This window comes from Variovorax sp. GW823-FHT04F07, assembly GCF_058795995.1.
The window spans coordinates 836,132-892,026 of sequence record NZ_JBXAIG010000002.1; the positions used below are offsets into that span (position 1 = coordinate 836,132).

Genomic DNA, 55,895 nt, shown 5'->3' on the forward strand with positions numbered 1-55,895 from the left:
CCAGCGCCACCTGCGTGAGGCCGCGTTCGGCGCGCAGCGTGCGCAGGCGCACGCCCATGAAGGTCTTGCTCATCGGGTCACCTCGTGGGTCTTTGCGATATTCGCAATATTTGCAAAATCAGCCATCTTCATTCGCAATGATTCGCCAATTCAGGCCTTCATTATGGAGGTTCGATTGCGTAAATTGCGAAGCATGACAAACCGATCCGCCGCCATCGAGCTGACCGACATCGTGTTCCCCGAGCACGCCAACCACTACGGCACGCTGTTCGGCGGCAACGCCCTGCTGCTGATGTCCAAGGCCGCCTTTCTCGCCGCGCGCGCCTTCGCGAAGTCCGACGTGGTGATGGCCAGCCTGGGCGACGCGCAGTTCCTCGCACCCGTGCCCGTCGGCCACGTGCTGCGCCTGCGGGCCTGGGTGACGCGCGCCGGGCGCAGCTCGCTCACGGTCTGCGTCACCGGCGCGGCCGAGCCGCCCGACGGCGAAGCCCGCCCTTCGCTGAAAGGCCTGTTCGAGATGGTGGCCGTCGACGGCCGCGGCCGTCCGGCGCGCCTGCGCAACACCTACCTGCACACCGACAAGGAACCCGCATGAACGACACCGCCACCCCCACCGGCTTCAAGCCCAAGAAATCCGTCGCCCTGTCGGGCGTGACCGCCGGCAACACCGCCCTGTGCACCGTGGGCCGCACCGGCAACGACCTGCACTACCGCGGCTACGACATCCTGGACATCGCCGAGGTCTGCGAGTTCGAGGAAATCGCGCACCTGCTGGTGCACGGCAAGCTGCCCACGTCCGCCGAGCTGCGCGCCTACAAGGCCAAGCTCAAGGCCATGCGCGGCCTGCCCGCGAGCCTGAAGGAGGCGCTGGAGCAACTGCCTGCCAGCGCGCACCCGATGGACGTGATGCGCACCGGTGTCTCGTCGCTGGGCTGCCTGCTGCCCGAGAAGGAAGACCACAACCTGCCCGGCGCGCGCGACATCGCCGACCGCCTGATGGCTTCGCTCGGCTCGATGCTGCTGTACTGGTACCACTGGTCCACGCAGGGCCGGCGCATCGAGGTCGAGACCGACGACGACTCGATCGGCGCGCACTTCCTGCACCTGTTGCACGGGCGCAAGCCCAGCGCGCAGTGGGAGCGCGCCATGCACACCTCGCTCAACCTCTATGCCGAGCACGAGTTCAACGCCTCCACCTTCACGGCGCGCGTGGTCGCGGGCACGGGCTCCGATGTGTACTCGGCCATCACCGGCGCCATCGGCGCGCTGCGCGGCCCCAAGCACGGCGGCGCCAACGAGGTGGCCTTCGAAATCCAGAAGCGCTACGACGCGCCCGACGAAGCCGAGGCCGACATCCGCCGCCGCGTCGCCGCCAAGGAAGTCGTGATCGGCTTCGGCCATCCGGTCTACACCGTGAGCGACCCGCGCAACGTGGTCATCAAGGGCGTGGCGCGCACGCTGTCGCAGGAGGCCGGTTCGACCAAGATGTTCGACATTGCCGAGCGGCTCGAGGCCGTGATGTGGGAGGTGAAGCAGATGTTCCCCAACCTCGACTGGTTCAGCGCCGTGAGCTACCACATGATGGGCGTGCCCACGGCCATGTTCACGCCGCTGTTCGTCATTGCGCGCACCTCGGGCTGGGCGGCGCACATCATCGAGCAGCGCATCGACAACAAGATCATCCGGCCGAGCGCCAACTACACGGGCCCCGAAGACCTGAAGTTCGCGCCGATCCAGGATCGGAAGTAAAAACACGAGAAGAAGAATAAGCACCCGTGCCTGCGCGCGGGTGCCGAGCGACAAGCGCCCCATGAACACCGACTACCGCAAGAACCTCCCCGGCACCGCGCTGGACTACTTCGATGCGCGCGCAGCCGTCGAAGCCATTCGCGCCGGCGCCTGGGCCACGATGCCCTACACCGCGCGCGTGCATGCTGAGAACCTCGTGCGCCGCTGCGACCCGGCGATCCTCGTGCAAAGCCTCACGCAACTCATCGAGCGCCGGCGCGACCATGACTTTCCGTGGTTCCCCGCGCGCGTGGTCTGCCACGACATCCTGGGCCAGACCGCGCTGGTCGACCTGGCCGGCCTGCGCGACGCCATCGCCGAACAGGGCGGCGACCCCTCGCAGGTGAACCCCGTGGTGCCGGTGCAGCTCATCGTCGACCACTCGCTGGCGGTGGAGTGCGGCGGCTTCGACCCCGATGCTTTCGCGAAGAACCGCGCCATCGAGGACCGGCGCAACGAAGACCGCTTTCACTTCATCGAATGGACGAAGCGGGCCTTCCGCAACATGGAGGTGATCCCGCCGGGGAACGGGATCATGCACCAGATCAACCTGGAGCGGATGTCGCCCGTCGTGCATGCGCAGGACGGCGTGGCCTACCCCGACACGCTGGTGGGCACCGACAGCCACACGCCACACGTCGATGCGCTGGGCGTGGTCGCCGTGGGCGTGGGCGGGCTCGAGGCCGAGAACGTGATGCTCGGCCGCGCCTCGTGGATGCGGCTGCCCGACATCGTCGGCGTGCGCCTCGCGGGCCGGCCGCAGCCGGGCATCACGGCCACCGACGTCGTGCTGGCGCTCACCGAGTTCCTGCGCGCGGCGAAGGTCGTGGGCGCCTACCTCGAGTTCCACGGCGAAGGCGCGGCCAGCCTCACGCTGGGCGACCGCGCGACCATCTCCAACATGGCGCCCGAGTACGGCGCCACCGCCGCGATGTTCGCCATCGACACGCAGACGCTCGACTACCTGCGCCTCACGGGCCGCGCCGACGAGCAGGTGCGCCTCGTCGAGGTCTATGCCAAGCAGGCGGGCCTGTGGGCCGACACGCTGAGCGACGTCGTGTACGAGCGCGTGCTGCAGTTCGACCTGTCGACGGTCGTGCGCAACATGGCCGGCCCGTCGAACCCGCATGCGCGCGTGGCCACCGCCGACCTCGCCGCGCGCGGCATCGCCGCCCCGTGGGACGACGTGCCCGGCCAGATGCCCGACGGCGCGGTGATCATCGCGGCCATCACCAGCTGCACCAACACCAGCAACCCGCGCAACGTGATCGCCGCGGGCCTGCTCGCGCGCAATGCCAACCGCGTGGGCCTGGCGCGCAAGCCGTGGGTCAAGACCTCGCTCGCGCCCGGCTCGAAAGCGGTGACGCTGTACCTGGAAGACGCGGGCCTGATGCGCGAGCTTGAACAGCTCGGCTTCGGCGTGGTCGCCTATGCCTGCACCTCGTGCAACGGCATGTCGGGCGCGCTCGACCCGGCCATCCAGCAGGAGATCGTCGATCGCGACCTGTACGCCACGGCCGTGCTTTCTGGCAACCGCAACTTCGACGGCCGCATCCACCCGTATGCGAAGCAGGCCTTCCTGGCCTCGCCGCCGCTGGTGGTGGCCTACGCCATCGCGGGCACGGTGCGCTTCGACATCGAGAAGGACGTGCTCACCGTCGTCGACGGTAAGGAGATTCGCCTGAAGGACCTCTGGCCGAGCGACGAAGAGATCGACGCCATCGTCAAGGCCAGCGTGAAGCCCGCGCACTTCCGCCAGGTGTACGAGCCGATGTTCGCAATCCAGCCCGACACGGGCGAGCAGGTCGCGCCGCTGTACGACTGGCGCCCCGCCTCCACCTACATCCGCCGCCCGCCCTACTGGGAAGGCGCACTGGCCGGCGAACGCACGCTGAAGGGCATGCGCCCGCTGGCGATCCTGCCGGACAACATCACGACCGACCACCTGTCACCATCGAACGCGATCCTGCTGGACAGCGCGGCCGGCCAGTACCTGCACCGCATGGGCCTGCCCGAGGACGACTTCAACTCCTACGCCACCCACCGCGGCGACCACCTCACGGCGCAGCGTGCCACCTTCGCCAACCCGACGCTGAAGAACGAGATGGTGCGCAAGGCCGACGGCACGGTGCACGCCGGATCTCTGGCGCGCGTGGAGCCCGAGGGCGAGGTGATGCGCATGTGGGAAGCCATCGAGACCTACATGTTGCGCAAGCAGCCGCTGATCATCGTGGCCGGCGCCGACTACGGCCAGGGCTCGTCGCGCGACTGGGCCGCCAAGGGCGTGCGGCTGGCCGGCGTGGAAGCGATCGCAGCCGAAGGCTTCGAGCGCATCCACCGCACCAACCTGATCGGCATGGGCGTGCTGCCGCTCGAATTCAAGCCGGGCACCAACCGCCTCACGCTCGGCTTGGACGGCACCGAGACCTACGATGTGACCGGCGCGCGCACCCCGCGCGCCGACCTCATGCTGGTCGTGCACCGCCGCAATGGCGAACGGCTCGACGTGCCCATGACCTGCCGCCTCGACACCGCCGAGGAGGTCTCCATCTACGAAGCCGGCGGGGTGCTGCAGCGTTTTGCCCAAGACTTCCTCGCCGCCACGAAAGCCGACTGACGATGCCGCACCTTCCGCAGATCAAGATCCCCGCCACCTACATGCGCGGCGGCACCAGCAAGGGCGTGTTCTTCCGCCTGCAGGACCTGCCCGAGGCCGCGCAGGTGCCGGGCAAGGCGCGCGATGCGCTGCTGCTGCGCGTGATCGGCAGCCCCGACCCCTATGGCAAGCAGATCGACGGCATGGGCGCCGCGACGTCGAGCACGAGCAAGACCGTCATCCTCTCGAAGAGCGAACGGCCCGGCCATGACGTGGACTACCTCTTCGGCCAGGTGTCGATCGACCGGCCCTTCGTCGACTGGAGCGGCAACTGCGGCAACCTCTCGTCGGCCGTGGGCCCGTTCGCGATCAGCAACGGCCTCATCGACGCGGACCGCGTGCCGCGCGATGGCGTGGCCGTCGTGCGCATCTGGCAGGCCAACATCGGAAAGACCATCGTCGCGCACGTGCCGATGACCGGCGGTGCGGTGCAGGAGACCGGCGACTTCGAACTCGACGGCGTGACCTTCCCCGCGGCCGAGGTGCAGCTCGAATTCATGGACCCCGCCGCCGAGGAAGACGGCGCGGGCGGCGCGATGTTCCCGACCGGGAACCTCGTCGACGACCTAGCCGTGCCCGGCGTCGGCACGCTGCAGGCCACGATGATCAACGCCGGCATCCCCACCGTCTTCGTGAACGCCGAGGCGCTCGGCTACACGGGCACCGAGCTGCAGGACGCGATCAACGGCGATGCCGCCGCGCTCGCCCGCTTCGAAGCCATCCGCGCGCATGGCGCGCTGCGCATGGGCCTCATCCGCACGCTCGACGAAGCGGCCAGCCGCCAACACACGCCCAAGGTCGCCTTCGTGGCCAAGCCCGCCGGCTACACCGCATCGAGCGGCAAGGCCGTGGCGGCCGGCGACATCGACCTGCTCGTGCGCGCGCTGTCGATGGGCAAGCTGCACCACGCCATGATGGGCACGGCGGCCGTGGCCATCGGCACGGCCGCCGCCATTCCCGGCACGCTGGTGAACCTCGCGGCCGGCGGCGGCGCACGCGAGGCCGTGCGCTTCGGCCACCCCTCGGGCACCTTGCGCGTGGGCGCGCAGGCCAGCCAGGTCGAGGGCGAGTGGCAAGTGACCAAGGCGGTGATGAGCCGCAGCGCCCGCGTACTGATGGAAGGCTGGGTCCGCGTGCCCGGCGACACCCTTTGAGCTTTCAGATCCATTCACAGGAAATCCCGATGTCGACTCGCAAGACCCTCCGTTCCCTGGCCGAGGCCCGCCGCGGCGTGCTGGTGCCGGGCGCTTTCAACGCGCTGTCGGCGCGCGTCATCGAAGACCTGGGCTTCGAGGCCATCTACGTCACCGGCGCGGGCGTCACCAACATGTGGTTCGGCCTGCCCGACCAGGGCTTCATGGGCCTGCACGAGATCGCCGACCACACGGCACGCATCCGCGACGCCGTGAACCTGCCGCTGATCGTCGATGCCGACACCGGCTTCGGCAACGCGCTGAACGTGCGCCACACGGTGCGCGTGCTGGAGCGCGCGGGCGCCGACTGCATCCAGTTCGAGGACCAGGTCGCGCCCAAGCGCTGCGGCCATTTCTCGGGCAAGGAGGTGATCTCCACCGAGGAAGCCGTCAACAAGATCAAGGCCGCCGTCGATGCCCGCACCGACCCCGACCTGCTCATCATGGCCCGCACCGACGCAGCCGCCACGCTGGGCTTCGAGGCCGCGATCGAGCGCGCGCAGAAGTTCAGCGAGGCCGGCGCCGACATCCTGTTCGTCGAGGCCGTGACCACGGCCGACGAGATCCGTGCGCTGCCGCAGCGCCTGCACAAGCCGCAACTCATGAACATGGTGATCGGTGGCAAGACGCCGATCTTCGGCGCCGAGGAACTCGGCGGCCTGGGCTACGGCATCGTTCTGTATGCCAACGCCGCGCTGCAGGGCGCGCTGGCCGGCATGCAGAAGGCGCTCACGGTGCTGCGCGACACGCGGCGTATGGACGAAGACCCGTCGCTGGTCGCGCCCTTCGCCGAGCGGCAGCGGCTGGTGCGCAAGCCCGAGCTCGATGCGCTCGACGCGCGTTACGCCAGCTAAGGTTCTCTACAGAGAGTCCTTCAGCTTCGCGCGCAAGCGGCTCACCGCCTGCCCGTGCAGCTGGCACACGCGCGACTGGCTCACTTCGAGCACCGCGCCGATCTCGCGCAGGTTCAGCTCTTCCTCGTAGTAGAGCTTGAGCAGCAACTGGTCGCGCTCGGGCAGCGCGCCAATGGCGTCCACCAGCTGGTGGCGAAAACCGCTTTCGAGCAGGCGCGCCAGCGGGTCGTCGAAGTCGCCGCGCCCCTTGCGCGCCTCCTGCGCATGCAGGTCGAGAAAGGGGTTGTCGGGGTCGCCCTTCGCGAAGTCTTCCACGTACAGCAGCTGGCAGCCCTGGATGTCCTGCAGCATCGACTGGTAGGTGTCCAGATCGACCTTCAGCTCCTTCGCGATCTCGCCTTCGGTGGGTGCGCGGCCCAGCCGGTGGCCCAGCGCCTGGATCGCCTTCTCGATGCCGCGCGCCGACTGGCGCAGCCCGCGCGAACCCCAGTCACTGGCGCGCAGCTCGTCGAGCATGGCGCCGCGGATGCGCTGGCTGACGAAGGTCTCGAACTGCGCGCCGCGGTGGTCCTGGTAGCGGCTCGATGCGTCGAGCAGGCCGAGCATGCCGGCCTGGATCAGGTCGTCGAGCTCCACGCTGGCCGGCAGCCGCGCCATCATCTGCAGCGCGATGCGGCGCACCAGCGGCTGGTGCTGTTCCAGCAGATGCGATTTCTCGATGGTGCCCTGTGCGGTGTACACGGCCGTCCGTCCTCGTGGTCGTGCCTCAGGCCGCGAGCGCCTGCGGGAACACGGCCGGCCGCGCGGGCGTGCGCCAGGTCCAGCGGCCCATGTCGTCGGCGATGGCGCGGAAATCGACCGCTGCCGCGCTGGCCGGAAAGGCCTCGACCACGGTCTGGCGCAGCCGCGCCGCATCAGCCAGCCAAGGGTCGGTGCGCACCCAGCCCACGGGCAGCAGCGACAGCGCGAGGTAGCGGCTGGCGGCCTGTGCGAGGTTGTGCATGACCTGCTGCGCGGTGCCCGCATCGGCCACGCCGTTGAGCAGGAAGCGCAGCTGCTTCAGCGCATGCGCACGGTGCAGGCGCTTGATGCCCGCGTAGGCCGAGGTGATGGCCGCCGGGTGCGGCTGCAGCACGAGCAGCAGTTCGTCGGCGCCCTGCGCCAGCGGCGACAGGCAGCCGTCGTCGTCGAAGGCCGCATCGACGAGCACGATGCCGCGCGGCCACAGCGTGCGCGGGTCGACGGTCGCGCCGGGCGATGCGGGCAGCACCTGCACGCCGCACACCGCGCTCGCAGCGGCCTGGCCGATGCGCAAGCGCCGACTCGCCACATCGGCCAGCGTGGCGCGCGGACCGAGCGCCCACACATCGCACACCGAGCGTCCCTTCGGGTGATGCTCATCAAGCAGCAGCACGTCCTTGCCCTGCTGCGCCAGCGCCGCGCCCAGGCTCATCGCGGCCGTGGTCGCGCCCGCGCCGGGGCCCATGCCCGCCACCGCGACGACGCGCACCGGCGCCTGCCCGAGCAGCCGGCGCAGCCCGTCGGCCTGGTCCGTGACGCGTGCGCTCATCGTCTTCAGCCCAGGCGTTCCAGCGCGCGCGGCGCTTGCGAAGGCGCTGCCGATTCGGTGCCCAGCGCATCGAGCAGCAGGAACAACTTGCCCACGCCCGCGTACAGCGCGCCGCCCGTCAGCGCGCGGCCGGCGCGCGTGGCGCGGCCCGTGAGCTGGCCCAGCAGCAGGCGCGTGCGATCGGCCCATTCGCCCTCGGCCTGCAGCAGGCGCCACACGGTGGTCGTGACCTGGCCGGCGACGAGCAGGCGCTTCATCATGTGCGGATCGCCGGGCTCGCCCATGCCGCCCACGAGCTGCACGCCGTCGCGCAGCAGGCGGAAGCACGGCTCGGCGTCGGCGGCCCAGCCCTGCCATTGCGCGAGCTGCGGTGCGTCGACCTCGCCGCCCAGGTTGGTGAGCACGCAGGTCTGCGACAGCAGCTTGCGGCTGCGCGCATCGACCACGCGCACGGCCACGCAGCGCAGCGTGGGCAGGGTGTCGCGATCGATGGCGTTACGTGGCAGCACCTCGACCTGCGCTTCGCATTGCAGCGCGGCCTTGCCGCGATAGCGCACGGGCCGTTCGGTCGCATCGTCGAACGCGAAGGCCAGGCGCGCGAGCGTGGTCGCGGCCCCGGTGTGCACATCCGTCACGGCCGTGCTGCCCGGCGCGCGCGCCAGCCACTGCATGCCTTCGGCCTGCCACGACAGCATCTGTTCGACCGCCGGCGGCTTGCCCAGCACATGCACGAGGCGCTTGCCGAGATCCTGTTGCTGCAGCCACTGCGCCTGACGCTGGCCCGGTGCGGCCGACTGGCGCGCCGCAGCGGTCGAAAGCCACTGGTTCGGCGCGGCCAGCGGCAGGCCGCTGCGGTCCGACAGCAGCAGGCTGCCGTGGCACACGTAGGCGTCGCCGCTGTCGGTCGCACGCAGGCCGACCTGCCCGGCCAGCGCGAGCACATGGGTGTCGCAACCCGCAGCCACCTCGCCGCGCGCGAACGCGGACAGATCGTGCAGCACGGCCTTGGCATCGACGGCCTCGTCACCGGCCTGACGCCACAGCGTGCGTGCGCCATCGAAGCCGATGTGCGCACCGGCCAGTGCGCCGGCGGTCGTCGCCAGCTCCTGCGCGTCGTGCGCCATCGCACGGATCAGGCTCTGGTAGCGCAAGCGCAGACGATCGGTCTCGCCCTGCGCCTGCGGCGAAGGCGTGGCCTCGTCGGGCAGGTCGGCTTCGGCCGGCACGAAGAGCGGGCTGTGCTGGCGCGGCTGGAACACGCTGTCCACCAGCTGCACGCGGTCGGCGCGCAGCAGGTTCTCGGGCACCTTCTGGCCGCCCGAGATGTAGTGCACCGGCAGGCGGTGGCGGATCACGGTGTCGATCAGCGCGCCCGGGTGGGTGGCCTCGTCGACCTTGGTGAAGATGCAGCCCGCCAGCGCATGGCCCTGGCGGTAGGCGTGCACCACCTCGTTGAGTGTGTCGCCGTGGCTGGTGGCGTTGAGCAGCAGCAGCCGCTTCACCGGCCGCTGGCTGCTGCCGAGCATGGCGATCTGCTCGGGCACGGCGCGGTCCCGCTGGCTCATGCCGACGGTGTCGATGAGCACCATGTGGCGGTCGCGTAGGTCGTGCAGCACCAGCTGCAGGTCGGCCGCGTCCTTCACGGCATGCACCGGCACGTTGAGGATCTGGCCGTAGATGCGCAGCTGCTCGTAGGCGCCGATGCGGTAGCTGTCGGTGGTGACGAGCGCGAGCTTGTCGGCGCCGAAGCGCATCACGCAGCGCGCCGCCAGCTTGGCGGTGGTGGTGGTCTTGCCGACGCCGGTCGGGCCCATCAAGGCGTAGACACCGCCCTGCGCGAACAGCGCGTCTTCGTCTTCATGCACCGGCACCGCGCGCACGAGCTCGGAGCGCACGAAGGCCATGCCGTCGGCGTAGCTCTGGCCCGTGGGCAACTTCTCGAGCATGGCCTTCGACAGGCGCGCGCTGAAGCCCGCGCCGAGCAGCGTGCGCAGCAGGCGACCGCGCACCGGGTCGCGGCGCTGGCTGTCGCTCCAGACCACGCTGGCGAGCTGTTCTTCGATCATGCCGCGCATCGAATGGAGTTCGCTGAGCACGGTGGGGTCGGCGGAAGCGGCCGTGGCAGGTGCGGCTGCGGGCACGGCGGCCTGCACCGTCTGCTGCACATCGCCCTCGGCCATGGCGACGATCTCGACGCCCTGCGCGGTGGCGCGGTGCGTGAGCACGATGGCCTCGGCGCCGAGCGATTCGCGCACCAGGCGCAGGGCCTCGCGGCCAGTGGCGGCGACGAATTTGCGTGCGGTGGTGCGCACGTCGGTCTGTGGATTCAAACGGCTCGTCCTCCAATGGCGGCGGTGATCTTGATGGTCCGGGCGTCAGGGATCTCGGCGTGCGAGAGCACCTTGAGCTGCGGCAGGCTGCGCCGCAAAAAGCGCGACAGCAGCACGCGCAGCGCGTGCTGCACGACCAGCACCGGTGCCAGCCCCATCTGCTCCTGGCGCACCATGGCGGCCTGCGCCTGCTTGAGCAGGTTGTCGGCAATGCCCGGCTCGATGCCGCTGCTGTTGTTCAGGGCCTGCTGCAGCACGCTGTCGAGCGAGCTGTCCAGGCCGATCACCTGCATCTCCTCGTCGCCCGGGAACAGCTGCTGCGTGATGGCGCGACCCAGCGCCAGGCGCGTGAGCGTGGTGAGCTCGGTCGGGTCTTTCACCGTGGGCGCGTGCTCGGCCATCACGTCCAGGATGGTGCGCATGTCGCGGATCGGCACTTCTTCGTCGAGCAGGTTCTGCAGCACCTTGTGCAGCGTGCTCAGCGACAGCACCTTGGGCACCAGGTCTTCGGTGAGCTTGGGCGCGGTCTTGGCGATCTGGTCGAGCAGTTGCTGCACTTCCTGGCGGCCCAGCAGCTCGGCCGCGTGGGTGTGGATCAGGTGGTTCAGGTGCGTGGCCATCACGGTGCAGGCATCGACCACGGTGTAGCCGTACACCTGCGCCTGCTGGCGCAGGCTGGCGTCGATCCAGGTGGCCTCCAGGCCGAAGGCCGGGTCGCGCGTGGGCGTGCCGGTCAGCGCGCCCGTCACCTGGCCGGGGTTGATCGCCATCCACTGGTTGGGAAAAGCTTCGCCGCGGCCGATCTCCACGTCCTTCAGGCTGATGACGTAGGCGTTGGGCTTGATCTCCAGGTTGTCGCGGATGTGGACCACCGGCACCAGGAAGCCCAGCTCCTGCGCGATCTTCTTGCGGATGCTCTTGATGCGGCCCAGCAGCTCGCCCTGCTGCGACTGGTCCACCAGCGGAATCAGCCGGTAGCCGACCTGCATGCCCAGCGGATCGACCATGGCCACGTCGTCCCAGGTGGCTTCGGCCTGCTCGGCCGAGGCCGGCACGCCCGCTCCTTGCGTGGCGGCGGCCGCGGCGGCCTGTTGCGCGGCCGCCTGCGGCTTGCGCTGCACCAGCCGCTTGCCGAGCCACACCAGGCCGCCCGCGATCAGCAGGAAAGCCAGGTTCGGCATGCCCGGGATCATGCCCAGCAGGCCGACGATGCCGGCCGTGAGGAACAGCACCTGCGGGTTGGAAAAGAGCTGGCCCGTGAGCTGGCTGCCCACGTCCTCGTCGGTGGTCACGCGCGACACGATCACGCCGGCCGCGGTGGAGATCACCAGCGCCGGAATCTGCGCCACCAGGCCGTCGCCGATGGCCAGCAGCGTGTAGGTCTTGCCGGCCGTGGAGAAGTCGAGCCCGTGCTGCAGCATGCCGACCACGAGGCCGCCGATGATGTTGATCACCATGATGAGCAGGCCCGCGATGGCGTCGCCGCGCACGAACTTGCTGGCGCCGTCCATCGAGCCGTAGAAGTCGGCCTCCTGCGCCACCTCGGCGCGGCGCTTGCGGGCGATCTCTTCGCCGATCAGGCCGGCGTTGAGGTCGGCGTCGATCGCCATCTGCTTGCCCGGCATCGCATCGAGCATGAAGCGCGCGCCCACCTCGGCGATGCGGCCCGCGCCCTTGGTGATCACCATGAAGTTGATGAGCACGAGGATGATGAACACCATCACGCCCACCGCGAAGTTGCCGCCCACCAGGAAGTGGCCGAAGGCCTCGATCACCTTGCCGGCCGCGTCGGGCCCGGTGTGGCCGTGCATGAGCACCACGCGCGTGGAGGCCACGTTGAGCGACAGGCGCAGCAGCGTCGAGAACAGCAGCACCGCCGGGAAGGCCGCGAAGTCCAGCGCCTTCATGGTGTACATGCTCACCAGCAGCACCATCACCGACAGTGCGATGTTGAAGGTGAACAGCAGGTCGAGCAGGAAGGGCGGCAGCGGCAGCACCATCATGCTCAGGATGAGGATGATGAGGATCGGGCCCGCCAGCCCCTTGAACTGCGAGCCGGAGAAGATCCGCGCCGGCAGGCGCATCAGGTCGTTCAATCCGTTCATGCCACCGCCGGCGCGTACTGCAGGTCGGCCGGCACCGGCAGGTCGGTCGGCGTGCGCGGCGCCTCGCCGCCCTCGCTGTTCCAGCGCTTGAGCTGGTACACCCAGGCGAGCACCTCGGCCACGGCGGTGTACAGCCCCGCCGGAATCTCCTCGCCCAGCTTCGTGTGCCGGTACAGCGCGCGCGTGAGCGGCGGCGCCTCCAGGATCGCGACCTTGTGTTCCTTGGCCATCTCGCGGATGCGCGCGGCCACCAGCTCGGTGCCCTTGGCGACCACGCGGGGCGCGCGCATGTCGCTGTCCAGGTACTGCAGCGCGACGGCGAAGTGCGTCGGGTTGGTGAGCACGATGTCGGCCTTGGGCACCTCGGCCATCATGCGGCGGCGCGCCATCTGCTGCTGTTGCCGGCGGATCTGCGCCTTGATGTGCGGATCGCCTTCGCTTTCCTTGTGCTCCTGGCGCACGTCCTCGCGCGACATGCGCAGCTTGCGGTAGTAGTTCCAGAGTTGAAACGGCACGTCGACGAGCGCGACGAGGAAGAGCGTGGCGGCGATCAGCGCGCAGTGCTTGGCCACCAGCACCAGTGCATGCGGCAGCGCCTCGTGCGCGGGCTGCGACATGAGCGCCATCACGGCCTCGATGTCGTCCACGATGACCCACCACGCCACGCCGCCGATCAGCGCCGACTTGGCCAGCGCCTTCACGAGTTCGGCCAGCGCCTGCGCCGAGACCATGCGGCCGATGCCGGCCAGGGGATTGAGCTTGCCGAAGTTGGGCGCGACGGCCTTGCCGGAGAACATCCAGCCGCCGAGCATCAGCGGCGCCGCCACGGCGGCCACGACCATCATGGCGAACAGCGGCCCGATGGCCATGAGTGCATGCAGCACCATGAGCCCGCTCTGCGAGAGCATGTGCGCGGGGTCGAAGGCGCTGGCGCGTTCGAACTGCAGGCCGCGGCGCAGCGCGCCGCTCAGGCTCGCGCCGAGCGACTCGGCCGCCAGCCACAGGCCGGCGCTCGCGGTGGCGAGCATGACGAAGGTGGTGAGCTCGCGCGAACGGGCCACGTTGCCTTCCTCGCGCGCCTTCTCCAGGCGCCGCTCGGAGGCGGGTTCCGTTTTCTCGAGATCGCTTTCCTCAGCCATTCATGCTCCGAACCAGCACTGGCGAAGTACGCCTTGCCCAGAACCAAATTATTGGATCCGGTGGTGCGGAACAATCTGCCGATCAGGGCCGGTATCGCCCTGCAATTCGGCCAATCAAGCAGGCTGCAAGCGGCTCAGAACCCGAGGCTCTCCAGCAGGTCGTCGACCTGTGCCTGGTCGGTCACGGCGTCGGGGTTACCCGGCTTCACCTGCGGCCCGTTCTGCAGGCTCTGCACGGCCTCGTGGCGCTTCTCGGGCGGCGAGTTGTCGATCAGTACCTGCAGCAGCTGCGTCTCGACGTCGTTGACGACCTCCATCATCTTCTTGATGACCTGGCCGGTGAGGTCCTGGAAGTCCTGCGCCATCAGGATCTCCATGAGCTGCGTGTTGATGGCGCTGGCGCGCTGGGGCACGTCGTTCAGGTAGCCGCGTGTGTCCAGCACAAGCTCGCGCGCCTGGTCGAGTTCGATCGGGTTCTCGAACCACTGGTCCCAGCGCTGCGTCAGGGCCTTCGCGTCGGTGGCCAGGGCTTCCTGCAGCGGCTGCGCCACGTCGATGGCGTTGAGCGCGCGGTGCGCCGCGCGCTCGGTGGTGGCCGCCACGTAGTTGAGGCGGTCGCGCGCATCGGGAATGGCCTGCGCGGCCTTGGCCACCTGCTTGTCCAGGCCCAGCTCGCGCAGGCCTTCGCGCAGCTGGCGCGTGAGGTGGCCGATGCGGCCCAGCAGTTCCTCGGTGGTGTTGTTGGTGGCGTCTGCCGCGCCGGCGGTGTCCTGGCTCATGCCTTGGCCAGCTTCTCGAAGATCTTGGTGATCTTCTCTTCCAGCGTCGCCGCGGTGAAGGGCTTCACCACGTAGCCGTTGGCGCCGGCCTGTGCGGCCGCGACGATGTTCTCCTTCTTGGCCTCGGCCGTGACCATCAGCACCGGCAGCGTCTTCAGCTCGGGGTCGGCGCGGATGGTCTGCAGCATGGTCAGGCCGTCCATGTTGGGCATGTTCCAGTCGGAGACCACGAAGCCGAAGCTGCCGCCGCGCAGCTTCTCCAGGCCGGCCACGCCGTCCTCGGCCTCGTCGACGTTGAGGAACTCCAGCTCCTTCAACAGGTTGCGCACGATGCGCCGCATGGTCGGGAAGTCATCCACCACCAGGATCTTGATGCTCTTGTCGATCACGATTTTTTCCAGCTCCACAGGTCGTTGTTCAAACTCGTCATACCCGGTTCGCACGTTCACCGAACGTGCGAAGGTGCGCCATCACGCGGCGACTGATCTCGTTCAGCGGCGACACCTCGTCCACCGCGCCCAGCGCCACCGCCTCGCGCGGCATGCCGAAGACCACGCAGCTGGCCTCGTCCTGCGCCAGCGTGTGCGCGCCCGCGCGCCGCATGCGCAAGAGGCCCTCGGCGCCGTCCTTGCCCATGCCGGTGAGGATGATCCCGATGGCGTTCTTGCCCGCGTGCTTGGCGGCCGAATCGAACAGCACGTCGATCGACGGCCGGTGGCGGTTCACGGGCGGCTCCTGGTCCAGGTGCGCCACGTAGTTGGCGCCGCTGCGCGCCAGCGACAGGTGAAAGCCGCCCGGCGCGATGTAGGCATGGCCCGGCAGCACGCGCTCGCCCTGCTCCGCCTCCTTCACGCGGATGCGGCACAGGCCGTCCAGGCGCTGCGCGAAGGAGCGCGTGAAGCCGGCCGGCATGTGCTGCGCGATGAGCACCGCGGGCGCGTCGGGCGGCAGCGGCTGCAGCACCTCGCGGATGGCCTCGGTGCCGCCGGTGGAGGCGCCGATGATGAGCAGCTTCTCGGTGCTCAGCAGCGGGCTGCGCAGCAGCGCCTCAGGCGCGGCCTCGTGGGCGGGGCGCGCTGCAGTGGCGGCAGGCCGGGCAGGCAGCAGCCGCGCACTGGCCGCCGTGCGGATCTTGCCGGCGATGAGTTCGGTGTAGTTGAGCAGGCCGTCGCGCACGCCCAGGCGCGGCTTGGTCACGAAGTCGATGGCGCCCAGCTCCAGCGCGCGCAGCGCGATCTCCGAGCCGCGCTCGGTGAGCGAGGACACCATGACCACCGGCATCGGCCGCAGGCGCATGAGCTTCTCGAGAAACTCCAGGCCGTCCATGCGCGGCATTTCCACGTCGAGCGTGAGCACGTCGGGGTTCGTGACCTTGATGAGGTCGCGCGCCACCAGCGGGTCGGCCGCGGTGCCGACCACGGTCATGTCGCTCTGGCTGTTGATGATCTCGCTCATCACGCTGCGGATCAGCGCCGAATCGTCGACGCAGAGCACCTTGATCTTTTTCTTGCTTGGCAGGCTCACCGGCTTCCTTTGGTTCTGTCGATCTCGTGCGGCGCGGCGGGCACCGACAGCCGGCGCAGCAGCTCGCCTTCGTCGCGGCGCACCCGCAGCACCTCGGTCTGTGCGCGCAGGCGGCGCACCACGGCCTTGCCGCTCTCGGGCAGGAAGCACACGCGGCGCGCGTGCGGTCCGCGCAGGTCCTGTGCCGCCACTTCGATGCGTTCCGCCTCCAGGTAGCGCAGCACGAAGTCGGCGTTGCGGTCGCCGATGTTGAGCGTGGTCATGCCGGCCAGCACCGCGCCGCCGCCGAACACCTTGGCCTGCAGCCGCTCGCGCCGCGCACCCGCGCGCACCAGTTCGCGCACCAGCACGTCCATGGCGAAGGCGCCGTAGCGCATCGAGCCGCCGCCGGGCTCGCCGTCGTCGGGCAGCATGAAGTGGTTCATGCCGGCCACGCCCGCCTGCGCGTCGCGCAGGCAGGCGGCCACGCAGGAGCCGAGCACGGTGCTCAGCACGGTGTGGTCGGTGGTCACGTAGTACTCGGAGGGCAGCAGCTTGACGGCCATGCGCCCGACATCGCGGTCGAAGTAGTGATGGCTTGCCAGGCTCATGCGAGGCCCGGCGTGCGCGACAGCTCGTACACGGTCTGCCCCAGCGGCCGGAAGGCCGGGTTGACGAGCGAGGCGTTCTCGGAGTGCCCGGCGAACAGCAGGCCGCCCGGCTTGAGCAGCGGCGCGAAGCGGTCGAGCACCTTCTTCTGCGTCGGCTTGTCGAAGTAGATCATCACGTTGCGGCAGAAGATCGCGTCCACCGGCTCCTTCACCGACCAGGCGCTGTCCAGCAGGTTGACGCGCGAGAACTTCACCAGCGTGGCCACCTCGGGCCGCACGCGCACCTTGCCGGCGTTGGTGCCGGTGCCCTTGTTGAAGAAGCGCCGCAGCCGCTCGGGCGACAGGCGCCGCACCTGCTCGGTGGTGAAGACGCCGGTGGCGGCCTTGGCCAGCACCGCCGTGTCGATGTCGCTGGCGATGACGCGGGCCGAGCCGGCGCGCTCGCCCAGGGCTTCCATCAGCGTGATGGCGATCGAGTACGGCTCCTCGCCCGTCGAGGCGGCGGCGCACCACACGGTGACCGGGCCCGGGCGCTTGCGCACATGGTCGGCCAGCGTGGGAAAGTGGTGCGCCTCGCGAAAGAACGAGGTCAGGTTGGTGGTGAGCGCGTTGATGAACAGCTGCCACTCGTCGCCGTCGTGGCGCGCCTCGAGCTGGTCCAGGTACGACGCGAACGCCGGCAGCTGCAGCTCGCGCAGGCGCCGCGACAGCCGGCTGTACACCATCTGCCGCTTCTGCTCGCCCAGGGCGATGCCGGCGCGGCGATGGATGAGGGTCCGGATTCTGGAGAAGTCGTGGTCGGTAAAGTGGAACTCGGTCGTCACAGCCAGCCTGGAAGCGTGACTTTCAATGGTCACGGAAACCGCCGTTTCCAATCGGCCGATCAGACGCGCAAAAGCCTTGCATTTCCGGGGGTCAGGCGGGTGGCGCGGTCACGGCCGGGCCGGCGTCGAGCGCCCACACCAGCGCCGACAGCTGCGCGGCGTTGACCTGCGCGGCGCTCAAAAAGAGCGCCTCCGACAGGCGCGCCGCACGGCCGTCGTCGGTCTCGCAGCTTTCGGCCAGCGCCACGAAGGGGCCGTAGACGCCGCTGCGCGAAAGAATCGCCTGCTGCACCGCCTCGGTGAGCTGCACCTTGCGCAGCACGCCTTCCATCGGCACGCCCAGCAGCTGGTCGAGCAGCGAGAACATGCCCGCGACGAACAGGTTGTCGGCCTCGCCGGGCGGCAGCATGCCCTGCCCCATCAGCTCGACAAAACGCCCGCGCAGGATGGCCTTCTTCATCATGAAGGGCGAGCTGACCTTGTTGCTGGTGGCCAGCAGCAACGACAGCCAGCGGTACAGCGGCGAATAGCCGAGCATCGCGACGGCATGGCGCAGCGAGTGGATCTCCACCGCCAGGCCGACCGAGGGCGAGTTGATGTAGCGCAGCAGCCGGTAGGTAAGCGCCGCGTCGTGCTTGAGCGCGCCCTCGATGGCGCGCACGTCTTCGTTGCGCAGGATCATCTGCATCAGGTGCACGATGAGCTGCGACTCGGGCTGCAATGCGTCGGCGCTGTCGCGCGCCGGCGGCAGGCGCACGGCGCCGTCGACGAACACTTGCACGCCGCGCGCGGCGCAAGCCTCGAACTCGGCCCAGTTCGCCACACGCGCGGCGATGGGCGCCGGGCCGGCGGGCGACACGTCCGCCAGCTGGGAGGGCAGCACCTCGCGGTGCGTGACGATGGCGCGCAGCTCGTCGTCGTCCGGCAGTGCGACGCCGCCGCACAACATGAAGCCGAAGCCCTGCTCGCGCAGGAACAACAGGATGGAGCGCATGTCGGCGTCCATCAGCTCGTCGGCCTTCATGCACAGCACGACGTTGCGCGGCGGCAGCGACTGCAGCTCGCTCTGGAACAGCGCATCGACCGTGACGTCGACGAACACCATCTGCCCGCCCAGCAGCCAGCCGTGGCCGCCGGGGTTCAGGTGCAGGCCCAGCGTGTCCATGAGCGCCTTGACGCCGGCCGCCGCACCCGCGTCGGTGCCCTGCCCCGCCGCGCGCCAGGCCATGCGGTAGCCGACCACGCGGCGCTTGCCGTCTAGCAGCATGGCATAGGCCACATGGCCGTCGGCGCCCACGGCGGGCGTGATGGCGGGCGTTGTGTCGGCTTGCGCGCCGTTGCCGTCGACGCCGGGGCGCCGGAAGAAATCGAACCTCATGCGGCCGTCCCTCGCGTCGGGCTCAGGAAGCCAACGCGTCGGTGCGGCGCGCGGCACCCGCAAGGGCCGCCGCGCTGGCGGCCTGCGCGCGCTGGATGCGCGGCATCGCGCCCACGTCGACGATGAAGGCCACGCTGCCGTCGCCCACGATGGTGGCGGCCGAGATGCCCGGCACCTTGCGGTAGTTGGTCTCCAGGTTCTTCACCACCACTTGGTGCTGGCCGAGCAGTTCGTCGACCAGCAGCGCGAAGCGGCTGTCGTCGGCCTGCACGATCACCAGGATGCCCTGCGTGGGCTGCGTCTGCGCGCCGGCCACGTCGAACACGCGGTGCAGCTCGATGAGCGGCAGGTACTCGCCGCGCACGCGGATCACGTGGCCGTCGGCGGTGATGGAGTGCAGGTGCTCGGGCAGCGGCTGCAGCGACTCGATGACGTAGCTCAGCGGCAGGATGTACGCCTCGCTGCCCACGCGCACCGACATGCCGTTGAGGATGGCCAGCGTGAGCGGCAGCACGATGCGCGTGGACGTGCCCTGGCCGCCGCGCGAATGAATCTCCACGTGGCCGCCCATCTCCTGGATGTTGCGCTTGACCACGTCCATGCCCACGCCGCGCCCCGAGATGTCGGTGACCTGCTCGGCCGTGGAAAAGCCGGGCGCGAAGATCAGCTGCCACACCTCCTCGTCGGGCATGGCGTCGTTCACCGGCAGGCCCTGCTGGCGCGCCTTGTCGAGGATGCGCTCGCGGTTCAGGCCCGCGCCGTCGTCGCTCACCTCGATCACGATGTTGCCGCCGTGGTGCTGCGCCGACAGCAGCAGCTGGCCGGTGGCGTCCTTGCCCTTGGCCAGGCGCACCTCGGGGGCCTCGATGCCGTGGTCCAGGCTGTTGCGCACCAGATGCGTGAGCGGATCGACGATGCGCTCGATGAGGCCCTTGTCGAGCTCGGTTTCCTTGCCGTAGGTGTCCAGGCGCACCTGCTTGCCGAGCTTGGCGCTCACGTCGCGGATCACGCGCGGGAAGCGGCTGAACACATAGTCCATCGGCATCATGCGGATCGACATCACCGATTCCTGCAGGTCGCGCGCGTTGCGCTCCAGGTGGCCCAGGCCGCTCAGGAAGCGCTCGTAGGCCACGGGGTCGAGCACGGTCGCGGCCTGCGTGAGCATCGACTGCGTGATGACGAGCTCGCCCACGAGGTTGATGAGCTGGTCGACCTTCTCGACGTCGACGCGGATGGAGCTGGACTCCTTGGCGCCGGCGGGCACGGGCGCGGCGGCGACCGGTGCTGGTGCGGCGGGTGGCTGCACAACCGGTGCTTCAACTGCGACCACAGGTTCGGCAACGTCGACCACTTCGCGCGTGATGTCTATCTGCGATTCGTCGATGACGAAGCAGCACACGGCCACGATATCGTCGGGGTCGCAGGTGGTCGCCAGCCGCACGGTCAACTGGTCGTTGCTGCGCGTGCGCGTCAGCACGGTGCCGAGGTTGGCCAGCTCGCCGGCGAGCAGCTCGCATTCGCTGTCGGACAGGCGCGCGAAGCGCACGACCAGCACGCCGTCGCTGCTGCCGCCGTCATCGGCCGGCGCAGCGGCTTGCACGACAGGCGCCGGTGCGGGCGCGGGTGCCGGCACGGGCGCGGCGGCGTTGTTCTCCATCGCCAGCTGCTGCAGCACGCCGCAGATGTGGGCGACCCTCTCGGCGTCCGGCTCCTTGCCGGCCTGGTAGGCGGTGAGTTGTTCTTGCAAGGCGTCCTTCGTTTCCAGAAAGGCATCGATCATCGGAGCGCTCAGGTGCAGCTGCCCGTGGCGGGCCCTGTCCAGCAGCGTTTCGAGCACGTGCGTGGTGTGGGTCAAGGCGGTGAAGCCGAACGTGGCCGCGCCGCCCTTGATGGAGTGCGCCGCGCGGAAGATGGCGTTGAGCTGCTCGCCGTCGGGCGCCTCGACGTCGAGGTCGAGCAAGAGCTGCTCCATCTCCGCCAGCAGCTCGATGGCTTCGACGAAGAAGGCCTGGGTGAATTGACTGAGGTCCATCTGTGGTGCTCCGGGGCCCGCGCGCTTGCGCGAAGCCGCTTCCTTGTTCTTGTTATCCCGCCGTGTGTCCTGCCGCGGTGCGCGCCTGCGCGGCCGGTGGCGGCAGGCCGATGCGCGTGGCGCCGGCGTCGTTGCTGTTCTCGCGCTCGATGCGCTCCTGCGTGCGGTGGTTCAGCAGGATGATGCTGATGCGGCGGTTGATGGGGTTGCGCGGGTCGGCGCGGTCCAGGTGCATGCTGTCGGCCAGGCCGATCACGCGCAGCACCTTGTCCTCGGTCATGCCGCCCGTGACCAGCTCGCGGCGCGAGGCGTTGGCGCGGTCGGCCGAGAGTTCCCAGTTGCCGTACGAACGGTCGTTGGTGTAGACGATGGCGTCGGTGTGGCCCGACAGCGTGAGCTTGTTGGGCAGGCCATTGAGCACGGGCGCCAGCTCGCGAAGAATGGCGCGCATGTGCGGCACCACGCGGGCGCTGGCCAGCTCGAACATCGGGCGGTTCTCGCTGTCCACGATCTGCAGGCGCAGGCCTTCGGTGGTGATGTCGATGAGGATCTGCGAGCGGAACTGCTGGAACACCGGGCTCTTCTCGATCAGCTCGTCGAGCTTCTTCTTCATCTCGGCCAGGCGGCTGGCGTCGGCCGCGTCCTCGCTGTCGGCCTCGGTGTGGCGCACCTCGCCCTCGGCGTGCATCACGTCGGCGCCGCCGCCGGGAATCATGCTGGTGCTCATGCTGCTCTTGTCGCCGCCGGCCAGCGCCACGCGCAGCGGCATCCGGAAGTGCTCGGCGATGCCTTCGCGCTGCTTGGGGCTGGAGATCGACAGCAGCCACATCACGAGGAAGAAGGCCATCATGGCCGTCATGAAGTCGGCGTAGGCGATCTTCCAGCCGCCGCCCGCATGGCCGCCGCCGTGCCCGCCGCCGTGGGCGCGCTTGATGATGATGCGGGGCTTCGCGTCGCTCATGGCCGTCGCAGGGTCAGCGTGCCTTGACTTCGCGCACGTGGTCGTCCAGCTCGGTGAACGAGGGGCGCTCGGTCGAGAACAGCACCTTGCGGCCGAACTCCACGGCCAGCTGCGGCGCGTAGCCATTCAGGCTGGCCAGCAGCGTGACCTTGGCGCACTGGTAGATCTTCATGCCCTCCTCGACCTTCTGCTCGATCAGCGAGGCCAGCGGCGACACGAAGCCGTAGGCCAGCAGCACGCCCAGGAAGGTGCCGACCATGGCGTGCGCAATGAGCGCACCCATTTCCGACGGCGGCAGGTGGGCCGAGCCCAGCGCATGCACCACGCCCATCACGGCCGCGACGATGCCCAGCGCGGGCAGTGCGTCGCCCACGCGCGAGAGGCTGTGGCCGGGCACCGCCGCCTCGTGGCGGATGGTGTCGATCTCGTGGTCCATGAGGGCCTCGATCTCGTGGGCGTCGGTGTTGCCGCTGATGACCAGGCGCAGGTAGTCGCACAGGAACACGGTGATGCCCTCGTGCGCCAGGATGGTCGGGTAGCGGCCGAAGATCTCGCTCTGCTCCGGCGCTTCGACGTCGGACTCGAGCTTCATCATGCCCTCCTTGCGGGCCTTGGCGAGCAGCTCGTACAGCAAGGCCAGCAGGTCCATGTAGAGCTGGCGGTTGTGCTTGGAAGAACGCAGCAGCAGCGGCAACTCCCGGATGGTCGCCTTGATGGTCTTGCCGTTGTTGCCCGCGATGAACGCGCCGAGCGCGGAGCCGCCGATCATGAGCAGCTCCACGGGCTGGAACAGCACGCCGAAATGCCCGCCCATGAGGCCGTAGCCGCCGAAGACGGCGCCGATCACCACCAGATATCCCACCAGTACCAGCACGCGCTTCCCCTATGCCCTGAGGCGTCCAAAACAAAAAACCCGCGCCGGGCGCCGGGGCACTTTCACGAGACGGCGCCGCCGATGTCGAGCACCGGGCCGCCGGCAATGAGGCCGCCGCGGCGCACCGGTTCGAGCTTGGGCTTGCGCGCCTTGCCCGCGCGCGAGGGCGGGCGGCACAGCACGCACACATAGCCGTGCTTGTGGTCGTGGGCATGCGCCACGAAGTGGCCGCCGCAGCGGCTGCACGGGCTCAGCTGCAGCATGTCGCTGTCGAAGAAACGCACCATGGTTTCGGCGCGCGTGAAGTCGAGCACGACCTCGCTGCCCTGCGACTCGACCTGCTCGGCGTACAGGCGGTAGGCCTTGATGAGCGCGGGCAGTTCGCCCTCGCCGGCCTCGTCGCGCATGAAGCGGTAGATGTTGTAGAACATCGACGAGTGGATGTTGGCCAGCCAGGTCATGTACCAGTCGGTGGAGAACGGCAGCAGGCCCTTGGGCGGCGAGACGCCCTTGAGTTCCTTGTACAGGCGGATCAGGCGTTCACGGCTGAGCGCGACCACGGCCTCCAGGAACTGCAGGCGCGCGCCCAGGCCGATGAGCTCGACCGCGAGCTGCACCTGCCGCACCTCGCCCAGGATGCTCTTGGCAGTCATGCGCTGGCCGAACCTGCTTTGCGCATCTGCGGCTGGGCCTGGGCCTGGCGCGCGCTCATCAGGATCGACATGTGGGCCTGCTGCAGCGCGGGCTCCTTGCCCTCGCCGACCACGGCGAACATCGGCCGGTCGTCCAGGCGGAAGCTGCACAGCAGGAAGTTGGACGCGGCCAGCTTCACGATCTGGCTGAGCGACATGTTCATGAGCAGATCGGCCAGTTCGCGCCCCACGCCGAGGCGGAACATGGCTTCCGCCCGGTCCCGCTTCACGAGCTTCTGCGCGAGCAGCATGTAGGCCAGATTGATCTCGCCGATTTCCTTCGAAATCACGCCGCCTGCGTTGACATTGCAATTTTCCACGTCTACTTCCATTTCCGATTCCATGTCGACTCCGCACGTCCATCCAACATGTATACATTATATACACACTTATTTACACTTCGAAGACAAAGTAGACCAAAAAGTAAAAGGGTTTTGACGCGGTTTCCGACGGAAGGCTTGATACCTCCCTCTGGGGAAGCGGTTTCAGTCCTGGCACCGGCGCGCGGTCATGGAGCGCAAGCAATTGTTACGAGCGTGCGTATTCCGGCAATTGGCAATCCCCTCTCCAATTGAATTTATAAAGACTATCGAACACCGACGAGCGTTAATCGGCGGCTTTATTCAGGGTCTTTCAATAGGTCAATGACTTTCCATAGAACAACCGCCGATCAAGGCGCCGCAGCCTCGGCGCCGCCTTCCAGCCGGTGAATCCAGGCCATCACTTCCGCGACCGCTTGGTACAGCTGCGGCGGGATCTGGCGGTCGAGGTCGATCTGCATCAACAGCTTCACGAGGTCGGCCGACGCATGCACATACAGCCCGTGCGCGCGCGCCTCGCGCAGGATCGATTCGGCGACCACGCCATAGCCCTTGGCGACGACGACGGGGGCCTTGCGCGTGTCCGCATGCGAGAGCACGACGGCGCTGTGGCGGTTGCGAAGGTCATCGGTCATGCCGGCGCCTTCTCCGTGACCTGCAGCTGCTGCAGCTGAAGACCGACCGCCTCGAAGCGTTGCGCGAGCCGGCCGGCGTCGCCGCGCAGGCGAGCCACGGTGGCGTGCTCGCGCGCCTGCAGCTGCGCCTGCACGGTCGGGCCGCTCAGGCTCAGGCGCAGGTCGACCTCGCCCAGGCGCGGCAGCACGAGCGACACGGTGGTCGACCAGCGGCGCGCGGCTTCTTCCTCGGCGGGTTCGCCTTCGCGTGCGCTTGGGTTGGCGGGCTCTTCCTCGATGGTCCACGCCATCGGCACCTCGGGCCAGGCGTGGCCGCTCCAGCGGAACGCGGCGCTGGCCAGCAGGTCGAGCTGCTGGTGCACGACGGTGACGGCTTGCGGATGGATCACTTCGGCGCTGCGCGGGGCCGGTGGGCTGGCGACGTCGGCCGCAGCGCGTGCGTGTTCTGCGATGCGGGGCGCAGGCATTTCCGGCGCGGGATCTGAAAGGCCGTAGGCCGCCTGCACGCGCGCCGCATCCGGTGCGGGCGCAGCGGTGGTTTCGCTGCGCGCAACCGAACGCGCTGCTTGCGCGAAGTCGGCTTCCGGCGCATCGACCTGCGGAGCCTGCGCCAGCGCATTCGGCGCGGGCGGCGTTGCAGCATCGACCGCAGCCAGCGCCGTCACCGCAGCCACCACGCCCTGCCCTGCCGCCGTCGTTGGTGTCATCGCCACCATCACCGGACTCGCCCAGCGCGCCTGCGGCTCCCGCGCCATCTGCGCGAGCGTGCGCGTGCCGGCCGCGAATTCGGCGAGGTGCGATTCGTAGAAGAGCCCACTGTCCGCCACCGTCTGCGCCAGCGTGCCCGCGAGTGCCGCGGTGTTCGTGCCCTGGCGCGCGACGGGCAGCAGCAACGGCGCCTCGCCCCGCACCGGCCCCGGCGCGGCCTGCAGGTCGGCCAGCACCGCGCCGATCACGCGCGCGGCCAGCGACAGGCGGGTATCGATCGAAGGCGGCGCGCCGCCAGCGGGCGGCGCAGCCACCTCGCCACCGGACGCGCCCGAAGGCACCAGCCGGTCCAACGCCGCGCGCGACGGCAGGCGCACGTCGTTCGCGGTCTTCGGCACGGCCACCGCCGCACCGGGCGCGCCCACCGTGGTCTCGGGCCGCAGGCCGAGCAGGTCGAGCGGCGGCGTCAGGCGCGCGGCCCTCAGTGCGTCGATCAGTCCGGTGAGTCCCAGCATGGCCACGGTGGTTTCGTCCTGTCGGTTCGCGTCAGTGCGCGAGGCCGTAGGCCTTGCCCAGGTTCTTCTGGTGGTTGAGCGAATCCATGCGGCGGATCAGGTCGTCGAGTTGCGGCTTGATGAGCCCCGACAGCTCGGCCTGCTCGGTGCAGATGCGCTCGAGCAGGCGCAGCACGAGGTCGCGCTGCGCGGGCTCCAGCGACGCCAGTGGCTGGATCGCCTTCAGGCGCTCGACCGACGCCGAGCACCGGGCCTCCAGCTCGGGCAACTGCCCCCATTCCTTGGCACGGGCCAGCGCCAGCATCGTCGAGATGCACGCAGCCAGCTGCTCGTAGCAATGGACGATCTCGCTGCGCACGGCCATCTGTTCCTGCCCCCAGGTCACGCTCTGCATCATCAGTTGGAAGGCCTGTCGTCGATCTCGCGCCAGGCGGAAGCCAGGTGGTCCAGCAGGCGGTCGGCCTCGTCCAGCGCCTGCACGTCGTTGCGCAGGTTGGCCAGCAGCAGGCGTTGCACCACGTAGTCGTACAGCGACGAGAGATTGCCGACGATGTCGCCGCCGGCCTCGCCGGCCGCCTCGGCATCGAGGCTGGCCTTCAGGCCGTTGTCGACGATGTTGATGGCCTTCGAAATCGCCTGCCCCTTGGCGCCGATGTCGCCGGCCGTCATGTGCAGGCGCGCCGCGCCGATGGCGGTCTTCGCGCCGTCGAACAGCATGTGGATCAGTTGCAGCGGCGACGCGCTCATGGCGCGCGTCTCCACGCCGACGCGCGCGTAGACGCCGGCACCGGTGCGGGAGTGGTGAGAGCTGTACATGTCGCTTCCTGTCCTCAGCCCTTGTTGGCGTTCATCGCGTCGAACTGCTGCGCGAGGTATTTCAGCGTGCCGTTCATCTTGTTCATCGCCACGTCCAACTGCACGAACTGCTTGCGATAGCGCTCCACCGTCGCGTCGGCGCGCTCCTTCATCGCGGTGTACTGGGTGTCCAGCTGCTTGAGCGAGCTCGTCACGCCGTCCGTGGCGACCTTGAGCGCGCCCTTGGTGCCGGTGAGGTCGTCGACCAGCGCCGTCAGCTGCTTGCCGTAGCCGGCGGTGCTGCCGGTGCCGCTGGAGAACAGCTTCGCGACGCCCTCCAGGTTGGTGTCGATGGCCTTGTCGAGCTTGTCGTTGTCGATCGCCAGCGTGCCGTCCTTCTGGAACGAGATGCCGATGGCCGTGAGCACCTTCAGGTCGTTCGGGCCGCCCACCTGCGGTGCGACCAGCGCCTGGCGGATGCGCGTCTGCAGGTTGCGCAAGGTCGAGTCGCCCACCAGCGGCGCGGCGGCCTTGGCGTCGGTGTCGAAGGCCGTGAGCGACTTCGCGGTGCTCTGCAGCGCGTTGTAGGCCTTCACGAAATCGGTGATGGCCGTCTTCACCGACGTCGTGTTGGCCTTCATCACCAGGTTGAGCTTGCCGGTCTGCACCAGCGTGAGCGTGGTGCCCTGGATGGCGTCGGTCACCGAGTTGCTCGTGCTGGTGACGGCGATGTTGTTAACGGTGAGCTTGGCGTTCTGCGCCGCGGCCGTCTGCTTCAGGTTCTGCGTGCCGGCGGGGTCGTTGCCCAGCAGGTTCTGCAGCGCGGCGTCGCCGTCCACCGAGATGCGCATGGCCGAGGCCTCGCCGGTCTGCGTGGAGGTGAGCACCAGCCGGTTGGGCGTGCCGCTGCCGTCGTTCACGATGGTGGCCGACACGCCGGCGTTGGCCGCGTTGATCGCATCGCGGATGCCGCCCAGCGTGTTGTTGGTCGCATCGATGGTGATCGGCTTGGCCGTGCGCGTCGCGTCCTTGTCGAAGGTGGCGCCGGTGTACTGGCCGGTCGCCGGGTCCAGCGTGCCGCCGGAGACCTTGCCGAAGTCGATGGTGATCTTGCCGCTGCCGATCGCGGTGGTGGTGCTGGCCTGGCCCTTCGCGATGACCGACTGCGCCTGCGCGAGCTGCGAGATGTCGATGGCATAGGTGCCGACCGAGCGCGGGTCGGTGCCGCTCGCCGCCAGGATGCCGCTCACGCTGGGCGTGCCGGTGATGGCCTGGAACAGCGCCGGGTCGCCCAGCTTCTTGGCAGCGGCCTGGATGCCGGTGAGCGCGCTTTGCAGCGTGCCGTAGGCCGAGAGCTTGCTGTTGTAGCTGGTCTGCTTGGCCTTCAGGGCCACCAGCGGCTGGTTCTCCGCGGTCTGCAGCTGGGTGAGCAATGCGCCCAGGTCAAGGTTGGCGCCAACGCCGATGCTGCTGATCGATGCCATGTCGGGGGTGTCCTGAAATGCGAATGAAATGAAGAGGTCCGGAGCGGGTCGTGATCAGGCTTGCTGGCTCACCAGAAGCCCGGCCTGCCGGTCCATGACCTTGGCGATGCGAACGACCTCTTCGGTCGGAATCTGGCGAATGACTTCGCCGTTGCTGCGGTCGACTACCTTGACGATGAGCTTGTCGGTGTCGCGGTCGACCTCGAACTGCAGGCTGATCGAGCGACTCTCGAGCGAGGCGTTGACGGACTTCACCGCCATCTCGATCTGCACCGGCGTCGCCTCCTCGACCTCGACCTCGGCCTTGCGCAGTGCGGTGGCCTCGGCGGCGGCCGCAGCGGCACCGCCGGTGCGGCCGGCAAGCAGTTGCTGCAGCCAGGGGCTTTCCACGGCGGAGGCGGCGGGTACGGGCTGGGACATGGTCTGCGTTCTTCTTCTGGAGTTCGTTGTCCTGTGCGGCCTCGCCACGAACGTGGCCGCACAGGACAACGCAGGCGGCTTCGGGTCGCCCCGAAGGCCTGCGAGCAAAAAAGCAAGACACCGGGCGCCGCCCTCGCGAGGGGCGCCCGGCGGTCTCAGCGAATCAACGCAGCAGCGACAGCACGCCTTGCGTGGTCTGGTTCGCCTGGGCCAGCACCGAGGTACCGGCCTGCTGCAGGATCTGCGCGCGCGTCATGTTCGACACTTCCACGGCGTAGTCCGAGTCTTCGATGCGCGAACGCGACGACGACAGGTTGGTGATGGTGGTGCCGAGGTTGGCGATCACCGAGTCGAAACGGTTCTGCACCGCACCCAGCGAGGAGCGCAGCTTGTCGACCTTCGACAGGGCGGCGTCCAGGGCCTTGAGCGGGTCGACCGTTGCGGTGGTGTTGCTGACCGTCTTGGTGGTCAGGGCGCCGGTCTTCGTTGCGTCTGCGTAGACGGTGTTGGCCTTGCTGTCGGTCACAACGCCGTTTTCGTGCATCGTGATCGTTTCCGACGTGGCAGCGGTCAATGCGCCGCTGATGTCGACGAATTGCGCGGCAGGCGCGGTCTTGCTCTTCACGTCGCCCGTGGTGACATCCACGGTGTAGGCGTCGGTGGTGCCGGCGCCGTCGATGTCGATCTCGTTGGCGGTTGCAAACGTGTTCACCAGCGCCTTGACCGTCGCAGCGGCCACGGGCTCGTTCTTGACGTCCATCGTGCCGGCGACAGCCGTGGCGGTGAACACCGTGCCGGTGCCGTTGATCTTGATCGTGTCGCCGACAGTGGTCATCTTGCCGGTCAGCGACGAGACGGTCGCAGCAACTGCCGTACCGCCGTTGTCGGTGGCCGTCAGGTTGCCGGTCGTGTCGACGAAGAGCGCGGAGCCGTCGGCCGCGGTGATGCCGCCGGAGCTGTCGATCTTGACGTCGGTGGCCTTGCCGCTGAGGGTGACGGTGGCAGACAGGCTCTGGCCTGCCGGCGCCTTCAGCGAGTCCGTCAGCGCGGCTCCGGCGCGGCCCGTTTCAGCCAGCGTGTAGCTCTTGGACGAAGCGCTGTACGTGTAGGTGGTGTTCGCGCCGATCTTGACCGTGCCGCCGTCTTGCATCTTGCCGAGCACGTCGTTGGCCGTGGCAGCCACGGTGTTCTTCGTGTAGGCGGTGTTGCCGTTGGTGGTGGCACCCTTGGCCCAGCCGGCGACCAGCAGGTCGGCTTCGGTGGCGGCCTTGTTGGTGGCGCCCTTGCCGTTCACGTTGAAGTTGTCCAGACCCAGGGTCTTGGCGCTGATTTCCTGCAGGTCGATGTCGATGGTTTCGCCATCGTTCGCACCCACTTGCACCGTCAGCTTGCCGGCGTTGGCCGACAGCACCTTCACGCCGTTGAACTGGGTCTGCTCCGAGACGCGGTTGATTTCGTCCAGGCGCTGGCCGATTTCCGACTGGATCGAGTCCAGGTCGGTGGCCGAGTTGGTGCCGGTGGCGGCTTGCACCGACAGGTCGCGGATGCGCTGCAGGTTGTTGTTGACTTCGGTCAGCGCACCTTCGGTGGTCTGCGCGATCGAGATGCCGTCGTTGGCGTTGCGCGAAGCTTGCGTCAGGCCCTTGATGTTGGCAGTGAAGCGGTTGGCGATGGCCTGGCCGGCGGCGTCGTCCTTGGCGCTGTTGATGCGCATGCCGGAAGACAGGCGCTCGATGGCCGTGTTCAGGGCCGATTGCGACTTGTTGAGGTTGTTCTGCGTGAGAAGAGAAAGGCTGTTCGTATTGATGACTTGCGCCATGTTCGACTCCTGATTGACAAAAGGTTGTGGACTCCGGCCATCGGCCGTAACGCTGGACCCGCTTCCACGGTGAGACTCAAGCCATCGTTGAAGGGGATATCGGCGGGTGTCCGCAAACCTTTAGGGTCGCAACGAAAAAAGTTCTACGTTGCCGACCCCTGCCTCGTCATGCCTGCATGCTCATGATTTCCTGGTAGGCCGTCACCAGCCGGTTGCGCACCTGCAGCCCGGTCTGGAACGCCACGTTGGCCTTCTGCAGGTCGACCATCACGTCGTTGAGCGCCACGCCGGGCTTGCCCAGCTCGAAGGATTCGGCCTGCGCATAGGCCTGCTGCTGCGCGCCGCTGATGTTGGCGAGCGAGCGCTGCAGCTCGGCCGCGAAGCCGCCCGCGCCGGCCGGCGCAGTCGTCGCGGGCCCCATGCCGCTGGCGAGCGCGGTGGCGCGCATCTGCTGCAGGACGGATTCGATGGCATTGATGGACATGGGGAAAAGTTCACTTCCAGCTGACTTGACACGGAGCGCGCGAGCGCTCCAACCGGCAGGCAGCGTATCAAGGGAAGACCCCCATTCAAACGCGCAACTGAGGGCAAAACCCCCGGCTGTTCGACCGATCGAATTCCCCATCGCCTGCTGACAATCGTTCGCGAAACCACAGGCCGCGCACGACGTCGCCGGCCACCGGCATGACATCCCAACACCGAATCCCCTCTCTCACTCCGGCGCCGGCCCTGCGCGGCGCAACGGCCCCGGCGAAGGCGCGCCGATGAGCACGGCCGCGCCCACGGGCGGCCTGGCGGCGGGCGCCAACGGCCTGCCCCCGATGCTGGAGCGCATGCGCGCGCAGCCCCGGTTGCCGCTGATCCTTGGCGCCGCGGCGCTGGCGACGGTGGCGGCCGCCTTCTTCCTGTGGAGCCGCGGCCCCGACTACAAGGTGCTCTACACCAACGTGTCGGACCGCGACGGCGGCGCGATCATCGCGTCGCTGCAGCAGATGAACGTGCCCTACAAGTTCGCCGAGGGCGGCGGCGCGATCCTGATCGCGGGCGACAAGGTCGCGGAAACGCGCCTGAAGCTCGCGGCGCAGGGCCTGCCCAAGGCCGGCGGCGTGGGCTTCGAACTGATGGACAACCAGAAGTTCGGCACCAGCCAGTTCGCCGAGCAGGTCAACTACCAGCGCGGGCTCGAAGGCGAGCTGGCGCGCTCCATCGAATCGATCGGCAGCATCGAGGCCGCGCGCGTGCACCTGGCGCTGCCCAAACCGTCGCTGTTCGTGCGCGACCAGAAGAAGCCTTCGGCCTCGGTGGTGCTCACGCTGATGCGCGGGCGCAGCATCGACGAAGGCCAGGTGAGCGCCATCGTGCACATGGTGTCCGCCAGCGTGCCCGACCTGGACGCCAAGAGCGTCACGGTGGTCGACCAGCGCGGCAACCTGCTGTCGTCGGCGCGCGGCACCAGCCAGGGGCTGGACGTGAGCCAGCTCAAGTACGCACAGGAGATCGAGCAGGGCTACGTGCGCCGCATCGAAGCCATTCTTCAGCCGCTGGTGGGCGCGAGCAACGTGCGCGCGCAGGTCGCGGCCGAGATCGACTTCTCGGTGGTGGAGCACACCGACGAGAAGTACCGACCCAACCAGGACCCGGCGCAGGCCGCGATCCGCAGCCAGCAGTCCAGCGAATCGGCGCAGCACAACGGCGCACCGCCCGGTGGCGTGCCGGGTGCGCTGTCGAACCAGCCGCCGGTGAACCCGACGGCGCCGATCACCGCGCCCAAGCCGCCGAACGCACCGGGCACACCGAACACGCCGAACGCATCACCCGCCGCGGCACCGGCCGGTCCGAGCAACACGCGCAAGGACGTCACGACCAACTACGAGCTCGACCGCACCATCCGCCACGTGCAGCAGGCCGCCGGCGGCGTGAAGCGCCTGTCGGTCGCCGTGGTGGTGAACCACCGCGACACGGTCGATGCCGCCGGCAAGACCAGCGCCCGCGCGCTCGCACCGGCCGAGCTGGAGCAGATCCGCAACCTCGCCAAGGAAGCGATGGGCTTCAGCCAGGAGCGCGGCGACTCGCTCAACGTGGTCAACAGCGCCTTCGCCCGCGACGGTGACAGCGAGGCCGGCCCCGCGCCCGACGTGCCGTTCTGGCGCGACCGCGACACCCTCGCGTTCGGCAAGACGCTGGTCCCCTACCTGCTCATCGGCCTGCTCGCGCTGTTCGCCTGGTTCGCCGTGGGGCGTCCGCTGATGCGCCGGCACCTGGCCGCGCCGCCGCCCGCACCGCCCGTGGCCGATGCGAGCGCCGTGGCCCCCACCGGCACGGCCCCGGCCGAGCCCGAAGAAACCCTGCAGCAGCGCGAGTCCGCACGCCAGAAGGCCGACATGGACTACGCCCAGCAGACCGCCGACAAGGACCCCAAGCTCGTGGCCGCCCTGATCCAGCACTGGATGCACTCCGATGACTAGCAGCGAAGCAGGCACCCGCAAGAGCGCCATCCTGCTCATGGCGCTGGGCGAAGACCGCGCCGCCGCCGCGCTGCACCTGCTGCCCACCTCCGAGGTGCAGGCGCTGGGCCTGGCCATGTCCAAGCTGAGCGCGGTCTCGCGCGACGAGCTGGCCTCGGTGCTGGCCGAGTTCCGCCAGGAGACCGAGCAGCTGTCGGCGCTGCACTTGGGCTCCACCAGCTACATCCGTGCGGTGCTCAAGAAGGCGCTGGGCGACGACCGCGCGAGCAACCTGCTGGAAGACATCCTGCAGCCCGACGAGCCGCACGGCGGCATCGAGCGCCTGAACGAACTCGAGGCCGGCGAGGTGGCCGAGCTCATCCGCGACGAGCACCCGCAGATCCTTGCGACGCTCCTGGTGCACCTGGACCGCATGAAGGCCTCGGAGGTGCTCGAGAAGCTGCCCGCGCGCCTGCGCCACGACGTGATCATGCGCGTGGCCACCTTCGGCGGCGTGCAGCCGTCGGCGCTGAACGAGCTCACCGAGGTGCTGACCGAAATGCTCGCGGGCCAAGGCCTGCGCCGCAGCCGCCTGGGCGGCGTGCGCACCGCGGCCGAGATCGTCAACCTGATGAGCACCACGGTGGAAGAAGAAGCCATCGCCCATGTGCGCGAGCAGGACGAGGCGCTGGCCCAGCGCATCGTCGACGAGATGTTCGTGTTCGAGAACCTGCTGGGCCTGGAAGACCGCAGCATCCAGCGCCTGCTCAAGGACATCGAGAGCGACTCGCTCATCATCGCGCTCAAGGGCGCACCGCTGGAGCTGCGCGACAAGTTCCTCAGCAACATGTCGCAGCGCGCCGCGGAAACACTGCGCGAGGACATGGAGCTGCGCGGCCCCGTGCGCGTGTCGCAGGTCGAGACCGAACAGAAGGCCATCCTGCAAGTCGCCCGCCGCCTGGCGGACGCCGGCGAGATCGTGATCGCGGCGCCTGGCACCGATGACTTCGTCTAACCCCGGCGCCTTCGGCGGCTCGCGCGAGCGCCTCGCCGCCATCCACGCGGCCGCGCGCCAGGCCGGCGCCGGCACGCCCGCGCTGTCGGCCTGGGAGCGCTGGGAGATGGGCACGCTCGATGGCAAGGCGCCGTCGGGCGCGGCCCTCTCGCGTCAAACCGTGCAGCGCCCTTCCCCGCCTCCTGCACCTCCCGCGCCCAAGGTCGACCTCGCCGAGCTGGCCCGCATCCGCAAGGAAGCGCGCGCCGCGGGCGAAACCGAGGGCCGCGCCGCCGGGCTGGCCGAAGGCCGCCAGGTCGGCCACACCGAAGGCCTGGCCACCGGCCTCGCCGCCGCCAGCGTGCATGCCGAACGCCTGCGTGCGCTGGCCCGCTCGCTGCCCGAGGCGCTGCGCGGCGCCGAGGCCGAACTGGCCGAGACCGTGCTCGCGCTCGCGCTCGACGTGGCGCGCCAGGTGGTGCACCGCACCTACCAGGCCGAGCCCGAATGGGTGCTGCCGCTGGTGCGCGACCTGCTGCACGCTGAACCCGCGCTGCGCGGCGAACCGCGCCTGCTGCTGCACCCCGACGACATCGCGCTGGTGAAGAACAGCCTGGGCAACGAGATCGAGGCGGCCGGCTGGCAGCTGCGCGCCGACGACAGCCTGGCGCGCGGCGGCTGCCGCGTGCAGTCGGCCACGGGCGAGCTGGACGCCAGCCTGGCCACGCGCTGGGAGCGCGTGGGTGCGGCGCTGCGTGGCGACGCTTCCTGAGCCGATGCAGACGACGGCCACCAACCCTCATCTGAACAGCGTGCGCGCCGTGCTGGAACAGGCGCGCGCCGACGTCGCCCGCAGCACGACCACCACCGCCTCGGGCCGCCTCACGCGCGCCGTCGGCCTCGTGCTCGAAGCCGTGGGCCTGCAGCTGCCCGTGGGCAGCGACTGCCTCATCGAACTGCCGCCCGGCCATCCGCAGCGCCATGCAGAGGCCGAAGTGGTGGGCTTCGCGGGCGACCGCCTCTTCCTCATGTCACAGACCGAAGTGGCGGGCCTGTTGCCCGGCGCGCGCGTGTTCGCACGGCCCGGCCTGCGCGAGCCCGGTGCGACCGGCGACGCACACACCAAGCGCCTGCCCGTGGGCGAAGGCATGCTCGGCCGCGTGGTCGATGCGGCCGGCCGGCCGCTCGACGGCCTGGGCCCGCTCGACGTGGCGCGCCAGGTGCCGCTGGCGGCGCCGCCGATCAACCCGCTGTCGCGCGCGGCCATCGACTCGGTGCTCGACGTGGGCGTGCGCGCCATCAACGCGATGCTCACCGTCGGCCGCGGCCAGCGCATGGGTCTGTTTGCCGGCTCGGGCGTGGGCAAGAGCGTGCTGCTGGGCATGATGGCGCGCTACACCAGCGCCGAGGTGATCGTGGTCGGCCTCATCGGCGAACGCGGTCGCGAGGTGAAGGACTTCATCGAGAACACGCTGGGCGAGGAAGGCCTGGCCCGCGCCGTGGTGGTGGCCGCGCCGGCCGACAACTCGCCGCTGCTGCGCCTGCAGGGCGCGGCCTACGCCACCTGCCTGGCCGAGTACTTTCGCGACCAGGGCAAGGACGTGCTGCTCATCATGGATTCGCTCACGCGCTATGCGATGGCGCAGCGAGAGATTGCGCTCGCCGTGGGCGAGCCGCCCGCCACCAAGGGCTACCCGCCTTCGGTGTTCGCGCGGCTGCCTGCGCTGGTCGAACGTGCCGGCAACGGCGCGCGCGACGCGCAGGGGCGCGGCGGCTCGATCACGGCCTTCTACACCGTGCTCTCGGAAGGCGACGACCAGCAGGACCCGATCGCTGATTCGGCGCGCGCGATCCTGGACGGCCACGTCGTGCTCTCGCGCACGCTGGCCGAGGCCGGGCACTACCCGGCCATCGACATCGAGGCCTCGATCAGCCGCGCGATGACGTCGCTGATCGCGCCCGCGCAGTTCGACACCGTGCGCCGCTTCAAGCAGATGCTGTCGCGCTACCAGCGCAACCGCGACCTGATCAGCGTCGGCGCCTACGCGCCGGGGCACGACCTGCAGCTGGACCAGGCGATCGCGATGTACCCGCGCATCGAGGCCTTCCTGCAGCAGTCGATGCACGAGCGCACCGGCTACGAGGAGGCCATCGCCCACATGGACAGCCTGTTCACGAACACACCCTCCCCGGGACGCCCATGAGCAGCAGCAAGCTCCCCCTCGGCATGCTCATCGACCTGGCGCAGAGCCAGACCGACGACGCCGCGCGCCGCCTGGGCGCCTTGCAGAGCGCGCACCTGAGCGCGCAGCAGAAGCTCGAGCTGCTGCTGCAGTACCGCCAGGACTACCACGCGCAGCTCGACACGCTGATGCGCGGCGGCCTGCCGTCGTCGCAGTGGCGCAACTACCGCAACTTCCTCGGCACGCTCGACCACGCGATTGCGCAGCAGCGCGCCATCGCCGAGCGAGCCGGACACCAGCTCGACCGGGGCCGCACCGACTGGCAGCGCGAGAAGCGCCGCCTCAGCTCCTTCGACACGCTGGCCGATCGCGTGCGTGCGCAGGAGCTGATGGCGCAGGCCAAGCGCGAACAGCGCGACAGCGACGAACGCGCCGCCCGGCAGTTCTTCGACCGCGCCTCGCACCCCACCCACTGAATCTCCTCCAGGAACCGACATGCCTCCCATGATCCCGCCGTCCGTCACGCCTGCCGCCACCTCGCCGGTCGCGCAGGGCGGCGCACGTGGCCGCAGCAACGCCGACGAGGCGCAGGGCCGTGCGTTCGGTGCCGCGCTCGAACGTTCGCGTGCGAGTCAGGCCGAGAAGGCGTCGGATGCCGACACCGTGGTCGCTGACGCCAAGCCGCTGCGCAAGACGGAACTCGCTGAAGAGATGCGGGATGCGCAGCCTGCGGAACCGGACCTCGCTTTTCTTGCGGCAGCCGTCACGCCGCAACAGGCATTGGTGCTTGCGGGAGGTGCGACCACACAGGGCAGCGGGGCGCCAGAAACTTCGCTGGCGCCGGTCACGCCTGACGCACAAGCCGGCCTGCCTGCTAGCACGGTCCGCCTGAGCAGCGAAGCCGCCGCCACGCCCGCGCCCGCCATCGCCACCGAAGACGCTTCCGCTCCCACTGCAACCGCCGCCGCACAAAGCGCAGCGCCTGAAGCCGACAACGCCACACCGCCTTCGCTGTACGAGATCGTGCGCGCCGCCGTGGCCGCGCAGCCGATGGCTGTCGATGGCAAGAAGCCGGTGGCCGCACCTGCCGGCCCACCCGTCGGCACCGCCGCACCGGGCCGCGCGGGCGCACCGCGCACCGTGAGCGCCACCACCACCGAACAACTCGCAGCCGCTGCGCAAGCCCAGCCCGCTGGCGATGCGAAGCCTGCGACGACAGAAGCAGTGCCCGTCGCAGCAGTGTCGACCGGCACCTCTGGCGACGACGCAGCGGCGCCGTCCACCGCGCCGTTCGCGCTGCAACAACCCGCGACCGTCTCCACTGAGCGCACAACCGAAAGCCCCGTCGCACGCCCCGCCGTGCACACGCTCGCCCCCGAAGTCGGCAGCGAGAAATGGGCGCCCGCACTCGGCCAGCAGCTCGCGCGCATGAGCCTCGGCGGCACGCACACGGCCGAGCTGAACCTCAACCCCGCCGGCCTCGGCCCGCTGAAGGTCACGCTGTCGGTCGGCGAGCACCAGGCGCAGGCCGCGTTCGTGTCGGCGCACGAGAGCGTGCGCAAGGCCGTCGAGGCCGCGCTGCCGCAACTTCGCACCAGCCTGTCGGAGCAGGGCATCACGCTGGGCCAGACCTCCGTCGGCGCGGACACGCGCGCGCCCTTCGGGCAGGACGCGGCGTTTGCGCAGCAACAGCAGCAACAACACCAGCGACAGGGCGCGTGGCGACCGCAGGGCACTTCCGCTGCCACCGACATCGCCCCCTCGACAACGGCAGCACCCCGCCTCGTTGCAACCCCACGCACGGGCCCGGGCGTCGACACCTTCGCCTGAAACCGCCCCCTCCGCCTCCCGCAATGAACGGATGTGAAGCGCCTTTGTGCGCTTGTTCGGCCGTTCGCCGGCGGGCGACTTCGCAAAGAATAGATCGGACCCGTCCACCGTTTCACCATGGCTACCTCTTCTCCCGCCGCCACCGCGGCTGCGTCGGTCGCGACCGACCCGCCGGCCTCGCGCCGCACCTCGAAACTGCTGATCGGGCTCGTGGCCGTCCTCGGCCTGGCCGCGGCCGGCGCGGCGGCGTACGTCTTCGTGCTGCCCCGCTTCACCGAGCACGCCGCCGCCGAGACGGCCAAGGCCCCGGTGCCCGAGAAACCCATCTTCCTGCTGCTGGAGCCGTTGACCGTCAACCTGCAGTCCGAAGGCCGCTCGCGCTTCCTGCAGATCGGGATGGCGCTGAAGGTGCGCGACGAGCAGGCCAAGGCGCAGATCGTCGAGTTCATGCCCGAGCTGCGCAGCCGCCTGCTGGTGCTGCTGTCGAACCGCCCGCCCGAATCGCTGGTCACCTCGGAAGACAAGGCCCGGCTGGCCACGGAGATCCACAGCGCGCTGAACGCACCGCTGGCCGAGGGCCTGCCCGAGCTGGGCATTGCGAGCGTGTCCTTCAACTCCTTCGTCGTGCAGTGACGACGATGCCCGTTTGCGGACCCGCGATCCATGGCGTATGAACAGGTGCTCTCCCAGGACGAGGTCGATGCGCTGCTGCAGGGCGTCACCGGCGGCGACCTCGACCAGGCCGCCGCGCCCGCGCCGCCGCCCGATGGCCTGCCGGCCTACGACCTCGGTGCGCCCGACCGCGTGGTGCGCAACCGCATGCACACGCTGGAGGTCATCAACGACCGCTTTGCGCGCGGCCTGCGCAGCGCGCTGCTGAACTTCATGCGCCGCAGCCCCGACATCTCCGTGGGGCCGGTGCAGATCCAGCAGTTCGGCGAGTTCGTGCGGCACCTGCCGGTGCCCGCGAACATCAACATGGTCCACATGAAGCCGCTGCGCGGCACCGCCCTCTTCGTGTTCGACCCGAAGCTGGTGTTCCTCGTGGTGGACAACCTGTTCGGCAGCGACGGGCGCTACCACGTGCGCGTGGAAGGGCGCGACTTCACGCGCACCGAGCAGCGCATCATCAAGCGCCTGCTCGACCTGTCGCTGCAGTGCTATGGCGACGCCTGGCAGCCGGTGTTTCCGCTGGCCTTCGACTACGTGCGCGCCGAGATGCACGGCAAGCTCGCGAACATCGTGGCGCCCAACGAGGTGGTGATCAACACCACGCTGCAGATCGAGTTCGGCCCCATCGGCGGCTTCCTGCATGTGTGCCTGCCCTACTCGATGATCGAGCCGATCCGCGACCTGCTGTCCAACCCGATCCAGGACGAGGTCGAGGTCGACAAGCGCTGGGTCACGCAGATGTCGCGCCAGATGCAGGCCGCCGACGTCGAGCTCACCGCCGACTTCGTGACCATGCCCTCGACGCTGGGCGAGGTGATGAAGCTGCGCGTGGGCGACGTGATTCCCATCGAGCTGCCGGCGACGGTGGTCGCCAAGGTCGGCGGCGTGCCCGTGATGGCCTGCGGCTACGGCACCTCCAACGAGCGCTACGCCCTGCGCGTGCAACACATGATCTCCCACCAAGACAGCGATTCGAAGAACGACCATGACTGACAACACCTCTGCCGCCAGCGACGCGGACGACTGGGCCAGCGCACTGGCCGAGCAGACCGCGGCCAGCGCGCCCGCGCCCGACCCGGCTGTGGCTCCCGCAACGGCGCAGGTCTTCCAGCAGATCCAGGACGCGCCGGCCGCCTCGTCCGCCACGCCCGTGGACATCGCGCGCGTGCTCGACGTGCCCGTGCAGCTCACCGCCGAGATCGGCCGCACGCGCATCACCATCAAGAACCTGCTGCAGCTGTCGCAGGGCTCGGTGGTCGAGCTCGACGGCTTGGCCGGCCAGCCGCTGGACGTGCTGATCAACGGCTACCTCATTGCGCAGGGCGAGGTGGTGGTGGTGAACGAGAAGTACGGCATCCGCCTGACCGACATCGTCACGCCCTCCGAGCGCATGCAGAAGCTCGCGCGCGCATGAACCTGGCGCGGGTGTCTTCGCTGCTTGCGCTGGGCCTGCATGCGGCGCATGCGGTCCATGCCGCGCTGCCCACCGTGCCCACGCCAGTGCGCGAAGCCGCGCCGCCCGCTGCGGTCGGCGGCGCGGGCCTGCTGCAGGCGGGCTTCGGCATGGCGGCGGTCGTCGGCCTGATCTTCCTGTGCGCGTGGCTGGCGCGGCGCTTCGGCCTGCAGCGGCTGGGCGGCGGCCAGGTGGTGAAGGTGGTGTCCACCGCCATGGTCGGCCCGCGCGAGCGCGTGGTCGTGGTGGACGTGGCCGGCCAGTGGCTGGTGCTGGGCGTCACCAGCAGCCAGGTCCGCACACTGCACACGCTGCCGGCGCAGGCCACGCCTGCGGCAGTCACACCCATGTCGCCACAGAACCCGGTGGGCCTGTTCGCCCAGAAGCTGCGCGATTCCCTCGCGGGCAAAACGCGCACCGCCCCATGACGCGCCCTGCCCTGCACCGCGGCCTGCGCACCGCTTTGCTGCTGCTCGCCGCCACGCTGCCCGCCGCCGCGTGGACCCAAGGGCTGCCCGGCCTCACGAGCACGCCGGGCCCCGGCGGCAGCCAGACCTGGTCGCTGAGCGTGCAGACGCTGGTGCTGCTGACCTCGCTCACCTTCCTGCCCGCGCTGCTGCTGTCGATGACCAGCTTCACGCGCATCCTCATCGTGCTGGGCCTGCTGCGCACCGCCATCGGCACGCAGACCTCGCCGCCCAACCAGATCCTGGTGGGACTGTCGCTGTTCCTCACCTTCTTCGTGATGTCGCCGGTGTTCGACAAGGCCTACACCGAGGCCTACGTGCCCTTCTCCGAAAGCAAGCTCAGCGCCGAGAAAGCGCTGGAGCGCGGCATCGCGCCCTTCAAGACCTTCATGCTCAGGCAGACGCGCGAGACCGACCTGGCCCTGTTCGCGCGGCTCGCCAAGGCGCCCGAGATGCAGGGGCCCGAAGACGTGCCGCTGCGCATCCTGCTGCCGGCCTTCGTCATCAGCGAGCTGAAGACGGCGTTCCAGATCGGCTTCACCATCTTCATTCCCTTTCTCATCATCGACCTCGTGGTGGCGAGCGTGCTGATGTCGATGGGCATGATGATGGTGCCGCCCGCGTCCATCGCGCTGCCCTTCAAGCTCATGCTGTTCGTGCTGGCCGACGGCTGGCAGCTGCTGATCGGCGCGCTCTCGCAGAGCTTCTACTTATGACGCCCGAATCCGTCATGACCATGGGCCACCGGGCCATGGAAATCTCGCTGCTGCTGGGTGCGCCGCTGCTGCTGGTGGCGCTGGTGATCGGCCTGGTGGTCAGCATCTTCCAGGCGGCCACGCAGATCAACGAGGCCACGCTGTCCTTCATTCCCAAGCTGCTCGCAGTGTTCGCGACGCTGGTCATCGCCGGGCCGTGGATGCTCGACCGCATGCTCGACTACATGCGCGCCCTGTTCGCCAGCATCCCGCAGATGCTGGCGTGACGCCCTCGGTTTTTTCCGTCACCTCGGGCCAGCTCGAGGCCTGGCTGGTGGCCTTCCTCTGGCCCTTCGTTCGCATGCTGGCCATGGTCTCCACGGCGCCGGTGTTCGGCGAGCCCTGGGCAACGCGGCAGGTGAAGGTGGGCATCGCCGCCGTGCTCACGCTGGTGATCTCACCCACGCTCGGGCCGCTGCCGGCGGTGCCCGTGGTGTCGGCGGGCGGCTTCTGGATCATCGTGCAGCAGGTGCTGATCGGCGCCGCCATGGGCTTCTCGATGCGCCTCATCTTCACGGCCGTGCTGGCCGCGGGCGAGTACATCGGCCTGCAGATGGGGTTGTCGTTCGCATCTTTCTTCGACCCCATGAGCCACGGCAGCACGATGGTGGTGTCGCGGTTGCTGAACATGCTGGCGATGCTGATCTTCATGGCGCTGGACGGTCACCTGCTCATGCTGGAGGCGCTGGCCGCGAGCTTTCACACGCTGCCCATTGCCGACGCGCCGCTGGCGGCCGGCGGCTGGATGTTCCTGGTGCTCGCGGCCGGCGACATCTTCGCGAGCGGCCTGCTGCTGGCGCTGCCGCTGATCACCGCGCTGCTCACGCTCAACCTCGCCATGGGCATCCTGAACCGCGCCTCGCCGCAGTTCAGCATCTTCGCGGTGGGCTTTCCGCTGACGCTGCTGGCGGGGCTGGTGATGCTGCAGCTGCTGATGCCGCACCTGGCGGCGTTCCTGGAGCCGCGGTTCGCGGAGTCGCTTTCGAACATGCTGCGGTTCACGCAGGGGCTGCGGCGCTGAGGGGTGAAGGGCTGCCTGCGGCCAGTCGGCTGGTTTGAAGGACAGCAGGGTCACGGGATGGCGCGCCGCTCCCACTAAGATGATTCCGGCCGCAACACGGAAGGTCGCGCATGTCACACCCTGTTTATCTGTCCAGCTCCTCCCTGCCCCGGATGCCGGAAGGCAGCCGCAACGAATGGCGCAGCTTCTTTGGCCATGGCGCGGAGCTGGAGGCCAACGCGTTCTTCCCGCTGTTCTGGCGGGCGCTCTTCAGCCCCAGCGACATCCGGTACGCGCGCTTCATCGACGAATACGACATCGACGACGAAGCCTCGGCCGTCGACCGCGAGGAATGCATCGAGGATTTCGGCGCCGACGCGACCTACCCCTACCTCGTCATTGACAAGGCCGCAGCGGTGGCGCGGCTGACGGAGCGGCGTGAAGCGATCCTCGGCGCCGTCGGAGAACGCTACCGCCCGATCTACGCGTCCTTTGAAGCACTGATTGCGCAGCACTTCGGGGACTACCTCCTGCTGCGCACTTCCGGCCTGCCAGATGCGGCCGATGCCGAGCCATGGCTGCGCGCCGATCTTGGGGACATCGACGGTCTCCACGACAGCAAGGCGCTCGAAAGCCTGATGTCGGATCTTGCGAGGCACGATGCGGACCCGGTCTGGACCTTGAGCGGCCTCGCGTCATCCAGCGATGGCGCCTGGCCCACGCCGGCGTTGCGAGAACACTTCCCCGACCCGCGACAACGGAAGACCCGCAGACCGCCGACAACAACACAGCAGATCGACGAGCACGATCACGCGTTCGCGGAACCCAAGGCGCACGCTGCCAAGAGCTGGCTCGACCCCGCCCTGGAATGGCTGGGCGCCTTCGTGGCGGCGGGTGCGGCCTTGGGCGCCTATTACTTCACCCAATCCACCTGGCTGGCCGTGCTGGCATTCTTGTGCGTCGCCGTGGCCTTGGGCTTCGGCATTGCGAGGCTGCGCGCCCCGAGACGATGACCCCGGCCCTGGCCATCAACAAGCCTGCTCCCGCTACATCGCGCGAAACAGGTGCCCGAACGCCCGGCTGACCTTGAGCGATCGCGCCAGGCCCCGCACCGACAGGCTGTAGCGCCCGTTCTCGTCGCGGGTGGCGCTCACGATGCTGTGGATGTTGACGAGCACGCCGCGATGCACCTGCGTGAAGTCGGTGGCGTCGATGCGCGACACCAGATCGCGCAGGCTCATGCGCACCAGCGCCTCGCCCTGGGCCGTGACGACATTGACGTACTTCTCGGCGGCTTCCAGGCAGATCACCTCCGAGACCGGAATCATCCGCACGGTGTTGCCGACGCCGGCGCGGATGACCTTGATCTTTTCGGGCGCGTCCGCCGGATCGGTGATCGACTGCACGCGCTCCATCAGGGCCGCCATGCCACCGGCAGCCGGTGTCCGGGCGCGCTCGTGCAGCCTTTGCTTCAGGCGTTGCACGCAGACCTGCAGGCGTTCGAGCGTCGCCGGCTTGAGCATGTAGTCCATCGCCGCCTGCTCGAACGCCGAGATCGCGAAATTGTCGTACGCGGTGATGAAGACGAAGAGCGGTTCGGCCTGGTCGTCGGGCCACTCGTCAGCGACGGCCTCGGCGACTTCCAGGCCTGTCTTGCCCGGCATCTTGATGTCCAGGAACATCACATCGGGCGCCAGGGTCTGTGCCAGTTCGATCGCCTTCAGGCCATCGTCGGCAACGCCCACGATCTCCAGCTCGGGCCAGGCTTCGTGCAACAAGCGCTGCAGCGTTCTCGACAGCACCGGTTCATCTTCGGCAATCACGCCGCGCCACGTGCTCACGATGGAATCCTCACGACCGCGCGAACGCCGCACGGCGATCGCGCTTGCAGAGACAGGGACGCACGCAAGCCATAGCGGGTCTGGAGGCGGTCACGCACATTTTTCAGTCCGGCCCCGCAGACCTCGTCGCCACCCGAAGCGGACAGGTGCGGCGACAAGCCCAGACCGGAATCGTCCACAGCGACCTCGATGCTGCCCTCGATCGACCGTGCCAGCACTTCGATGCTCCCTGCGCCCAACTTCGGCTCCAGGCCGTGCCTGATGGCGTTCTCGACCAGCGGCTGCAACAGCATCGGCGGGATGGCGATCCGCTCCAGCTCGGCGGGCAGGTCGAGCCGGTAGGCCAGCCTGGGCCCCATGCGCAAGGACATGATGTCGAGGTACGCCCTCAGCTGGGCGAACTCCGACTGCAGCGTCGTCACCTCGTCGCGTGACGCTGCATGCGTGCTGCGCAGGTAGACGATCAGCTGGTCGATCATGCGCTCGGCCTGTCGCGGGTCTTCGTCGACGAGCGAGCGCAGAGTCGCCAGCGTGTTGAACAGCATGTGGGGCTCGAGTTGCGCGCGCAGCAGCCGCAATTCCGATTCGGTGGCGAGGCGCTGGGCGTCGGATCGGGCGACCGCTTCCTTGGCAAGCTGGTCACGCGTTGCAGCGACGTAGAGGACGAACATGGCCAGCACCAGGCCGAAGGCGAACGCCACCATGTAGTCGCTGTCATGGCCCACGACGCGGCCGATCGGTTCGTCCAGGATCAGGAGCGCGACCAGGTGCCCCCCGAAGTACCCCGTCGGGATGGCGATCGCGCCGGTCAGAAGCCAACGGGGCAGCGCCTGCATTCGCCGCAGTCGTCCAAAGCGGCCCAGCACCGCGACGCACGCGATGAACACCATGCCGACACATTCGACGAAGACGAACAGGCGCGCCGGCGTTTCGAGTGCAGGAGCGGCCCAGAAGAGCAGCCCGGCCGCGATCGCGCACAGCAGGAACGAACTGGCCGTCAGCCGCGCTGCGCCCAGCCAGCGGGCGGGAATGAGTGAATCAACGCGGATCACGGATGGCCGTCGGCTGCATGCATCGCGCCACTGTAGAGGTTGGCACGCCATGCCGCTACCGATCGAGGGCCGGTGGGGGCGAGTTTGTCCTCGAGCCGTCGTTTGAGGGGACCGAACGGCGACCGCTCGATGCCGCCTCACGACCGTTGATGCCCTCCACCGGGCGTTTGGGCGCCAAACCGGATGCGCGCCTGGCTGCGGCCGCCGACAGTGCGGACCTCACCACCCGGGAGTCCCCATGCAACGATCTTCTTCTCTTTCGCACACGCTGCTTTGCGCTGCGGCCGCCGTCTGCGCGGCCCTCGTCACGACGAACGCACAGGCCTTCGACGGCATCGTGGAAAAGCAGGTGTTCAACCTGCCCACCTACACGACCGTGAACGGCCAGGTCATCAAGGGCGTGCGCATCGGCTATGAAACCTATGGCCGCCTGAATGCAGCGCGAGACAACGTGATCCTGATCAATCACTTCATCACCGGCACCTCGCACGCCGCCGGCCGGTATGCGGCTAGCGACGCCGCGCCGGGTTACTGGGACACGATCATCGGCGCCGGCCTGCCGATCGACACCGATCGGTTCTTCGTCATCGCGACCGACGCGTTGGCCAACCCCAATCGCGCATCGGCCACCGTCGTCAGCACCGGCCCGGCCAGCATCGACGCCGCCACCGGAAAACCGTACGGCCCGCGCTTCCCGGTGCTGGCGGCGCGGGACACGGTGGAGGTGCAGAAGGCCCTGCTCGATGCGTTGGGCATTCGAACCATTTACGCCGTGGCCGGTGCGTCGGCCGGCGCCTGGATGTCGGTGGAATGGGCCTCGGCCTACCCGGAGCGCGTGCAACGCCTGGTGTCCATCGTGGGACCTGGCGTCGACAGCCCGGCCTACGCCATCGCCAAGATGAGCTCGTGGGGCGCGGCCGTGCGGCTGGACCCGAACTGGGCCCACGGCGACTACCACGGCAAGGCCGAGCCGCTGGCCGGCATGACGCAGGCCATGCGTCTCGTCACGCTCGACGCGCTCAGCTTCGCCTGGGCCGACAAGGCTTTCGGTCAGAAGTGGGCCGACCCGGGCAAGAACCCCGGCGAAGCGGCTGCAAACCAGTTTGCGGTCGATGCCACCCTCGAGAAGATCGGCGAAGCGCGTGCCAAGGGCATGGACGCCAACAGCTGGCTGTACACGCTGAAGGCCTTGCAGTTGCCCAGCGCCAAGCCAGAGCGCATCAAGGCCAGGTCGCTGTTCGTGGGCATCAGCTCGGACCAGATCTTTCCGCCGCTCCTGTCCCAACGCGCCGTGGAGATCCTCAAGGCGCAAGGCACGCCGGCAGAGTATGTCGAGATGAACAGTCCCAATGGCCACGCCGATGCACTGGGTGCCACCATCGGCCTGGCCGGGCCGGCGATTGCGTCGCTCCTGGCGAAGTAGGCGCGCGGTCTGTGGCGTTGTCAGCAAGCGTCCGGTCGGGAAAAGGAAGCCGGCCTCTTTCAAATTCCGTCCACCAGTTTTCTGGAATCGCGCGATGGATGCAGGCTTTCTTTTGGAGGCTGAAGGAGCCATTCCTCAGGCAAATTGCGCCAACCCATGTCCGACGGACCAGTTCTCCCTGGGTGCATCGGCCAGGGTCACGAACACATCCTCCGGGCGTATCCCCGGACTCTCGGCCAGTAGCTGCGCGATGCGCTGGAACAGCGCCTTCTTCTGCTGCGCGGTGCGCGTGTTGAAAACGGTGATCTGGATGTACAGGAGATCGTCGCTGCGCGCGACGCCGAAGGCGCCTCCATATCGGAAGTTGGCGGCCTCGTGCTCGGTGATCGTCATGAACTGGTCGTCTTGCGGCACGTTCAACGTGTCACGCAGGGCGCGATAGAGACTGTCGAAGATCGCCTGCCGGTACGCCTCTGGCTTTCCCGCGCGCATCGAGATGTGAATGGTGGGCATCGCTACTCCGGGTCATGGTGGAACAGCGGATGTTATGTATTCAGATTTGCTATTGATACTTATCTCAATAACAATCTTTTGTCATGACTGATCGCCCGCTGGATCTCGATGCCGTTCAGGCCTTCGTTCGCATCACCGAGCTGGGCAGCTTCACGCGCGCCGCAGAAGTCATGCAGACCACGCAGGCAGGGATCAGCCTGAAGCTGAAACGCCTGGAAGACAGGTTGGGCTGCCGGCTCCTGGAGCGCACACCGCGGCACGTGGAGCTGTCGGCGCGCGGTGCCGCCTTCCTCGGACACGCCCGGGAACTCCTGGCGGTCCACGATCGCACGCTGGCGGCCTTTGCGAGCGCCCGCCAGCGGCTGACCATCGGCATCAGCGACCACGTGGCGGGCCCGGAGTTGCCCGCGCTGATCGCCCGCATGAACGCGCAAGACGCGCAGCTGCTGATCGATATCCGGATCGGCTCCTCGGGCGATCTGCTCCAGAGCTACGACCGACGGGAACTCGACACGGTCATCGTCCGGCTGCATGCCGGACGCACGGACGGGAAGCTTCTGACGCAGGAGCGCTTCGGCTGGTTCGCTGCCGCGGGCTGGCAGCATCGCGTGGGCGAGCCCCTGCCGCTGGCCACGATGGCGCAGCCCTGCGGGGTGCGCGCGTTGGCGGAGCAGCTTCTGGACACGGCCGGCATCCCGTGGACCGAGGTGTTTGTGGGGGGCGGCGTCGCGGCCGTGGCGGCGGCGGTGGTGGCCGGACTGGGGGTCGCTGCGTTGGCGCCGCGCATGCTGCCCCTGGGCTGCGTCGACGTGGGCCCCAAGCTGGGTCTGCCCGACCTGCCGCGCCTGCCGGTCCTGCTGCACTCCCGGGTCCGGGAGGCTCGGGCGCGCGAGGCCGTGGACGCCCTGTCTGCGGCGTTCAGGAGCGTGGCGAGAAACTGATCCGACCGCGTCAGGGCGCGCGTTCGTCCACCACGAAGCCCCAGAAATCGTCGTCGCAGTGGATGCAGTGGTCCAGGAAGGATTGCATGTCCCTGGCGTGGAACCACACCAGGCCCTGCGCCTCGTCGCACAGCGCATCGGCCTGCACGTCCAGGCCGAGCGATGGGAGGTGGGCCAATTCCATGTCGGCCAGAAATTCCTGCGTGTCCAGCTTGCCTGCAAAGAGGTCGTGGTCGAGGCTGGCGATCCGGCCCTTGTGCCGGCCGTGCAGCACCTCCACGAACGGGTTGCCCGCGGGGTCGCTGCCGATGTCCAGAAACCAGTCGGCCAGCAGGCTCTCGGCCTGCAACGTCTCCAGGTCGCAGTGGGGGTCCGAGGCGCCGAAGCTGTTGAGCACCCGGAAGTTGGCATGCGACGCGCTGCTCGCCATGCCGTCTGGCTGCACATAGGCCGCGATGTCGCCGGCCTTTTCCATCTCGTACAGCGAGAAGCCGTTCTGGGTTCGCAGGAAGGTGGCGTAGGCGTTCGAGAAACCGAGGCGACGCTGCAGCGCGTCGACCGCCTGCGCGGATGCCGGTGCGCGGCCGAAGGGATTGGGGAAGAGTACTTTCATGGCGTTCGCTGCAGCCTAACGCGGATCACGGCGCACCGGCCCCGTGTCGGGTTCGTTCACCGCTCCTATCGGCCAGGCAGGTTCAGGCCGTAGGTGGCCAGAGGCCCATTCTGGGCCAGAAGCCGAACCGCGAGAATGCGGGCAACAGACACTTCAGAGGAGCTCGCCTTGACCACCGTCGCCATCACCCCCGCCATCCACGTCAGCAACAGCAAGGGCTTTGTCCTGTTCGGCGGCGTGAACGTCCTCGAGTCGAAAGACATGGCCCTGCGTGCCGCGGAAGAGTACGTGCGGGTCACGCAGAAGCTCGGCATTCCCTATGTCTTCAAGGCGAGCTTCGACAAGGCCAATCGCTCGTCCATCCATTCCTACCGGGGCCCCGGCCTGGAAGAAGGCCTGAAGATCTTCGAGGCCGTCAAGGCCGCGTTCGGCGTGCCCGTTCTCACCGACGTGCACGAGCCCTGGCAGGCGAAACCCGTCGCCGAAGTGGTGGACGTCCTGCAGCTGCCCGCGTTTCTCGCCCGCCAGACCGACCTGGTCGTCGCGCTCGCCCAAACCGGCAAGGTAATCAACGTCAAGAAGCCCCAGTTCCTGAGCCCGACGCAGGTGCTCAACATCGTGGAGAAGCTCAAGGAGGCGGGGAACTCTTCCGTCATCCTGTGCGACCGGGGCACCTGCTTCGGCTACGACGACCTGGTGGTGGACATGCTCGGCTTCGGCACCATGAAGAAGGTCACCGGGAACCTGCCGGTCATCTTCGACGTGACCCATGCGCTGCAGCAGCGCGAGGCCAACGCCATCGCCTCCGGCGGGCGGCGCGAGCAGGTGGCCGAGCTGGCGCGTGCGGGCCTGGCAGTGGGCCTGGCGGGCCTCTTTCTCGAAGCGCATCCCGACCCGGCACAGGCCAAGTGCGACGGCCCCAGCGCTTTGCCGCTGGACCAGCTGGAGCCTTTCCTCACGCAGCTGAAGGCGTTGGACGACCTGGTGAAGTCGTTCGCACCCCTTCACATCCGCGCCTGAACAGGACGCTCCCGCAGGGGCCTCTAGCGGCTGTCGAGCCGGGCCTTCATGTAGCAGGCCCGCAGCAGCGCCTGTTCGCGATGGGGATCGTGCAGTCCGTTGCCCATCGGCCGGGTTCGGCTCGCCGCCTCCTGCAGCGCCCCGGCGTGGTACTCGGCCAGCGACTGGGGCGGAACGGCCAGCGCGCCTGCGGCGTATTCGACCCTGGCTTTTTCCGTCATCCAGCCCTGCACGCGCTCGCGCGACCCGGTGTGCGTGCGGCGGTAGTAGCGGTCGGCCTCCACCTCCGATTGATAGAAGGTATCGATGGCGGTCCGCAGGGCGTCCGAGCAGCGCGACATCAGCATGTCCACGGAGGGTTCGCTGCGCGCGGATGCTCTCGCCGCGGGGACGCTGCCCGCCTGAACCGTCGGACGTTCCGGCGCCGCGGCCTCGTTCGGCATGGCGGCCGAGTCGCAGTTCCTGGCGCCCGAATGCCTGCATTCGGAGACGAGCCGCACGTACTCCTGCTGATAGACCTTGCGCGTGGCCGCGCGGTCGTCGGGTGTCAGGTTGCCGCAGCTGCGATCGAGGTACTCGATCATCGTGTAGTTGTGGACGCGGTCCGCGCCGGGGCCCGAGGCCTGCGTGGCGCGTTGCTGCAGCGCCTTGCATTCTTCGGAGGAGGCGCGCGTTCGCTGCGAGGGCGCAGGATTCGCGGCCTTCGCTTCTTTCTCGGAGAAGCAGTACCCCCGGTAGCCCCGCCCTTCCACGTACCGCCAGCGGCCCGTGCCCCGGTGCTTGGTCGCGCAGGCCCACCAGTGCACGGTGCCGTGCAGGAGGTTGCCCTCCTTCTTGCCGGGGCCCAGCGTGCTGAGTCCGCCGTTGGGGCACTGGAAGGCCTCGGAGCTGTCGAAGAAGTGCTTGGTCTGCCGCGGGTTCTCGACGCAGAAGCCGACGTCGACGCTGTAGTTGCACTGGTTGAAAAGCGTGCTGTCCTTGCCGATGACGCAATGGCTGTCGGTGCCGTCGTTCGCAGCCAGGGCGGGCAAGGCCGTGCCCAGCAGGAAGACGCTCAGGGCCAGGGTGCGAACGATCGGCATGCTTTTCTCCTCCAGGATGGCGCCTGAATCTAGCCGGCCGATTCGCAAACGAAATACCGCTTTTGTGGGAGGCCACGGGAACCGGTGGCCCGCCTCGCAAAACGCAAGTGGAGAAGCAATCCCACGCCAACGACAGGCAGCTTGCTTCCTGCCTCGTGTTCATCGCACCCGCGCTGCCTCGCTTCTATTCCTCCGGCCTGACGTCCATTCCCAGCGCCTCGGCGATGGTCAACGCTTGCACGGCGGTGATGACTGCGCCTTGGAGCTGCACGTGCTGCGGTTCGAGTGCGCTCAGGTCGCTGCCACGCAGGTCGCAGCGCGAGAAGTTGGCGCTGTGCAGCCAGGCCCCCGACAGATCGACATCGCGAATCACGCCGCCATCGCATCGTGCGCCCGTGAGGTCGACCTCGCGCATTCGTGTGCCGTTGAACGACGCCTTGCGCAAGTCGGCACCCGGAAGGCCGGCAAATGACCAGTCGCCGCCGACCGCTTTCATCACCTCGAACATGCAGCCATCGAACATGCTGCCGATGAACTTGCAATCGATGAAGCTGGCATCGAAGAACTTGCAGGCGACAAACGTGCAATTGACGAAAGCCGCATCCGTGTGGACCGACGCATTGAAGCGCGCGCTCCGGAACGTGCAGTCGGTGAACACCGAGCCGGTGTTCCTGGCCTCCGTCATGTCCAGATCGCTGAACAGGACGGCGGTGTAGGTTTGCCGGTCGACGTCCTTGCCGTACCAGCGCTCTCCAGCCAGCGTGGTCCGGGTCGCAGGTGCCGGTGCCCCATATGCACGTTCGGCCATGGATCGATTCTCCGAGGAAGGCGGGTGTGGTGCGCTGCTGCCAGGCGGACGACCGACGGCAGCCAGTCGACGCATTCTGCCCGCGTCCATCGCGACGATCGCGACGATCGGTTGTCCCCCTCCAGTGGCCAGCACGCAGCCGCTGGCCACCCCACCGTCACAGGTAGTTGAAGAGCGAAATGCTGTTCAACTTGGCAAACGTCATCTGCGTCGCCTGCAGCGACGACTGCCGCTGGTAGAACTCGGAAATCGCCGTGTACGGATCGAGGTCCTCGATCGACGACAGGTAGCTTTCTTCCTGCAGCTTGTTCATCGCACCGGCGCTATCGAGCGCCTGCAGCTCGACCTGGCGCGAGCCCACCGACGACAGCACGGTGAGCACGTTGTCGTGCGCGTTCGTGACCTTCACGTTGGCGGTGCTCAAGGCATTGCGCAGCTGCGCCTGGGCCGCCGCGCCGCCGCCGTTCAGCGGTGCGCGCAACGCCGTCACCAGCTCGCCCAGGGCCGCGAAGATGTCGGTGCCGGCGTTCTGCGCAGTCGACACGTCGAAGCTGTCGCCGTTGGCCGGCGTGCCGCTGATGGCGATCTGCACGCCGCCGAACGAGATCGGGGTGCCGGCGGTGAACGGGCCGCTCGCGGCCACGACCGGCGGCGTGTCCTTCGTCATCACCGTGTAGTCGGTGCCGGTGAAGCGGATCGTGAAGTCCTTGCCGTAGTTCGGTGCGGTGGCGTCGGTGATGCTCACGGCGCCGAACACGCCCGAGCCGGTGTTGGCAGGTGAGCCCGAGGTCACGTAGCCCGCACCGCCCTGCACCGACTGGAAGATGCTGCGGCCGTCGTCCGAGGTCGACATCTGGCGCGCCACGTCGATCTGCATCAGCCGCTCGCCCTGGTCGCCCACGTACTGCACGCCGCCGCCGGCAGCCATCACGAAGGGCGGGCTGCCGCTCTTGTAGCCGGCGAACAGGTACTGGCCGCTGCCGTTGTCGCTGTTGGCCACGCCCACGAGCTGCTCCAGGCTGCTCTGGATGGCCGTGGCAAGCGAGCCGCGATCGGCGTCCGACAGGCCGCCGCCGCCGGCCTGCACGACCAGCGTCTTCACGTGCTGCAGGATCGACGTCACCGAGTCGAGCGCGTTCTCTTCGGTCGACAGCGCCAGTGCCGCGCGCTGGCGGCTGGTGGCGAACTGGGCGCCCTCCGCCAGCGTCTGGCTCACGCCGAGCGCGCGCGCCGCGCCCACCGGGTCGTCACCGGCCGACAGGAACTTGGAGTTGGTCGCCAGCTGCTGCTGGACCTTGAACAGCTTCTGCTGCTGCAGGCCCATCGACTGCAGGCTCTGTTCGTAGAAGGATTGGGTGCTGATGCGCATCGCGGGTCCTGGAATCTGTGCAAGAGGTAGAAGGGTCAGCTGCGGATGCCGAGGATGGCGTCGAACATGGCCGACGCGGTCTGGATCACCTTGGCGTTGGCCTGGTACATCTGCTGGAACATCAGCAGGTTGCCGGTTTCCTCGTCCTGCACCACGCCCGAAATCGCGCGCTGGCTGGCCTTGATCTGGCCGGTCACGCTGTCCTGCGTGACGGCGGCGACCTTGATCGACATGGCCCGGTTGCCGACGTCGCTCACCAGCTGCGAGTAGGCGCCGTTGAAGGTCGCGGTGCCGTTCGACATCGTGGTCTTGCGCTGCAGCGCGCCCAGCAGCAGCGCGTTGCCGCCGTCGGAGACACCGCCGGTGTTCTTGCCGATGGTGAAGGTGTCGCCCTGCGCGGGCGCGCCCGTCATGGCGACGGTGATGCCGTCGAAGCTCATCTTCGCGCCGGCCGTGTAGGGCACGGGCGTGCCGGCCGGGTAGCTGGTGGCGGTGCCGTCGGCGCGCGTGACGGTCACGGCCGAGCCGGCCGGAAAGCCCGACAGCGTGCCGGTGCCCGCGTTGAAGCTCAGCGTGACGTTGCCGGCCAGCGGCGAGCCCGGGTAGGCCGCGTCGACGGTGGCCGCGCCCAGTGCGCCGCTGCCCTTGTTGCCCGCGGTGTTGCCGGTGATCACGGGCGACGCGGCGGCCACCTTGGCCGGGTCGCGCACCAGCACCTCGAGGTCGCGTGCGCCGGTGCGCGTGGGCTGCACCAGGAACGAATCGCCGGCCTGCGCCGTGCCGCTCGCGGCCGTGAGGCTCACGCCGTCGAAGCTGATCGGGAAGGTGGTGAAGCTGCCCATCGGCGTCTTGTCCGAGAGCCGCGTGACCGTGTAGGTGAGCGTGCCCGCCACGTCGGTGACGCTCACGTTGTAGTCGCTCGTGGTGAGCTTGGACGCATCGGTCAGCGTGGCGCCGAGCTCGAGGTTGCCGGCGTTGCCGGCATTGGCGATGGTGCCCGGCACGGCCTGCGAGAAGAAGTTCTGGCCCAGCGCGCCGTTCAGGTCCACGCCCAGCTTGTGCTGCGCGTTCACCGCGTCGGCCACCGACATGGCGAGCCGGCCGATGGCGTTCTGCGTGGGGATCAGCGTGTCCTTGCGGAAGGCCATGAGGCCGCCGAGCACGCCGCCGGTGAAGGCGCTGTCGTCGAGCTCGACGGTGTTGCCGGCAAAGCCCGACAGCGCCACCACCTGGCGCGTGGGGTCGGCCGACGACGTCACCGCCGCCATCTTCGAGGCATGGTCGCCCACCACCAGCGACTGGCCGGTGGCGATGAACACGTTGTACTTGCCGTCGTCCTGCTGCAGCACGCGCACATCGACCACCTGGCTCAGCTCGCTCACGAGCTGGTCGCGCTGGTCGAGCAGGTCGTTGGGCGCCTGGCCGCCGGCCACCGCGCTCATCTGGCTGATCTGCTGGTTCAGGCTGGCGATCTTGGCGGCATAGGTGTTGATCTGGCTCACGCTGCCCACGATCTGCTCGTTGACCGAGGTGTTCAGGTCCGACAGGTACTGGTCGGTCGCGCGGAACTTGCTGGCCAGCGACTGCGCCGCGCTGATCATCTGCTGGCGCGCCGCCGGGTCGGCCGGCGTGTTGGCCACGCCCTGCACGCTGGTGAAGAAGCTCTGCATCAGCGGCGCGATGCCCGAAGTCTTGTCGGCCAGCAGCTGGTCGATGCGGTTGACCTGCACGCCGTTGGTGGCCAGCGCGGCCGACTGCGACTGCGCGCTGGCCAGCTGCGCCGTGAGGTAGCGGTCGTAGCTGCGCGACACGGTCGTCACGTTGGCGCCCGAACCGATGAAGCCCGAGCCGCTGGCAATGCCGCCGGCGGAGGCGATCTGCGCGATCTGGCGGCTGTAGCCGGCCGTGTACACGTTGGCGGTGTTGTGGGCCGTGGTCATCAGCGCGGTGCGGGCGACCGCGAGGCCGCTCAGACCTGTGTAGAACATGCTTCCGGACATAAGGCTTTACCTGTCAAAGGGGTGTGGGGGAGCGGCATCGCGCGCGATGCCTCTCGGTAGTTATCGGCAGCGCGCGCCCGAAGTTGAGGGGCGCGCGTCGTCTTTACGCCTGGCTCAGAACTCCGACCAGTCGCCCTTGGCGTCGCCGGCCATGGCCAGCTGCGGTGCGCCGGTCGGTTCGCGGCGCGTGGGCAGCGCCTTGGCGCGCGGCTTGGGCGTCGGCTTCGGCGGCTTGGGAATCGGCGTGATGCGCGTGAAGCTGGCGCGGGTCGTCGCGACCGCGTTCGCGTCGAGCTTGAAGACGCTCACGGCCTGCACGAGGGCGCCGGCCTGTTCCTGCAGCGACTGCGCGGCGGCCGAGGCTTCCTCGACCAGCGCCGCGTTCTGCTGCGTGACCTGGTCCATCTGCGTGATCGCCTGGTTGATCTGCTCGATGCCCGAGGTCTGCTCTTGGCTGGCTGCCGTGATCTCGCCCATGATGTCGGTCACGCGCTTGACGCTGCCGACGATCTCTTCCATCGTGCGGCCGGCTTCTGCGACCTGCTTGCTGCCTTCTTCGACCTTTTCCACCGAGTCACCGATCAGGGTCTTGATTTCCTTGGCGGCGGCTGCGGAGCGTTGAGCCAGGCTGCGAACTTCGGACGCGACCACTGCGAAGCCTCGGCCTTGCTCACCAGCGCGTGCGGCTTCAACAGCAGCGTTCAGCGCCAGGATGTTGGTCTGGAATGCGATGCCATCGATCACGCCGATGATGTCCACGATCTTCTTGGACGATGCATTGATCGAACCCATCGTGTCCACGACCTGCGACACGACCGCGCCGCCCTTGACGGCGACCTCAGAGGCAGAGACCGCAAGCTGGTTCGCTTGACGCGCGTTGTCCGCGTTCTGCTTGACCGTCGAGGTCAGCTCTTCCATCGACGCCGCCGTCTGCTCCAGCGAGCTGGCTTGCTCTTCGGTACGCGACGACAGGTCCTGGTTGCCCGAAGCGATCTGCCCCGACGCCGTGGCGATCGTCTCCGTGCCCGTGCGCACTTCACCCACCACCTTGGCGAGATTCGCGTTCATGTCCTTCAGCGCCTGCATCAGCTGGCCCGTTTCGTCGCGGCTGTCCACGCGGATGTTCGCGCTCAGGTCGCCGGCGGCCACCGTCTCGGCCACGCCGACGGCCTTGGCCAGCGGGCGCACGATGCTGCGCGAGATGAAGAAGGCGAACAGGCCGCCCAGCAGCACCGTGAGCGCCGTCAGCAGCAGCCGCAGGTTGAAGCTCTTCGCATTCGCCGCGTCGATGGCGTGGCTCATGTCGTCGATGGCCCGGCGCTCGATGGCCAGCAGTTCGAGCACGCGGTTTTCATACGCTTTGGCCGCCGGCTGGAACGACAGCTGGTAGGCGCGCACGGTCTCGACCGTGTTGCCGCTGGCCTTGGCGCGGGTCACCTCGTCCTTGGCG

General features: G+C 68.6%; 56 protein-coding genes (2 of these 56 running past the window's edge). 22 read left to right on the forward strand and 34 right to left on the reverse strand.

Annotated features, from left to right (window positions below; translation table 11 throughout):
• A protein-coding gene (locus AC1RAA_RS13005; RefSeq protein ID WP_492728894.1) for a short-chain fatty acyl-CoA regulator family protein crosses the window boundary here: on the reverse strand, positions 1-73 show its 5' end (the start). It extends 1,355 nt beyond the left edge of the window; the window shows 73 of its 1,428 coding nt (coding positions 1-73); its start codon is at positions 71-73; its stop codon lies off the left edge, out of view.
• A 120-nt stretch (positions 74-193) separates the two neighbouring features.
• On the opposite strand from AC1RAA_RS13005, the gene AC1RAA_RS13010 reads away from it, so the two are divergent.
• The 5 genes from AC1RAA_RS13010 to AC1RAA_RS13030 all read left to right on the forward strand — a co-directional run bounded on the left by AC1RAA_RS13010 (position 194) and on the right by AC1RAA_RS13030 (position 6,491).
• Entirely contained in the window at positions 194-595 is a 402-nt protein-coding gene (locus AC1RAA_RS13010) for an acyl-CoA thioesterase (protein ID WP_070061578.1), read from the forward strand.
• Positions 592-1,749 (forward strand): bifunctional 2-methylcitrate synthase/citrate synthase, encoded by a 1,158-nt coding sequence (gene prpC / locus AC1RAA_RS13015; RefSeq protein WP_492728892.1) that lies wholly within the window; start codon positions 592-594, stop codon positions 1,747-1,749. Before AC1RAA_RS13010 ends, prpC begins: the two co-directional genes overlap by 4 nt.
• Positions 1,750-1,810: 61 nt before the next feature.
• A complete protein-coding gene (acnD, locus tag AC1RAA_RS13020) occupies positions 1,811-4,405 on the forward strand; it encodes a Fe/S-dependent 2-methylisocitrate dehydratase AcnD (RefSeq protein WP_492728890.1) in 2,595 nt (864 codons plus the stop codon).
• A gap of 2 nt (positions 4,406-4,407) precedes the next feature.
• Complete coding sequence (prpF, locus tag AC1RAA_RS13025) at positions 4,408-5,598, forward strand: 2-methylaconitate cis-trans isomerase PrpF (protein ID WP_492728888.1); 1,191 nt, start codon at positions 4,408-4,410, stop codon at positions 5,596-5,598.
• 29 nt (positions 5,599-5,627) lie between these two features.
• Entirely contained in the window at positions 5,628-6,491 is an 864-nt protein-coding gene (locus AC1RAA_RS13030) for an isocitrate lyase/PEP mutase family protein (protein ID WP_095744092.1), read from the forward strand.
• A gap of 6 nt (positions 6,492-6,497) precedes the next feature.
• On the opposite strand, the gene AC1RAA_RS13035 is transcribed toward AC1RAA_RS13030, so the two are convergent.
• From AC1RAA_RS13035 to fliE, 24 genes are all read right to left on the reverse strand, one after another.
• Complete coding sequence (locus tag AC1RAA_RS13035) at positions 6,498-7,232, reverse strand: RNA polymerase sigma factor FliA (RefSeq protein WP_070061574.1); 735 nt, start codon at positions 7,230-7,232, stop codon at positions 6,498-6,500.
• A 25-nt stretch (positions 7,233-7,257) separates the two neighbouring features.
• Positions 7,258-8,061 (reverse strand): MinD/ParA family ATP-binding protein, encoded by an 804-nt coding sequence (locus AC1RAA_RS13040; RefSeq protein ID WP_492728885.1) that lies wholly within the window; start codon positions 8,059-8,061, stop codon positions 7,258-7,260.
• A gap of 5 nt (positions 8,062-8,066) precedes the next feature.
• On the reverse strand, positions 8,067-10,391 hold the full coding sequence (flhF, locus tag AC1RAA_RS13045; RefSeq protein ID WP_492728883.1) for a flagellar biosynthesis GTPase FlhF: 2,325 nt from the start codon (positions 10,389-10,391) through the stop codon (positions 8,067-8,069).
• On the reverse strand, positions 10,388-12,496 hold the full coding sequence (gene flhA / locus AC1RAA_RS13050; RefSeq protein WP_492728878.1) for a flagellar biosynthesis protein FlhA: 2,109 nt from the start codon (positions 12,494-12,496) through the stop codon (positions 10,388-10,390). The genes flhF and flhA overlap by 4 nt, the downstream gene beginning before the upstream one ends.
• Positions 12,493-13,635, reverse strand: a complete 1,143-nt coding sequence (gene flhB / locus AC1RAA_RS13055; protein ID WP_492728873.1) for a flagellar biosynthesis protein FlhB — start codon at positions 13,633-13,635, stop codon at positions 12,493-12,495. The genes flhA and flhB overlap by 4 nt, the downstream gene beginning before the upstream one ends.
• Before the next feature lie 134 nt (positions 13,636-13,769).
• Positions 13,770-14,414, reverse strand: coding sequence for a protein phosphatase CheZ (gene cheZ, locus AC1RAA_RS13060; protein ID WP_062469395.1), 645 nt, complete (start codon positions 14,412-14,414; stop codon positions 13,770-13,772).
• The gene (gene cheY, locus AC1RAA_RS13065; RefSeq protein WP_056582361.1) at positions 14,411-14,803 is read right to left on the reverse strand and encodes a chemotaxis response regulator CheY; all 393 of its coding nucleotides are present in this window, start codon (positions 14,801-14,803) and stop codon (positions 14,411-14,413) included. Before cheY ends, cheZ begins: the two co-directional genes overlap by 4 nt.
• Positions 14,804-14,840: 37 nt before the next feature.
• Positions 14,841-15,932 (reverse strand): protein-glutamate methylesterase/protein-glutamine glutaminase, encoded by a 1,092-nt coding sequence (locus AC1RAA_RS13070; RefSeq protein ID WP_083259225.1) that lies wholly within the window; start codon positions 15,930-15,932, stop codon positions 14,841-14,843.
• 2 nt (positions 15,933-15,934) lie between these two features.
• Positions 15,935-16,528, reverse strand: a complete 594-nt coding sequence (gene cheD / locus AC1RAA_RS13075; RefSeq protein ID WP_492728871.1) for a chemoreceptor glutamine deamidase CheD — start codon at positions 16,526-16,528, stop codon at positions 15,935-15,937.
• Complete coding sequence (locus tag AC1RAA_RS13080) at positions 16,525-17,385, reverse strand: CheR family methyltransferase (RefSeq protein WP_492728869.1); 861 nt, start codon at positions 17,383-17,385, stop codon at positions 16,525-16,527. The genes cheD and AC1RAA_RS13080 overlap by 4 nt, the downstream gene beginning before the upstream one ends.
• A 58-nt stretch (positions 17,386-17,443) precedes the next feature.
• Positions 17,444-18,730 (reverse strand): EAL and HDOD domain-containing protein, encoded by a 1,287-nt coding sequence (locus AC1RAA_RS13085; protein ID WP_492728866.1) that lies wholly within the window; start codon positions 18,728-18,730, stop codon positions 17,444-17,446.
• A gap of 22 nt (positions 18,731-18,752) precedes the next feature.
• Positions 18,753-20,762: a chemotaxis protein CheA gene (gene cheA / locus AC1RAA_RS13090; protein WP_492728864.1), complete on the reverse strand. Its 2,010-nt coding sequence runs from the start codon at positions 20,760-20,762 to the stop codon at positions 18,753-18,755.
• A 52-nt stretch (positions 20,763-20,814) separates the two neighbouring features.
• On the reverse strand, positions 20,815-21,723 hold the full coding sequence (motB, locus tag AC1RAA_RS13095; RefSeq protein ID WP_062469377.1) for a flagellar motor protein MotB: 909 nt from the start codon (positions 21,721-21,723) through the stop codon (positions 20,815-20,817).
• Positions 21,724-21,736: 13 nt separating this feature from the next.
• Positions 21,737-22,597: a flagellar motor stator protein MotA gene (motA, locus tag AC1RAA_RS13100; RefSeq protein ID WP_070061563.1), complete on the reverse strand. Its 861-nt coding sequence runs from the start codon at positions 22,595-22,597 to the stop codon at positions 21,737-21,739.
• 62 nt (positions 22,598-22,659) lie between these two features.
• Complete coding sequence (gene flhC, locus AC1RAA_RS13105; RefSeq protein WP_070061562.1) at positions 22,660-23,250, reverse strand: flagellar transcriptional regulator FlhC; 591 nt, start codon at positions 23,248-23,250, stop codon at positions 22,660-22,662.
• On the reverse strand, positions 23,247-23,609 hold the full coding sequence (flhD, locus tag AC1RAA_RS13110) for a flagellar transcriptional regulator FlhD (protein ID WP_370869944.1): 363 nt from the start codon (positions 23,607-23,609) through the stop codon (positions 23,247-23,249). The genes flhC and flhD overlap by 4 nt, the downstream gene beginning before the upstream one ends.
• 350 nt (positions 23,610-23,959) lie before the next feature.
• Positions 23,960-24,244, reverse strand: a complete 285-nt coding sequence (locus tag AC1RAA_RS13115) for an EscU/YscU/HrcU family type III secretion system export apparatus switch protein (protein WP_062469365.1) — start codon at positions 24,242-24,244, stop codon at positions 23,960-23,962.
• On the reverse strand, positions 24,241-25,467 hold the full coding sequence (gene fliK, locus AC1RAA_RS13120) for a flagellar hook-length control protein FliK (protein ID WP_492729826.1): 1,227 nt from the start codon (positions 25,465-25,467) through the stop codon (positions 24,241-24,243). The genes AC1RAA_RS13115 and fliK overlap by 4 nt, the downstream gene beginning before the upstream one ends.
• Before the next feature lie 31 nt (positions 25,468-25,498).
• Positions 25,499-25,864, reverse strand: a complete 366-nt coding sequence (locus AC1RAA_RS13125) for a flagellar protein FliT (RefSeq protein ID WP_223301366.1) — start codon at positions 25,862-25,864, stop codon at positions 25,499-25,501.
• Positions 25,864-26,283 carry a flagellar export chaperone FliS gene (fliS, locus tag AC1RAA_RS13130; protein ID WP_070061560.1) on the reverse strand — a complete coding sequence of 140 codons (420 nt, stop codon included), beginning with the start codon at positions 26,281-26,283 and terminating at the stop codon, positions 25,864-25,866. Before fliS ends, AC1RAA_RS13125 begins: the two co-directional genes overlap by 1 nt.
• A 14-nt stretch (positions 26,284-26,297) precedes the next feature.
• Positions 26,298-27,746, reverse strand: a complete 1,449-nt coding sequence (gene fliD / locus AC1RAA_RS13135) for a flagellar filament capping protein FliD (protein WP_492728862.1) — start codon at positions 27,744-27,746, stop codon at positions 26,298-26,300.
• Between the two features lie 54 nt (positions 27,747-27,800).
• Entirely contained in the window at positions 27,801-28,166 is a 366-nt protein-coding gene (locus AC1RAA_RS13140) for a flagellar protein FlaG (RefSeq protein ID WP_492728860.1), read from the reverse strand.
• 163 nt (positions 28,167-28,329) lie between these two features.
• Positions 28,330-29,985 (reverse strand): FliC/FljB family flagellin, encoded by a 1,656-nt coding sequence (locus AC1RAA_RS13145; protein ID WP_354343168.1) that lies wholly within the window; start codon positions 29,983-29,985, stop codon positions 28,330-28,332.
• A gap of 166 nt (positions 29,986-30,151) precedes the next feature.
• Positions 30,152-30,469 (reverse strand): flagellar hook-basal body complex protein FliE, encoded by a 318-nt coding sequence (gene fliE, locus AC1RAA_RS13150; RefSeq protein WP_159274393.1) that lies wholly within the window; start codon positions 30,467-30,469, stop codon positions 30,152-30,154.
• A gap of 280 nt (positions 30,470-30,749) precedes the next feature.
• Between fliE and fliF the strand changes: the two genes are divergently transcribed.
• From fliF to AC1RAA_RS13220, 14 genes are all read left to right on the forward strand, one after another.
• Positions 30,750-32,450: a flagellar basal-body MS-ring/collar protein FliF gene (gene fliF / locus AC1RAA_RS13155; RefSeq protein ID WP_492728857.1), complete on the forward strand. Its 1,701-nt coding sequence runs from the start codon at positions 30,750-30,752 to the stop codon at positions 32,448-32,450.
• Complete coding sequence (fliG, locus tag AC1RAA_RS13160; RefSeq protein WP_062469343.1) at positions 32,443-33,444, forward strand: flagellar motor switch protein FliG; 1,002 nt, start codon at positions 32,443-32,445, stop codon at positions 33,442-33,444. Before fliF ends, fliG begins: the two co-directional genes overlap by 8 nt.
• A complete protein-coding gene (fliH, locus tag AC1RAA_RS13165; protein ID WP_492728855.1) occupies positions 33,431-34,195 on the forward strand; it encodes a flagellar assembly protein FliH in 765 nt (254 codons plus the stop codon). The genes fliG and fliH overlap by 14 nt, the downstream gene beginning before the upstream one ends.
• 4 nt (positions 34,196-34,199) lie before the next feature.
• A complete protein-coding gene (gene fliI, locus AC1RAA_RS13170; RefSeq protein WP_159274390.1) occupies positions 34,200-35,627 on the forward strand; it encodes a flagellar protein export ATPase FliI in 1,428 nt (475 codons plus the stop codon).
• Positions 35,624-36,082, forward strand: a complete 459-nt coding sequence (fliJ, locus tag AC1RAA_RS13175) for a flagellar export protein FliJ (RefSeq protein ID WP_062469337.1) — start codon at positions 35,624-35,626, stop codon at positions 36,080-36,082. Before fliI ends, fliJ begins: the two co-directional genes overlap by 4 nt.
• Positions 36,083-36,101: 19 nt before the next feature.
• The gene (locus AC1RAA_RS13180; protein ID WP_492728852.1) at positions 36,102-37,436 is read left to right on the forward strand and encodes a flagellar hook-length control protein FliK; all 1,335 of its coding nucleotides are present in this window, start codon (positions 36,102-36,104) and stop codon (positions 37,434-37,436) included.
• Positions 37,437-37,553: 117 nt separating this feature from the next.
• Positions 37,554-38,069 (forward strand): flagellar basal body-associated protein FliL, encoded by a 516-nt coding sequence (fliL, locus tag AC1RAA_RS13185; RefSeq protein WP_159274388.1) that lies wholly within the window; start codon positions 37,554-37,556, stop codon positions 38,067-38,069.
• A gap of 30 nt (positions 38,070-38,099) precedes the next feature.
• On the forward strand, positions 38,100-39,101 hold the full coding sequence (gene fliM / locus AC1RAA_RS13190) for a flagellar motor switch protein FliM (RefSeq protein ID WP_062469328.1): 1,002 nt from the start codon (positions 38,100-38,102) through the stop codon (positions 39,099-39,101).
• Positions 39,094-39,522: a flagellar motor switch protein FliN gene (fliN, locus tag AC1RAA_RS13195; RefSeq protein WP_062469325.1), complete on the forward strand. Its 429-nt coding sequence runs from the start codon at positions 39,094-39,096 to the stop codon at positions 39,520-39,522. Before fliM ends, fliN begins: the two co-directional genes overlap by 8 nt.
• Positions 39,519-39,989 carry a flagellar biosynthetic protein FliO gene (gene fliO, locus AC1RAA_RS13200; RefSeq protein WP_070061552.1) on the forward strand — a complete coding sequence of 157 codons (471 nt, stop codon included), beginning with the start codon at positions 39,519-39,521 and terminating at the stop codon, positions 39,987-39,989. Before fliN ends, fliO begins: the two co-directional genes overlap by 4 nt.
• Positions 39,986-40,744 carry a flagellar type III secretion system pore protein FliP gene (fliP, locus tag AC1RAA_RS13205; RefSeq protein ID WP_492685883.1) on the forward strand — a complete coding sequence of 253 codons (759 nt, stop codon included), beginning with the start codon at positions 39,986-39,988 and terminating at the stop codon, positions 40,742-40,744. The genes fliO and fliP overlap by 4 nt, the downstream gene beginning before the upstream one ends.
• Positions 40,741-41,010 carry a flagellar biosynthesis protein FliQ gene (fliQ, locus tag AC1RAA_RS13210; RefSeq protein WP_062469313.1) on the forward strand — a complete coding sequence of 90 codons (270 nt, stop codon included), beginning with the start codon at positions 40,741-40,743 and terminating at the stop codon, positions 41,008-41,010. The genes fliP and fliQ overlap by 4 nt, the downstream gene beginning before the upstream one ends.
• Positions 41,007-41,804: a flagellar biosynthetic protein FliR gene (gene fliR, locus AC1RAA_RS13215; RefSeq protein ID WP_492728850.1), complete on the forward strand. Its 798-nt coding sequence runs from the start codon at positions 41,007-41,009 to the stop codon at positions 41,802-41,804. The genes fliQ and fliR overlap by 4 nt, the downstream gene beginning before the upstream one ends.
• 110 nt (positions 41,805-41,914) lie before the next feature.
• A complete protein-coding gene (locus tag AC1RAA_RS13220; protein ID WP_492728848.1) occupies positions 41,915-42,796 on the forward strand; it encodes a hypothetical protein in 882 nt (293 codons plus the stop codon).
• 33 nt (positions 42,797-42,829) lie between these two features.
• Here the strand turns inward: AC1RAA_RS13220 and AC1RAA_RS13225 are convergent, their stop codons facing one another.
• Both AC1RAA_RS13225 and AC1RAA_RS13230 read right to left on the reverse strand, forming a co-directional pair.
• Positions 42,830-43,624, reverse strand: a complete 795-nt coding sequence (locus AC1RAA_RS13225; protein WP_492728846.1) for a LytR/AlgR family response regulator transcription factor — start codon at positions 43,622-43,624, stop codon at positions 42,830-42,832.
• Complete coding sequence (locus tag AC1RAA_RS13230; RefSeq protein WP_492728844.1) at positions 43,621-44,676, reverse strand: sensor histidine kinase; 1,056 nt, start codon at positions 44,674-44,676, stop codon at positions 43,621-43,623. The genes AC1RAA_RS13225 and AC1RAA_RS13230 overlap by 4 nt, the downstream gene beginning before the upstream one ends.
• A gap of 238 nt (positions 44,677-44,914) precedes the next feature.
• On the opposite strand from AC1RAA_RS13230, the gene AC1RAA_RS13235 reads away from it, so the two are divergent.
• The gene (locus tag AC1RAA_RS13235) at positions 44,915-46,099 is read left to right on the forward strand and encodes an alpha/beta fold hydrolase (protein WP_492728842.1); all 1,185 of its coding nucleotides are present in this window, start codon (positions 44,915-44,917) and stop codon (positions 46,097-46,099) included.
• A gap of 135 nt (positions 46,100-46,234) precedes the next feature.
• Here the strand turns inward: AC1RAA_RS13235 and AC1RAA_RS13240 are convergent, their stop codons facing one another.
• Positions 46,235-46,612 carry a tautomerase family protein gene (locus AC1RAA_RS13240; protein WP_062469294.1) on the reverse strand — a complete coding sequence of 126 codons (378 nt, stop codon included), beginning with the start codon at positions 46,610-46,612 and terminating at the stop codon, positions 46,235-46,237.
• A gap of 83 nt (positions 46,613-46,695) precedes the next feature.
• Here AC1RAA_RS13240 and AC1RAA_RS13245 point away from each other — a divergent pair, with 83 nt between their 5' ends.
• Positions 46,696-47,553: a LysR family transcriptional regulator gene (locus tag AC1RAA_RS13245; protein WP_062469291.1), complete on the forward strand. Its 858-nt coding sequence runs from the start codon at positions 46,696-46,698 to the stop codon at positions 47,551-47,553.
• Between the two features lie 10 nt (positions 47,554-47,563).
• Here AC1RAA_RS13245 and AC1RAA_RS13250 read toward each other — a convergent pair whose 3' ends face one another.
• Entirely contained in the window at positions 47,564-48,166 is a 603-nt protein-coding gene (locus tag AC1RAA_RS13250) for an SMI1/KNR4 family protein (protein WP_492728840.1), read from the reverse strand.
• 168 nt (positions 48,167-48,334) lie between these two features.
• Here AC1RAA_RS13250 and kdsA point away from each other — a divergent pair, with 168 nt between their 5' ends.
• Positions 48,335-49,186 (forward strand): 3-deoxy-8-phosphooctulonate synthase, encoded by an 852-nt coding sequence (kdsA, locus tag AC1RAA_RS13255; RefSeq protein ID WP_492728838.1) that lies wholly within the window; start codon positions 48,335-48,337, stop codon positions 49,184-49,186.
• A gap of 23 nt (positions 49,187-49,209) precedes the next feature.
• On the opposite strand, the gene AC1RAA_RS13260 is transcribed toward kdsA, so the two are convergent.
• The 5 genes from AC1RAA_RS13260 to AC1RAA_RS13280 form a co-directional block, all read right to left on the reverse strand.
• Entirely contained in the window at positions 49,210-50,268 is a 1,059-nt protein-coding gene (locus AC1RAA_RS13260; RefSeq protein WP_492728836.1) for a hypothetical protein, read from the reverse strand.
• A gap of 184 nt (positions 50,269-50,452) precedes the next feature.
• Complete coding sequence (locus AC1RAA_RS13265; RefSeq protein WP_492728834.1) at positions 50,453-51,076, reverse strand: pentapeptide repeat-containing protein; 624 nt, start codon at positions 51,074-51,076, stop codon at positions 50,453-50,455.
• A 157-nt stretch (positions 51,077-51,233) separates the two neighbouring features.
• Positions 51,234-52,445: a flagellar hook-associated protein FlgL gene (gene flgL / locus AC1RAA_RS13270; RefSeq protein ID WP_159274373.1), complete on the reverse strand. Its 1,212-nt coding sequence runs from the start codon at positions 52,443-52,445 to the stop codon at positions 51,234-51,236.
• A gap of 35 nt (positions 52,446-52,480) precedes the next feature.
• Positions 52,481-54,433, reverse strand: a complete 1,953-nt coding sequence (gene flgK, locus AC1RAA_RS13275) for a flagellar hook-associated protein FlgK (protein WP_492728832.1) — start codon at positions 54,431-54,433, stop codon at positions 52,481-52,483.
• A 126-nt stretch (positions 54,434-54,559) separates the two neighbouring features.
• Positions 54,560-55,895: the 3' portion of a methyl-accepting chemotaxis protein gene (locus AC1RAA_RS13280; RefSeq protein WP_492728830.1), read on the reverse strand. It continues 383 nt past the right edge of the window; 1,336 of the gene's 1,719 nt are visible here — the last part of the coding sequence; its start codon lies off the right edge, out of view; its stop codon occupies positions 54,560-54,562.

Bases quoted from the DNA above. Each gene is read 5' to 3' on its own strand.
- AC1RAA_RS13010 (WP_070061578.1), top strand. From the start codon at position 194: ATGACAAACCGATCCGCCGCCATCGAGCTGACCGACATCGTGTTCCCC.
- prpC (WP_492728892.1), top strand. From the start codon at position 592: ATGAACGACACCGCCACCCCCACCGGCTTCAAGCCCAAGAAATCCGTC.
- acnD (WP_492728890.1), top strand. From the start codon at position 1,811: ATGAACACCGACTACCGCAAGAACCTCCCCGGCACCGCGCTGGACTAC.
- prpF (WP_492728888.1), top strand. From the start codon at position 4,408: ATGCCGCACCTTCCGCAGATCAAGATCCCCGCCACCTACATGCGCGGC.
- AC1RAA_RS13030 (WP_095744092.1), top strand. From the start codon at position 5,628: ATGTCGACTCGCAAGACCCTCCGTTCCCTGGCCGAGGCCCGCCGCGGC.
- AC1RAA_RS13040 (WP_492728885.1), bottom strand. From the start codon at position 8,061: ATGAGCGCACGCGTCACGGACCAGGCCGACGGGCTGCGCCGGCTGCTC.
- flhA (WP_492728878.1), bottom strand. From the start codon at position 12,496: ATGAACGGATTGAACGACCTGATGCGCCTGCCGGCGCGGATCTTCTCC.
- flhB (WP_492728873.1), bottom strand. From the start codon at position 13,635: ATGGCTGAGGAAAGCGATCTCGAGAAAACGGAACCCGCCTCCGAGCGG.
- cheZ (WP_062469395.1), bottom strand. From the start codon at position 14,414: ATGAGCCAGGACACCGCCGGCGCGGCAGACGCCACCAACAACACCACC.
- cheD (WP_492728871.1), bottom strand. From the start codon at position 16,528: ATGAGCCTGGCAAGCCATCACTACTTCGACCGCGATGTCGGGCGCATG.
- AC1RAA_RS13085 (WP_492728866.1), bottom strand. From the start codon at position 18,730: ATGAGGTTCGATTTCTTCCGGCGCCCCGGCGTCGACGGCAACGGCGCG.
- cheA (WP_492728864.1), bottom strand. From the start codon at position 20,762: ATGGACCTCAGTCAATTCACCCAGGCCTTCTTCGTCGAAGCCATCGAG.
- motB (WP_062469377.1), bottom strand. From the start codon at position 21,723: ATGAGCGACGCGAAGCCCCGCATCATCATCAAGCGCGCCCACGGCGGC.
- flhC (WP_070061562.1), bottom strand. From the start codon at position 23,250: ATGACTGCCAAGAGCATCCTGGGCGAGGTGCGGCAGGTGCAGCTCGCG.
- AC1RAA_RS13115 (WP_062469365.1), bottom strand. From the start codon at position 24,244: ATGACCGATGACCTTCGCAACCGCCACAGCGCCGTCGTGCTCTCGCAT.
- fliK (WP_492729826.1), bottom strand. From the start codon at position 25,467: ATGCTGGGACTCACCGGACTGATCGACGCACTGAGGGCCGCGCGCCTG.
- AC1RAA_RS13125 (WP_223301366.1), bottom strand. From the start codon at position 25,864: ATGATGCAGAGCGTGACCTGGGGGCAGGAACAGATGGCCGTGCGCAGC.
- fliS (WP_070061560.1), bottom strand. From the start codon at position 26,283: ATGTACAGCTCTCACCACTCCCGCACCGGTGCCGGCGTCTACGCGCGC.
- fliD (WP_492728862.1), bottom strand. From the start codon at position 27,746: ATGGCATCGATCAGCAGCATCGGCGTTGGCGCCAACCTTGACCTGGGC.
- AC1RAA_RS13140 (WP_492728860.1), bottom strand. From the start codon at position 28,166: ATGTCCCAGCCCGTACCCGCCGCCTCCGCCGTGGAAAGCCCCTGGCTG.
- AC1RAA_RS13145 (WP_354343168.1), bottom strand. From the start codon at position 29,985: ATGGCGCAAGTCATCAATACGAACAGCCTTTCTCTTCTCACGCAGAAC.
- fliE (WP_159274393.1), bottom strand. From the start codon at position 30,469: ATGTCCATCAATGCCATCGAATCCGTCCTGCAGCAGATGCGCGCCACC.
- fliF (WP_492728857.1), top strand. From the start codon at position 30,750: ATGAGCACGGCCGCGCCCACGGGCGGCCTGGCGGCGGGCGCCAACGGC.
- fliG (WP_062469343.1), top strand. From the start codon at position 32,443: ATGACTAGCAGCGAAGCAGGCACCCGCAAGAGCGCCATCCTGCTCATG.
- fliH (WP_492728855.1), top strand. From the start codon at position 33,431: ATGACTTCGTCTAACCCCGGCGCCTTCGGCGGCTCGCGCGAGCGCCTC.
- fliI (WP_159274390.1), top strand. From the start codon at position 34,200: ATGCAGACGACGGCCACCAACCCTCATCTGAACAGCGTGCGCGCCGTG.
- fliJ (WP_062469337.1), top strand. From the start codon at position 35,624: ATGAGCAGCAGCAAGCTCCCCCTCGGCATGCTCATCGACCTGGCGCAG.
- AC1RAA_RS13180 (WP_492728852.1), top strand. From the start codon at position 36,102: ATGCCTCCCATGATCCCGCCGTCCGTCACGCCTGCCGCCACCTCGCCG.
- fliL (WP_159274388.1), top strand. From the start codon at position 37,554: ATGGCTACCTCTTCTCCCGCCGCCACCGCGGCTGCGTCGGTCGCGACC.
- fliM (WP_062469328.1), top strand. From the start codon at position 38,100: ATGGCGTATGAACAGGTGCTCTCCCAGGACGAGGTCGATGCGCTGCTG.
- fliN (WP_062469325.1), top strand. From the start codon at position 39,094: ATGACTGACAACACCTCTGCCGCCAGCGACGCGGACGACTGGGCCAGC.
- fliO (WP_070061552.1), top strand. From the start codon at position 39,519: ATGAACCTGGCGCGGGTGTCTTCGCTGCTTGCGCTGGGCCTGCATGCG.
- fliP (WP_492685883.1), top strand. From the start codon at position 39,986: ATGACGCGCCCTGCCCTGCACCGCGGCCTGCGCACCGCTTTGCTGCTG.
- fliQ (WP_062469313.1), top strand. From the start codon at position 40,741: ATGACGCCCGAATCCGTCATGACCATGGGCCACCGGGCCATGGAAATC.
- AC1RAA_RS13220 (WP_492728848.1), top strand. From the start codon at position 41,915: ATGTCACACCCTGTTTATCTGTCCAGCTCCTCCCTGCCCCGGATGCCG.
- AC1RAA_RS13235 (WP_492728842.1), top strand. From the start codon at position 44,915: ATGCAACGATCTTCTTCTCTTTCGCACACGCTGCTTTGCGCTGCGGCC.
- AC1RAA_RS13240 (WP_062469294.1), bottom strand. From the start codon at position 46,612: ATGCCCACCATTCACATCTCGATGCGCGCGGGAAAGCCAGAGGCGTAC.
- AC1RAA_RS13245 (WP_062469291.1), top strand. From the start codon at position 46,696: ATGACTGATCGCCCGCTGGATCTCGATGCCGTTCAGGCCTTCGTTCGC.
- AC1RAA_RS13250 (WP_492728840.1), bottom strand. From the start codon at position 48,166: ATGAAAGTACTCTTCCCCAATCCCTTCGGCCGCGCACCGGCATCCGCG.
- AC1RAA_RS13260 (WP_492728836.1), bottom strand. From the start codon at position 50,268: ATGCCGATCGTTCGCACCCTGGCCCTGAGCGTCTTCCTGCTGGGCACG.
- AC1RAA_RS13265 (WP_492728834.1), bottom strand. From the start codon at position 51,076: ATGGCCGAACGTGCATATGGGGCACCGGCACCTGCGACCCGGACCACG.
- flgL (WP_159274373.1), bottom strand. From the start codon at position 52,445: ATGCGCATCAGCACCCAATCCTTCTACGAACAGAGCCTGCAGTCGATG.
- flgK (WP_492728832.1), bottom strand. From the start codon at position 54,433: ATGTTCTACACAGGTCTGAGCGGCCTCGCGGTCGCCCGCACCGCGCTG.